Origin of the sequence: Streptomyces corallincola, from assembly GCF_019104725.1 — a bacterium.
GTDB lineage: Bacteria > Actinomycetota > Actinomycetes > Streptomycetales > Streptomycetaceae > Streptomyces > Streptomyces corallincola.
Window position 1 is genome coordinate 1 of sequence record NZ_JAHRXF010000027.1, and the last position, 56547, is coordinate 56547.

The 56547-nt window shown below is 73.4% G+C and carries 52 protein-coding genes (1 of these 52 only partly in view); 22 read left to right on the forward strand and 30 right to left on the reverse strand.

From position 1 onward, the window contains the following. Positions 1-972: maltotransferase domain-containing protein (locus KUM39_RS17835; protein WP_217786675.1), on the reverse strand; the 972-nt coding region annotated here is incomplete at its 3' end. Positions 973-1181: 209 nt separating this feature from the next. Beyond that, entirely contained in the window at positions 1182-1481 is a 300-nt protein-coding gene (locus tag KUM39_RS17840; RefSeq protein WP_217786676.1) for a DUF5133 domain-containing protein, read from the reverse strand. A 327-nt stretch (positions 1482-1808) separates the two neighbouring features. On the opposite strand from KUM39_RS17840, the gene KUM39_RS17845 reads away from it, so the two are divergent. Then, the gene (locus tag KUM39_RS17845) at positions 1809-2321 is read left to right on the forward strand and encodes a pep a2 (protein WP_217786677.1); all 513 of its coding nucleotides are present in this window, start codon (positions 1809-1811) and stop codon (positions 2319-2321) included. Positions 2322-2344: 23 nt separating this feature from the next. Beyond that, complete coding sequence (gene glgX / locus KUM39_RS17850) at positions 2345-4468, forward strand: glycogen debranching protein GlgX (RefSeq protein WP_217786678.1); 2124 nt, start codon at positions 2345-2347, stop codon at positions 4466-4468. An 18-nt stretch (positions 4469-4486) separates the two neighbouring features. On the opposite strand, the gene KUM39_RS17855 is transcribed toward glgX, so the two are convergent. Beyond that, a complete protein-coding gene (locus tag KUM39_RS17855; RefSeq protein ID WP_217786679.1) occupies positions 4487-5296 on the reverse strand; it encodes a VOC family protein in 810 nt (269 codons plus the stop codon). Positions 5297-5432: 136 nt separating this feature from the next. Next, complete coding sequence (locus KUM39_RS17860) at positions 5433-6293, reverse strand: RNA polymerase sigma factor SigF (protein ID WP_217786680.1); 861 nt, start codon at positions 6291-6293, stop codon at positions 5433-5435. Between the two features lie 210 nt (positions 6294-6503). Here KUM39_RS17860 and KUM39_RS17865 point away from each other — a divergent pair, with 210 nt between their 5' ends. The 4 genes from KUM39_RS17865 to KUM39_RS17880 all read left to right on the forward strand — a co-directional run bounded on the left by KUM39_RS17865 (position 6504) and on the right by KUM39_RS17880 (position 9423). Then, complete coding sequence (locus KUM39_RS17865) at positions 6504-6989, forward strand: MarR family winged helix-turn-helix transcriptional regulator (protein WP_217786681.1); 486 nt, start codon at positions 6504-6506, stop codon at positions 6987-6989. Continuing rightward, positions 6986-7825 (forward strand): ABC transporter ATP-binding protein, encoded by an 840-nt coding sequence (locus tag KUM39_RS17870; protein WP_217786682.1) that lies wholly within the window; start codon positions 6986-6988, stop codon positions 7823-7825. Before KUM39_RS17865 ends, KUM39_RS17870 begins: the two co-directional genes overlap by 4 nt. Continuing rightward, positions 7785-8639 (forward strand): ABC transporter permease, encoded by an 855-nt coding sequence (locus KUM39_RS17875; protein ID WP_217786683.1) that lies wholly within the window; start codon positions 7785-7787, stop codon positions 8637-8639. Before KUM39_RS17870 ends, KUM39_RS17875 begins: the two co-directional genes overlap by 41 nt. 211 nt (positions 8640-8850) lie before the next feature. Beyond that, entirely contained in the window at positions 8851-9423 is a 573-nt protein-coding gene (locus tag KUM39_RS17880; protein WP_217786684.1) for a hypothetical protein, read from the forward strand. Between the two features lie 60 nt (positions 9424-9483). Here KUM39_RS17880 and hemC read toward each other — a convergent pair whose 3' ends face one another. The 4 genes from hemC to KUM39_RS17900 form a co-directional block, all read right to left on the reverse strand. Then, entirely contained in the window at positions 9484-10419 is a 936-nt protein-coding gene (hemC, locus tag KUM39_RS17885; RefSeq protein ID WP_217786685.1) for a hydroxymethylbilane synthase, read from the reverse strand. 44 nt (positions 10420-10463) lie between these two features. After that, positions 10464-11426, reverse strand: a complete 963-nt coding sequence (locus KUM39_RS17890; protein WP_217786737.1) for an ATP-dependent DNA ligase — start codon at positions 11424-11426, stop codon at positions 10464-10466. Positions 11427-11587: 161 nt separating this feature from the next. Next, positions 11588-12364, reverse strand: coding sequence for an XRE family transcriptional regulator (locus tag KUM39_RS17895; protein WP_217786686.1), 777 nt, complete (start codon positions 12362-12364; stop codon positions 11588-11590). Positions 12365-12583: 219 nt separating this feature from the next. Then, positions 12584-12979 (reverse strand): SH3 domain-containing protein, encoded by a 396-nt coding sequence (locus KUM39_RS17900; protein WP_217786687.1) that lies wholly within the window; start codon positions 12977-12979, stop codon positions 12584-12586. Positions 12980-13247: 268 nt separating this feature from the next. On the opposite strand from KUM39_RS17900, the gene KUM39_RS17905 reads away from it, so the two are divergent. Both KUM39_RS17905 and KUM39_RS17910 read left to right on the forward strand, forming a co-directional pair. Then, positions 13248-13631: a DoxX family protein gene (locus KUM39_RS17905; protein WP_217786688.1), complete on the forward strand. Its 384-nt coding sequence runs from the start codon at positions 13248-13250 to the stop codon at positions 13629-13631. Next, on the forward strand, positions 13628-14089 hold the full coding sequence (locus KUM39_RS17910; protein ID WP_217786689.1) for a peroxiredoxin: 462 nt from the start codon (positions 13628-13630) through the stop codon (positions 14087-14089). Before KUM39_RS17905 ends, KUM39_RS17910 begins: the two co-directional genes overlap by 4 nt. Before the next feature lie 86 nt (positions 14090-14175). On the opposite strand, the gene KUM39_RS17915 is transcribed toward KUM39_RS17910, so the two are convergent. Continuing rightward, a complete protein-coding gene (locus KUM39_RS17915; RefSeq protein WP_217786690.1) occupies positions 14176-15039 on the reverse strand; it encodes an oxidoreductase in 864 nt (287 codons plus the stop codon). A gap of 447 nt (positions 15040-15486) precedes the next feature. Between KUM39_RS17915 and KUM39_RS17920 the strand changes: the two genes are divergently transcribed. Then, entirely contained in the window at positions 15487-16461 is a 975-nt protein-coding gene (locus tag KUM39_RS17920) for a TauD/TfdA dioxygenase family protein (RefSeq protein WP_217786691.1), read from the forward strand. A gap of 89 nt (positions 16462-16550) precedes the next feature. On the opposite strand, the gene KUM39_RS17925 is transcribed toward KUM39_RS17920, so the two are convergent. The 5 genes from KUM39_RS17925 to KUM39_RS17945 form a co-directional block, all read right to left on the reverse strand. Beyond that, on the reverse strand, positions 16551-17579 hold the full coding sequence (locus KUM39_RS17925) for an LLM class flavin-dependent oxidoreductase (RefSeq protein WP_217786692.1): 1029 nt from the start codon (positions 17577-17579) through the stop codon (positions 16551-16553). 65 nt (positions 17580-17644) lie between these two features. After that, the gene (locus KUM39_RS17930) at positions 17645-19273 is read right to left on the reverse strand and encodes a metallophosphoesterase family protein (protein WP_217786693.1); all 1629 of its coding nucleotides are present in this window, start codon (positions 19271-19273) and stop codon (positions 17645-17647) included. Between the two features lie 118 nt (positions 19274-19391). Continuing rightward, entirely contained in the window at positions 19392-20591 is a 1200-nt protein-coding gene (locus KUM39_RS17935; protein ID WP_372455773.1) for a glycoside hydrolase family 64 protein, read from the reverse strand. Between the two features lie 284 nt (positions 20592-20875). Next, positions 20876-21631: a dienelactone hydrolase family protein gene (locus tag KUM39_RS17940; protein ID WP_217786695.1), complete on the reverse strand. Its 756-nt coding sequence runs from the start codon at positions 21629-21631 to the stop codon at positions 20876-20878. A 144-nt stretch (positions 21632-21775) separates the two neighbouring features. After that, entirely contained in the window at positions 21776-22396 is a 621-nt protein-coding gene (locus KUM39_RS17945) for an L-threonylcarbamoyladenylate synthase (RefSeq protein WP_217786696.1), read from the reverse strand. A gap of 316 nt (positions 22397-22712) precedes the next feature. On the opposite strand from KUM39_RS17945, the gene KUM39_RS17950 reads away from it, so the two are divergent. Continuing rightward, positions 22713-24254, forward strand: a complete 1542-nt coding sequence (locus KUM39_RS17950) for a helix-turn-helix domain-containing protein (RefSeq protein ID WP_308288168.1) — start codon at positions 22713-22715, stop codon at positions 24252-24254. Positions 24255-24489: 235 nt separating this feature from the next. On the opposite strand, the gene KUM39_RS17955 is transcribed toward KUM39_RS17950, so the two are convergent. The 6 genes from KUM39_RS17955 to KUM39_RS28590 form a co-directional block, all read right to left on the reverse strand. After that, the gene (locus tag KUM39_RS17955; protein ID WP_217786698.1) at positions 24490-25734 is read right to left on the reverse strand and encodes a serine hydrolase domain-containing protein; all 1245 of its coding nucleotides are present in this window, start codon (positions 25732-25734) and stop codon (positions 24490-24492) included. A gap of 221 nt (positions 25735-25955) precedes the next feature. Further along, a complete protein-coding gene (locus KUM39_RS17960; protein WP_217786699.1) occupies positions 25956-26855 on the reverse strand; it encodes a Gfo/Idh/MocA family protein in 900 nt (299 codons plus the stop codon). A 45-nt stretch (positions 26856-26900) separates the two neighbouring features. Continuing rightward, complete coding sequence (gene tgmB, locus KUM39_RS17965; protein ID WP_217786700.1) at positions 26901-27884, reverse strand: ATP-grasp ribosomal peptide maturase; 984 nt, start codon at positions 27882-27884, stop codon at positions 26901-26903. Between the two features lie 15 nt (positions 27885-27899). Then, on the reverse strand, positions 27900-28091 hold the full coding sequence (gene tgmA, locus KUM39_RS17970; protein WP_217786701.1) for a putative ATP-grasp-modified RiPP: 192 nt from the start codon (positions 28089-28091) through the stop codon (positions 27900-27902). A gap of 172 nt (positions 28092-28263) precedes the next feature. After that, entirely contained in the window at positions 28264-29130 is an 867-nt protein-coding gene (locus KUM39_RS17975) for a fructosamine kinase family protein (RefSeq protein ID WP_372455774.1), read from the reverse strand. Positions 29131-29228: 98 nt separating this feature from the next. Continuing rightward, a complete protein-coding gene (locus tag KUM39_RS28590; RefSeq protein ID WP_217786702.1) occupies positions 29229-30248 on the reverse strand; it encodes a Vgb family protein in 1020 nt (339 codons plus the stop codon). 226 nt (positions 30249-30474) lie between these two features. Between KUM39_RS28590 and KUM39_RS17985 the strand changes: the two genes are divergently transcribed. Together KUM39_RS17985 and KUM39_RS17990 are read left to right on the forward strand one after the other, a co-directional pair. After that, on the forward strand, positions 30475-31041 hold the full coding sequence (locus KUM39_RS17985) for a hypothetical protein (protein ID WP_217786703.1): 567 nt from the start codon (positions 30475-30477) through the stop codon (positions 31039-31041). Between the two features lie 131 nt (positions 31042-31172). After that, the gene (locus KUM39_RS17990) at positions 31173-31844 is read left to right on the forward strand and encodes a class F sortase (protein ID WP_217786704.1); all 672 of its coding nucleotides are present in this window, start codon (positions 31173-31175) and stop codon (positions 31842-31844) included. A 29-nt stretch (positions 31845-31873) separates the two neighbouring features. On the opposite strand, the gene KUM39_RS17995 is transcribed toward KUM39_RS17990, so the two are convergent. From KUM39_RS17995 to KUM39_RS18005, 3 genes are all read right to left on the reverse strand, one after another. Further along, on the reverse strand, positions 31874-33091 hold the full coding sequence (locus tag KUM39_RS17995; RefSeq protein WP_217786705.1) for a GDSL-type esterase/lipase family protein: 1218 nt from the start codon (positions 33089-33091) through the stop codon (positions 31874-31876). A gap of 17 nt (positions 33092-33108) precedes the next feature. Next, positions 33109-33681 (reverse strand): TetR/AcrR family transcriptional regulator, encoded by a 573-nt coding sequence (locus KUM39_RS18000; protein ID WP_217786706.1) that lies wholly within the window; start codon positions 33679-33681, stop codon positions 33109-33111. 114 nt (positions 33682-33795) lie between these two features. Continuing rightward, a complete protein-coding gene (locus KUM39_RS18005; protein WP_217786707.1) occupies positions 33796-35241 on the reverse strand; it encodes a glyceraldehyde-3-phosphate dehydrogenase in 1446 nt (481 codons plus the stop codon). Between the two features lie 173 nt (positions 35242-35414). On the opposite strand from KUM39_RS18005, the gene KUM39_RS18010 reads away from it, so the two are divergent. The 8 genes from KUM39_RS18010 (at position 35415) to KUM39_RS18045 (ending at position 49622) form a co-directional block, all read left to right on the forward strand. After that, the gene (locus tag KUM39_RS18010) at positions 35415-36656 is read left to right on the forward strand and encodes a putative hexosyltransferase (protein ID WP_217786708.1); all 1242 of its coding nucleotides are present in this window, start codon (positions 35415-35417) and stop codon (positions 36654-36656) included. Positions 36657-36737: 81 nt separating this feature from the next. Beyond that, a complete protein-coding gene (locus tag KUM39_RS18015; RefSeq protein WP_217786709.1) occupies positions 36738-37430 on the forward strand; it encodes an alpha/beta fold hydrolase in 693 nt (230 codons plus the stop codon). 66 nt (positions 37431-37496) lie between these two features. Next, positions 37497-37817 (forward strand): hypothetical protein, encoded by a 321-nt coding sequence (locus KUM39_RS18020; protein ID WP_217786710.1) that lies wholly within the window; start codon positions 37497-37499, stop codon positions 37815-37817. A gap of 329 nt (positions 37818-38146) precedes the next feature. Further along, positions 38147-39571 carry an L-seryl-tRNA(Sec) selenium transferase gene (selA, locus tag KUM39_RS18025; RefSeq protein WP_217786711.1) on the forward strand — a complete coding sequence of 475 codons (1425 nt, stop codon included), beginning with the start codon at positions 38147-38149 and terminating at the stop codon, positions 39569-39571. A gap of 7 nt (positions 39572-39578) precedes the next feature. Continuing rightward, positions 39579-41363 (forward strand): SelB domain-containing protein, encoded by a 1785-nt coding sequence (locus tag KUM39_RS18030; RefSeq protein ID WP_217786712.1) that lies wholly within the window; start codon positions 39579-39581, stop codon positions 41361-41363. A gap of 95 nt (positions 41364-41458) precedes the next feature. Next, on the forward strand, positions 41459-42487 hold the full coding sequence (gene selD / locus KUM39_RS18035) for a selenide, water dikinase SelD (RefSeq protein WP_217786713.1): 1029 nt from the start codon (positions 41459-41461) through the stop codon (positions 42485-42487). Positions 42488-42841: 354 nt separating this feature from the next. Then, positions 42842-47116, forward strand: a complete 4275-nt coding sequence (locus KUM39_RS18040) for a HAMP domain-containing protein (RefSeq protein WP_217786714.1) — start codon at positions 42842-42844, stop codon at positions 47114-47116. A gap of 97 nt (positions 47117-47213) precedes the next feature. Beyond that, the gene (locus tag KUM39_RS18045) at positions 47214-49622 is read left to right on the forward strand and encodes a SpoIIE family protein phosphatase (protein ID WP_217786715.1); all 2409 of its coding nucleotides are present in this window, start codon (positions 47214-47216) and stop codon (positions 49620-49622) included. Between the two features lie 41 nt (positions 49623-49663). On the opposite strand, the gene KUM39_RS18050 is transcribed toward KUM39_RS18045, so the two are convergent. Together KUM39_RS18050 and KUM39_RS18055 are read right to left on the reverse strand one after the other, a co-directional pair. Next, positions 49664-50113: an ATP-binding protein gene (locus KUM39_RS18050; RefSeq protein WP_217786716.1), complete on the reverse strand. Its 450-nt coding sequence runs from the start codon at positions 50111-50113 to the stop codon at positions 49664-49666. A gap of 276 nt (positions 50114-50389) precedes the next feature. Further along, the gene (locus KUM39_RS18055; protein WP_217786717.1) at positions 50390-50563 is read right to left on the reverse strand and encodes a CsbD family protein; all 174 of its coding nucleotides are present in this window, start codon (positions 50561-50563) and stop codon (positions 50390-50392) included. Positions 50564-50713: 150 nt separating this feature from the next. Here KUM39_RS18055 and KUM39_RS18060 point away from each other — a divergent pair, with 150 nt between their 5' ends. Then, positions 50714-51262 carry a MarR family winged helix-turn-helix transcriptional regulator gene (locus tag KUM39_RS18060; protein ID WP_217786718.1) on the forward strand — a complete coding sequence of 183 codons (549 nt, stop codon included), beginning with the start codon at positions 50714-50716 and terminating at the stop codon, positions 51260-51262. A gap of 167 nt (positions 51263-51429) precedes the next feature. After that, positions 51430-53070 (forward strand): MFS transporter, encoded by a 1641-nt coding sequence (locus KUM39_RS18065; protein WP_246620340.1) that lies wholly within the window; start codon positions 51430-51432, stop codon positions 53068-53070. Between the two features lie 109 nt (positions 53071-53179). Here KUM39_RS18065 and KUM39_RS18070 read toward each other — a convergent pair whose 3' ends face one another. The 5 genes from KUM39_RS18070 to mgrA form a co-directional block, all read right to left on the reverse strand. Further along, positions 53180-53893, reverse strand: a complete 714-nt coding sequence (locus KUM39_RS18070) for a DedA family protein (RefSeq protein ID WP_217786719.1) — start codon at positions 53891-53893, stop codon at positions 53180-53182. 88 nt (positions 53894-53981) lie between these two features. Continuing rightward, positions 53982-55229, reverse strand: a complete 1248-nt coding sequence (locus KUM39_RS18075; RefSeq protein ID WP_217786720.1) for a cation:proton antiporter — start codon at positions 55227-55229, stop codon at positions 53982-53984. A gap of 5 nt (positions 55230-55234) precedes the next feature. After that, positions 55235-55720, reverse strand: coding sequence for a cation:proton antiporter regulatory subunit (locus tag KUM39_RS18080; protein WP_217786721.1), 486 nt, complete (start codon positions 55718-55720; stop codon positions 55235-55237). A gap of 158 nt (positions 55721-55878) precedes the next feature. Further along, on the reverse strand, positions 55879-56049 hold the full coding sequence (locus KUM39_RS18085; RefSeq protein ID WP_217786722.1) for a hypothetical protein: 171 nt from the start codon (positions 56047-56049) through the stop codon (positions 55879-55881). 131 nt (positions 56050-56180) lie between these two features. After that, positions 56181-56547, reverse strand: partial view of an L-glyceraldehyde 3-phosphate reductase gene (gene mgrA / locus KUM39_RS18090; RefSeq protein WP_217786723.1) — the 3' portion only. Its footprint extends 677 nt past the window's final position; 367 of the gene's 1044 nt are visible here — the last part of the coding sequence; its start codon lies off the right edge, out of view — the gene reads right to left on this strand; it ends in the stop codon at positions 56181-56183.

Sequence of the window (56547 nt, forward strand, 5' to 3'; positions counted from 1 at the left end):
GTACTTCTCCACCCAGGGATGGTCCGGGGAGCACTGGAGGGCGAAGTCGAGCGCGACCTCCATGCCCAGCTCGCGGGCCCGGCCCACGAAGTGGTCGAAGTCCTCCAGCGTCCCCAGCAGCGGATGGACGCTGTCGTGCCCGCCCTCGGGGGAGCCGATCGCCCACGGCACCCCGACGTCGTCCGGTGCCGGGGTGAGGGTGTTGTTGCGGCCCTTGCGATGCGCGGTGCCGATGGGGTGGATCGGCGGGAGGTAGACCACGTCGAAACCCATCCGCGCGATGGCGTCCAGCCGCCGGGCCGCCGTGCGGAACGTGCCGTGCGGGACCTCCTCCGTGCCCTCCGACCGCGGGAAGAACTCGTACCACGAACCGAACAGCGCCCGCTCCCGCTCGACCAGCAGCGGCATCGGCTCCGACGCCGACAGCAGATCCCGAACCGGGTGGCGCTCCAGCACCTCGACGACCTCGGCCGACATCGCGGGCCGCAGCCGGTGGCCGACGGTCAGGCTGTCGTCGCCGAGAGCGCGGGCGGCGGCCAGCACCAGTTCGCGCCCGGCGCCCCGCGGCACCCCGGCCGCCGCGCGTTCGAACAGCTCGGCGCCCTCCTCCAGCACCAGCCCGATGTCGATGCCCGCGGGGATCTTCACGGACGCCGTGTGCCGCCAGGTCGTCAGCGGGTCGCTCCACGCCTCGACCCGGAACGACCAGCGGCCGGTCGCGTCCGGGGTGACGTCGGCGCCCCACACGTCGGTGCCGGGCGCCAGTTCACGCATCGGGGTCCAGGGGCCGCGCCGCCCGGAGGGATCGCGCAGGACGACATTCGCGCCGACCGCGTCGTGCCCCTCCCGGAACACGGTCGCCGTCACCTGGAACGTCTCGCCGGTGACCGCCTTGGCCGGGCGCCTTCCGCACTCGACGGCCGGCCGTACGTCACGTACCGGTACGCGGCCGATGGCGGGGGTCCTGCGCATTCGTCTCACCTCCGTCGTGCGGCGAAGCCGGGCGCCTGGCCCCGCTTCGCGGTTCGGGAAAACAACCGGGAGAAACCATCCGGGGAAAACCTTCAGGGAAAACCGTCAGCGAAAAACCGTCCACGAAAAACCAGAACCGTCCGGACGCACGGAGGAGGAGACCTCAGCCGCCGCGCCCCGGAGGGGGGACTGCCGAGAACGGTGCCACGTCAGGGACTCGGCGCCGTGGAACGCCGCTCCGAAGGCGGCGACCGGCGCGCCGTCCGTCCCGGCCGGGGCCGTCCGTCCTGCCCGCGCACATATCCCGCGAGGGTGGTGCGCAGATAGTGCTCGGCCGCGTCCGCCGCCTCGCGGGCGCAGCGCTTCGCCATCAGTACGCACAAGGTGTAGCCCGAGTCCTCGAACGCGGCCCGGACGGTGCGGTCGTGGGGCCGGGCGAGCATCGTGCGCTCCCAGGCCCGGTAACGCCGCAACTGCCGGGCCACTTCGGCCTTGGCGGGGAGCAGCATGACCCTCTTCACCTTCCACGCTCTCGACTGGGCGCGTTCCCGACGGTCGGGTGGCGTCCGCGCACAGGAGGGCGCGGCACCGTTACGGCGATCGAGGCATTTCACTCATGGTGCACGGCCAAACACACATCGTCCTGTTGGACGTTCAACGACCCCGCCATTCGGAAGAGTGACGTCCCGCCATTCGTGAGGCTCGTGTTGCACGAATGGCGTAGCACGCTCACTGTGGTGGTGACTCAGAAGCGATCATCGCTCACGCCGAGTGTCCGGGAGCCTCCCGGAACGGGTGGCGGGGGCAGGAGCTTCGCCGGTGAGGAGTAAGCGACGATGAAGACCGCAGTTCCCTGCTACTACCACCTGGACGTGGAAGTCGGACCCGGACGGGTGGGACAGGTCAGCCGCATACTGGCCGCCCACCTGCGTCACTGGGATCTGGAGGACCTGATGGTCCCCGTCCGGCGCGGCGCCGAGATGCTCTTGCGGGCGATCGACGAGCACGCCACCGACAAGGACGCGTCGATCGAGATGTGGTGGAACGGACAGCACCTCATCACCGCGATCGGCGGCCACGACCGGGACCTCCGCCCCGACCAGGACCTGCGCGCCTGCCTCGCGGACATCGCCGCGATGAGCGACGGGTGGGGGTGCTGCGCCGCCGAGTCCGGCGGCACGATCATCTGGTTCTCGCAGCGCGCCCGTGCCGGTGAACGCGTCCCGCTGGTGCCGCTCGCCCCGTCGCCGGATCTCCGCCAGGGCCTCAGGGTGCCCCGCGCGCTGCCGGTGTCCTCCCTCGTCGCCCCGGCGGCGGCCGTCGAGCCCGTTCTGGCGGGCGCGCTGTGACGGCTCGCGGAACCTGGACAGGGGTGCCCGTGTGGAGCGGGCACCCCTACCCGTTGGGGGCCTCCTACGACGGCCAGGGCACCAACTTCGCCCTCTTCAGCGAGGTCGCCGAACGCGTGGACCTGGTCCTCGTGGACGAGGACGGCACCGAGCACCCGGTGCGGCTCCACGAGGTGGACGGTTTCGTCTGGCACGCCTACCTGCCGGGCGTCGGCCCCGGTCAGCGCTACGGATACCGGGTGCACGGGCCCTGGGATCCCTCGTTCGGCCACCGTTGCAACCCGGCCAAGCTGCTGCTCGACCCGTACGCCCGCGCGGTGTCCGGCCAGATCGACAACGACCCCTCGCTGTACGAGCGTTCGGCCGACGGTCCGTCGGCGGGCGACAGCGCCGGGCACTCGATGCTGGGCGTGGTGGCGGACCCGTACTTCGACTGGGGCGACGACCGTCCGCCGCGCCGCTCCTACGCCGAGACGGTCGTCTACGAGGCGCATGTGCGCGGTCTGACCCGCACCCACCCGGACGTGCCCGAGGAACTGCGCGGCACCTACGCGGGCCTCGCCCACCCGGCCGTGATCGAGCACCTCACCTCGCTCGGTGTCACCGCCGTCGAGCTGATGCCGGTGCACCAGTTCGTCCAGGACGGCGTCCTCCAGGACCGGGGTCTCGCCAACTACTGGGGCTACAACACCATCGGCTTCTTCGCCCCGCACAACGCCTACGCCGCCTCCGGCCAACTCGGCCAGCAGGTCAACGAGTTCAAGGCGATGGTGAAGGCGATGCACGCGGCCGGTCTCGAAGTCATCCTCGACGTGGTCTACAACCACACCGCCGAGGGCAACGAGATGGGCCCCACGCTGTCCTTCCGGGGCATCGACAACGCCTCGTACTACCGGCTGGTGGACGGCGACTGGCAGCACTACTACGACACCACCGGCACCGGCAACAGCCTGCTGATGCGCCACCCCTACGTCCTCCAGCTCATCATGGACTCGCTGCGCTACTGGGTCACCGAGATGCGGGTGGACGGCTTCCGGTTCGACCTCGCGGCCACCCTGGCCCGGCAGTTCCACGAGGTGGATCGGCTCTCGGCGTTCTTCGACCTGATCCAGCAGGACCCGGTGATCAGCCGCGTCAAGCTGATCGCGGAGCCCTGGGACGTGGGCGAGGGCGGCTACCAGGTGGGCAACTTCCCGCCGCTGTGGTCGGAGTGGAACGGCAAGTACCGTGATGTCGTACGGGACTTCTGGCGGGCCGAGCCCGGTTCGCTGGGGGAGTTCGCGTCCCGGCTGACCGGCTCGTCCGACCTCTACCAGCACAGCAGGCGCCGCCCGCGTGCCAGCGTCAACTTCGTCACCGCGCACGACGGATTCACCCTGCGCGACCTCGTGTCCTACAACGACAAGCACAACGAGGCCAACGGCGAGGAGAACCGGGACGGCGAGAGCACCAACCGGTCCTGGAACTGCGGCGCCGAGGGCGACACGCGCGACCCGGCGGTGCTGGAACTCCGGGCCCGGCAGCAGCGCAACCTGCTCGCCACCCTGCTGCTCTCCCAGGGCATCCCGATGCTCAGTCACGGCGACGAACTGGGCCGCACCCAGGGCGGCAACAACAACGCCTACTGCCAGGACAACGAAGTGTCCTGGATCGACTGGGAGCTGACCGACGAGCAGCGGGCGCTGACCGACTTCACCCGGCGGCTGATCGCGCTGCGCGCCGACCACCCGGTGCTGCGCAGACGGCGCTTCTTCCGGGGCGAGACCGCGACCAACGCCGAACAGCCGCTGGCCGATCTGGTGTGGTTCCGGCCCGACGCCCGCGAGATGGCGGACCGCGACTGGCAGCGCGGCGACGCGCACTCCATCGGGATGTTCCTCAACGGCGACGCCATCGCCGAACGCGACGCGCACGGCGGACGTCTGGTGGACGACTCGTTCCTGCTGCTGCTCAACGGCTACTGGGAGGCCGTGGACTTCCGGCTGCCCGACGACGCGTACGGGGAGCGCTGGACGACCCTCGTGGACACGGCCGCCGCCGACGCCGACGGGGTGCCCGACGAGCGCGAGCACAAGGCGGGCACCCGGCTACGGCTGGAGCCGCGCAGCCTGGTCCTGCTGACCCGGCCCGCGCACGGCACCGCCTGACCGCCCGGCTCCGTCCGGTCAGCGCACCGGGCGCGAGGTGACCGTGAACTGCGCGCCGTCCGGGTCCCGCAGCACCGCCTCCGTCTCGTGCTCGCTCAGCACGCTCCCGCCGTGTTTCTCCGCCGTACGGGCGCAGCCCGCCACGTCGGCCACCGTGAAGTGCACCCGCCAGTGCGGCCGGACGGCCGGGTCGGGGGCGGCCTCCACCGCGCCGGAGTCGATGCGCGCCACCACGTCGCCCCGGCTGCGCAGCACCACCTCGCCGCCCTCGTACTCCACCTCGCAGGCGCCCGGCTGCCCGGTCGCCCAGCCGAGGGTCTCGCCGTAGAAGATCGCGGCGTCGAAGGCGTTGCGGGTGTGCAGCCGGATCGAGGTGGGGGCGGCCCGGCGCCACGCCTCCCAGTTGGAGACAAGGTCGCCCTGCCAGATGCCGAACGTCGCCCCGTCCCGGTCCGCGAGCAGCGCGGCCCGGCCCGGTGGGAACGACAGCGGGCCCACGGCCGCCGTCCCGCCGCGCTCACGGGCCCGCGCCACCGCCACGTCGGCGTCCGGCACGGCGAAGTACGGCGTCCAGGCCACCGCCATCTGCCACATCGAGGCGACGGCGGCGATCCCCGCGACGGGCACCCCGTCCGCGAGGGCGATCCGGAAGTGCTCGCCCAGTTTGGCGCCGCGCCACCGCCAGCCCAGCACGGCGGAGTAGAACTCCTGGGTGGCGCCCAGGTCACGGCTGGTGAGGCTCACCCAGCAGGGCGCGCCGAACACGGAGCGCGTGGAGACGACGTCCCGTGTCCTCGGTCCGGCACCGGCAGGTGTGTCTGCGTTCATGTCAGTCGCGTCCTGGTCTCGTGGCCGGACGGCCCACCGGTGGGGCACCGGTGTCCGGTCCGACTGGATGGGGATCGCCTGTCGGGTACCCGTGCGGTGCCGGTCCAGGCGGATGACCGGCGGCGATGGAGCCCGGTCAGCCTTCCCGACCCGGCTGCCGTCCCCGCTCGGGCTCCTGGTCCGGCTCCTCGGCGGGGTGTGCCTCCTCGGCGGGTTCCGCCAGGAGTTCCCCGCGCAGGCGGTCGAAGCAGCCGCTCAGCAGGCGGGAGACGTGCATCTGGGAGATGCCCAGCTCCTCGGCTATCCGGCTCTGGGTCATACCGCCGAAGAAGCGCAGGTAGAGGATGGTCCGCTCACGCTCCGGGAGCGCCAGGAGGCAGGGGCGGACGGCCGCGCGGTCCACCACCAGCTCGAAACCGGGGTCGGACTCGCCCAGCGAGTCACCGAGGGCGTACCCGTCCGCGCCGGTCACCTCGGCGTCCAGCGAGAGCGCGGTGAAGCACTCCAGGGCCTCCATGCCGGTGCGCACCTCGTCCTCGGTGAGCCGGGTGTGCTCCGCCGTCTCCGCCACGGTGGGGGAGCGGCCCGGTGTGGTCTGGGCCAGCTCGCGCAGCGCCACCCGGACCCGGTTGCGCAGCTCCTGCACCCGGCGGGGCACGTGCAGCGTCCACATGTGGTCGCGGAAGTGCCGCTTGATCTCGCCGGTGATGGTGGGCACGGCGTACGCCTCGAAGGCCCGGCCGCGCTCCGGGTCGTAGTGGTCCACGGCCTTCACCAGGCCGAGCGCGGCCACCTGGTACAGATCCTCCAGGGACTCGCCGCGGCCCCGGAAGCGGACGGCGATGCGCTCGGCCATCGGCAGCCACAGCCGGACCAGCTCGTCGCGCAGCGCGGCCCGCTCGGGGCCGTCCGGCAGCCCGGCAAGCCGTTCGAAGGACTCGGCCGTGTCCGGCGCGTCGTCGTGCGGGTGGGTCCTCGTGCTTCCGGTGACAGGCATCGCGCACTTCCCTCGCCAGGTGCTGGTGTCAGGAAACGTGGGAGCGGATCTCGGCGCCCGGAGGAAACACCGGGGTGCCCGGAACGCGCGGCTCCCACGACGTGCCTCCTGTCCGAAGCACCTTCGATTCATTCCCATTAGAGGACAATACGAAACAAATCGCTCTGCCGTGGGAGGGATGCGGGAGGTTCTTGACCGATCCTTGGCGCGATGTACCTCTGTAGCAGAGGTAACGTTCCTGACGTGGAGAGCGAATTCCCTCAGGAACTGGCCGACGCCCTCACCGGCATCCACCGGCTCAGCCGCCGCGGACTGCGCGGCGCGACGACCGGACCCCGGCTGCGCGGCGCCGAGGCGGAACTGCTGCGGCTGGTCCGCGCCCGGCCGGGCATCGGCGTCTCGGACGCAGCCCGTGAACTCCGGCTCGCGGGCAACTCCGTCTCGACCCTGGTCAACCACCTCGTCCGGGACGGACATCTGGTCCGGGAGACCGACCCCGCCGACCGGCGCGCCGCCCGCCTGCTGCTCACCGACACCGCCGAGCGCCGCCTCGCGGACTGGCAACGCCGCCGCGCCGAACTCATCGGACGGCACCTGGACCGGCTCGACCCGGCCGACCTGGACGCGCTGCGGGCCGCCCTGCCCGCCCTGCGGAAGCTCGCCGACACCCTGCACGAGGAGGCCGAGGAGACATGACCCGCCCGACCGATCCACCACCCCCCGACGCCGTGACCTGCGCGGGACTCGTCCACACCTTCGGTGAGACCCGCGCCGTGGACGGACTCGATCTCTCCGTGCGCCCGGGCGAGGTCTTCGGCCTGCTCGGACCCAACGGCGCGGGCAAGACCACCGCCATCCGCTGCCTCACCACCCTGCTGCCGGTGCGGACCGGCACCGTCAGCGTCTTCGGCCACGACACCACCGGCGAACGCATGGCCGTGCGCCGCCTGCTCGGCTACGTACCGCAGCAGCTCTCCGCCGACAGCGCCCTCACCGGCCGGGAGAACGTCGCCCTGTTCGCGCGGGTCTTCGACGTACCCCGCCGGGAACGCGGCGAGCGCGTCACCCAGGCGCTCACCGCCGTCGGACTCGCGGACGCCGCCGAACGCCTCGCCGGTACCTACTCCGGCGGCATGGTCCGCCGCCTGGAACTCGCCCAGGCCCTGGTCAGCGCGCCCCGCCTGCTGATCCTCGACGAACCGACCATCGGCCTCGACCCGATCGCCCGCACCGGTGTCTGGGAGCACATCAACGCGGTCCGCGCCGCCACCGGGATGACCGTCCTCGTCACCACGCACTACATGGACGAGGCCGACCAGTACTGCGACCGGGTCGGCCTCATGCACCGGGGCCGGGTCCGGGCGCTGGGCACCCCCGCCGAACTGCGGCGCGGCCTCGCCGACCGGCGCGGCACCGACACCCTGCCCACGCTGGAGGACGTCTTCCGGGACGTCGCCGGCAGCGGCCTCGACTCCGGAGGAGGTTTCCGCGATGTCCGAAGCACCCGCCGCACCGCCCGCCGTGTCGGCTGACCCCGCCCGCACCGCGGCCCTGCTGCTCACCCCGCCCACCCCGCGCCCCGGCTGGCGGCTGCTGCCCGCCCGCGTCGCCGCGCTGTGCGCCGTCGAACTCCAGAAGCTCCGGCACGACCGCACCGAGCTGTACACCCGCGCCGTCCAGCCCGCCCTGTGGCTGCTGATCTTCGGTCAGACCTTCACACGCATCCACGCCATACCCACCGGCGGCATTCCGTACCTCGACTACATGGCGCCGGGGATCATCGCCCAGTCCGCCATGTTCATCGCCATCTTCTACGGCATCCAGATCATCTGGGAACGCGACGCGGGCATCCTCAACAAGCTCCTCGTCACCCCCACGCCCCGCTCCGCGCTGATCACCGGCAAGGCGTTCGCGGCCGGGCTGAAGTCCCTGGTGCAGGCGGTCGTGGTGATCGTCATCGCCGCGCTGCTCGGGGTCGGCCTCACCTGGAACCCGCTGAAGCTGCTCGGTGTCGCGCTCGCCGTCGTCCTCGCCTCCGCGTTCTTCTCCTGCCTGTCCATGACCATCGCGGGCATCGTGCTCAGCCGCGACCGGCTCATGGGCTTCGGACAGGCGATCACCATGCCGCTGTTCTTCGGCTCCAACGCCCTGTACCCCGTCTCGGTGATGCCGGGCTGGCTCCAGGCCGTCAGCAAGGTCAACCCGCTCAGCTATCAAGTGGACGCCCTGCGCGGGCTGCTGCTCGGTACGCCGTCCCACCTCGGCGCCGATTTCGGGGTGCTGGCGCTGGCCGCGGCGCTCGGCATCACCGCCGCCTCCTCGCTCCTCGGACGGCTCGCCCGCTGACCCGGCACCCATCGGCCCGGGCCCGTCCGCCGACGTGATGTGCGGCACGCGGCCCGGCGGCGCGGGCACCGGGCCGGGGGGATTGTTCCTGCGCAACGCTTGATCGTCGATCAAACAGGGCGAACCCCCTGGCCACAGCGTATTCCGCTCATTTGACAGTGCGCTCAGCACACAGATAGACAGCAGCTCTCGAAAGGTCGAGAGGGGCACTGTGTACGAGCCGAACGTGGTCGGGGACTGGCGCGAGTACGACGAGCACGCCGGTCTGCGGGTCCGCGTCCACCGTCTGGAGACGTGCGAACCGCCGCGCGGACGCGACGACGCCGCCGCCGGGCTCGCCTACTTCAGCGTCCGGGTGACCGTCGAGAACCGGGGCGCCGGACACCTCGGCATCCATCTGGAGGACGGTCAGATCGACGTACGGGTCGGCCCGGACGGCGAGGGCGCGTTCCTCGACTGGCGCAACTCCCAGTTCATCGAGGGCTTCGACGTCTACCCGCTGCGCCGCGCCACCGCCGTGCTCTACGCCGCCGCGCCCGAGGCGTCCCTCGGCCACGTGGACGTGCAGGTGCAGCTCCGGGTGGACGAGGAGTGGACCGACCGGCGGCTGTGGACCGGCGGCACCGGTGTCCTGGAGGCGGCCACGGCCACCCCGGTCACCGGCACGGTGCCCGGCGGCCTCGCCCATCAGGTGAGCGCCTATCTGAAGGACGCCGTCGCCCAGGAGGCGGTCGCGGAGGACGCGTCGGCCCCGAAGGACCAGAAGGAGCCGGGGGGCGGCTGACCGCCGAGGAGCCCGGCGGGGCGGCACGACAGCCGGTCGCGCCGCCCTCGTGTCACAGCACTAGTGCGGGATGCCGTCGATGATCTCGCGGGCCCCCTGCCGCAGCAGGGCCACCGCGACCGACGTGCCGAGCGTCGCCGCGTCCAGTCGGCCCGCCCATTCGTGGGCGTTCAGCCTGACCTTGCCGTCCGGGGTGAACACGCACGCCCGCAGGGAGAGTTCACCACCGCGGTCCACACGGGCGAAGCCCGCCACCGGGCTGTTGCAGTGCCCCTGGAGCACGTGCAGGAACATCCGCTCGGCGGTGGTCTCCCGGTGGGTCGCCGGATCACCGAGGCCGCTCACCGCGTCGATCAGCTCCGCGTCGCCCTCACGGCACTGGAGGGCGAGGACACCCGCGCCGATGGGCGGCATCATCGCCTCCGTGGACAGCACCTCGCTGATCACGTCCTCCCGCCCGATCCGCTCCAGGCCCGCGACCGCCAGCAGCAGCGCGTCCGCCTCCCCGGCGGCCAGCTTGGCCAGCCTGCGGTTGGCGTTGCCCCGGAACGGCACGCACTCCAGGTGCGGGTGGGAAGCGGCCAGTTGGGCGACCCGGCGCACCGACGAGGTGCCGATCCGGGTGCCCGCCGGGAGTTCGTCCAGGGTGCGGCCCGCCGGGTCCACCAGCGCGTCCCGGATGTCGTCGCGCTTCAGGAACGCGGCGAACACCGTCCCCGCGGGCAGCGGACGGTCGGCGGGCACGTCCTTCACGCAGTGCACGGCCAGATCGGCCTGACCGGCCAGCAGCGCCGCGTCCACCTCCTTGGTGAACGCCCCCTTGCCCTCCACCGCCGACAGGTCGCCCATCCACTTGTCACCGGTGGTCCGCACGGGCACGACCTCGGTGCGCACACCCGGATGCAGGGCCGTCAACTCGACGCGCACACGCTCCACTTGGGCGAGCGCCATCGGTGAGTCACGGGAGACGATACGGACCAGTTCCGGGAGTGACATGGGGGACACCATAGCCCTGCGGGACACCCCCGGGTGACGCACCCTCAGCTCCCGTGTCCGAATGCGTCCGGCAGTTCGGCCGACGACGCCTCGGGCGTGAGGTCGGGCCGCAGCCGCCGCCAGGACGGCTGCCGCAGCAGTCCCGAACGGGTACGCGTGCTGTAGGCGACCTCACCGACCAGTTCCGCCCGCACCCAGCGGGCGCCCGGTACGCGCGGCACCGGGTCGAAGGGGCACCGGGTGCTGGCGCGGTCCCGCAGCAGCACGGCCAGTTCGGCGCGTTCCGCCTCGCTCCAGCCGGTGCCGACCCGGCCCGTGTACACCAGCCGTCCGCCCGCGCGCTGCCCCACCAGCAGCGCGCCCGGCAGTCCGGCGAGCCGTCCCCCGCCGGGCAGCCAGCCGCCCACGACGACGTCCTCGCCGCGCAGATTGCGGATCTTGACCCAGGACCGGGAGCGCACACCGGGCTCGTAGACGGAGTCCAGCCGCTTGCACACCAGCCCCTCCAGCCCGTGTTCGCGGGTCGCCCGCAGCGCCTCGGCGCCGTGCCCGGTCACCGCGCGCGGGGTGGACCAGTACGGGCCCACGAGGCGCAGCCCCTCCAGCCGGGCGCGACGCTCCGCGTACGGCAGCCCGGTCAGCGGGGCGTCCAGAAACGGCACGTCGAAGAGGACGAGATGCACCGGCACCCGTGCGGCCAGCCGCGCCGCCCGCGCGGGGGAGTGCGCGAGACCCATCCGGCTCTGGAGCGACTGGAAATCGGCCCGGCCCCGCGCGTCCAGGGCCAGCACCTCACCGTCCAGGACGGCAGGGGTCGCACCCAACGCGTGTGCCAGCGGCCGGAGTTCGGGATACGCGTCGGTGATCACCTCGCCGGAGCGGGCGCGCAGCACCAGTGTGCCGTCGCCGGGCAGGTACACGATGACCCGCTGGCCGTCCTGCTTCGTCTCGTACGCCCACCGGTCGTCCTGGGCGGCGGGGGGCAGCGGGCCGGGCGTGGCGAGCATCGGCGGGACCAGGGGGAGGGGTACGGAGCTCACGGCTCAGGTCTCGACCGCCGTGCGCCGCCGCACGCGCGGTGGACACCGGGTTCCCCCGAAGGGGGTGGCAGGCGTACCGGGGTGGGTCCCGGGCCGGTGGTGGGCGGGGCACCCGGCGCTCGCTCCGCTCAGCCGTCGGCGGGCGTGGCCTTGAGTCCCGTACAGGCGAGCTGGCCGCCGACCTCCGCGCAGGCGGCCACGCCGTTCGGGGAGGGCACGGAGAGCATGGGGCTGCTGTTCCCCGTGGCGTCGCCCGCCGGGTAACCGGCCGACAGCACGTCCTGGCCGGAGCGGACCGAGACCACGCGGGCCAGCCGGGAGCGGACCCGGACCTGTGCCCAGGCGGTGCCGCAGGCGGGGGAGTAGCGCAGCCGGACGTCGTAGGCGAAGTCCGTGACCCGGCTCTCCGTGCGCGCGTCGCGGGCGCACACCGACAGGTCGGGCAGATCGCCCTGGCAGACGTGCGCGTGGCAGCGGGACGCGGTCGCGGGCAGCGTCCGCGCGGCGGGTGAGGGGGCGTGGTGCCGGTCGGACACGGCTGCCGTCACCGCCACGACGACGACGGCGGTGGTGAGCAGCGCGAGCGCGGACAGCCGCAACCACCGGGCCCGGTGGGGGTGTTCGGGTCGGGCCGCCGGTCGCGCGTCGGCGGGCTCCGGGGCCCGGCCGGCCGCCTCCCACAGCTCCAGCACCGGCGCGGGATCGGCACCGGCCAGGCGGCACAGCGCCACCAGCACGTCCTTCGGAGGGCGCCTGCCGCCGGAGAGGCAGCGGTGCCACGCCGACTTGCTGTACGGCGTGCGCGCGGCCAGCGCGGCGAGGCTCAGCCCGGTGGCGGCCCGCAACTCGCGCAGCCGCACCGCCAGCCGTTCGTCCGGCGTGCTCGATTCCTGCGGATGCCGCATCGCGCGTCCCTCGACTCCCGTTCCGCTATGGGCTCTTTCGCCCCTGTCGTGCCGATTGCTTCCCTCACGACCGGCCCGCCGAACGCCCTCCCCGGCGAGCCGGGGACAGATCGAAGACCCGTTCGGGAACGGGAGGTTCCCGAACGGGCCTTCGTGATCAGGTCGTACGACGAACGCGCGGTGCGACGACGGGGCCGCCGGGGCCTGTCAGCTCTCCCGTCAGCACCACGGCACACTGCGGGCGGTGCGGATGTAGTGCGCGGCCACATAGGCGTGGCGGTGGTGCCGCAGCCGGTACCAGATGTGGTTGCCGTACACACCGGAGCCGTACGCCTTGCAGGCGAGGGTGAGCGAGCGGTTCGCCCGGACGTGCCCGACCACCCGGTAGCCGGTGCCCGGACCGGACCGGATGTTCAGCCGGGCCCGGCTGGTGGCGACGACGCCGTGGACGGGGAGGGTGTGGTGCGGGGTGCGCACGGTCTGCGTGGTGGCGACGGCGGCGGGCGCCTGGCGCGGGGCCGTGGCGGCGCTCGCCGGGGCGGCCCCGGCGGCGGGCAGCACCGCGACGACGGCGACCGCGGCGAGCAGACCGCTCCTGAGAGCCTGACGGATCATGGAAACCTCCGGCTGTCGTTCTCGTGACCACACCTCGTGATCACGACAGCCAGCGTTGCCGCGGCACGCCGCCCCGATGCCGTTCCCGCGTCCCGTGGGACGCGCGGGACATCCCGTGGGACGCCCGCCACCTCGTCCTCCGTACCGCCGACCGCCTGCCGCCTCCGGTCCGCCCGGCGGACCGGTCCGTCCCCAGGCCGACCCGTGGACGGTACGGCACGGGTACCGTCGAGTAATATCCGCCGGGCTGATCACCTGAGGAGGAACCGTGCCCCGGTCCGAACGATCACCCCTGCTGCTCGCCGGTCTGCTGGCCGCTGCGGGCGTCGCCCACTTCGCCGCTCCACGCCAGTTCGACGGACTCGTCCCGCGCTCCCTGCCCGGCTCGCCCCGCACCTGGACGTACGGCAGCGGGGTCGCGGAACTCGCCCTCGCCGCCGGTGTCGCGGCCCCGCGGACCCGTGCCGTCGCCGCGAAGGCCGCCGCCGCCTTCTTCGTCGGGGTGTTCCCGGCGAACGTGAAGATGGCCGTGGACTGGCGCCGCCGCCCCGCCCGTCAACGCACCGTGGCCTTCGCCCGGCTGCCGCTCCAGGTACCGCTGGTGCTGTGGGCGCGTGGTGTCTCCGCCCGTGCCGGGGAGGTGCGGGCATGAGCGCGCGTCTCGAAGTCGGTTCCACCGTCGAGGACTTCGCCCTCCCCGACGAGGCCGGTACCGTACGGCGGCTGAGCGAACTCCTCGCCGACGGACCGGTCGTCCTCTTCTTCTACCCGGCCGCCCTCACCGCCGGGTGCACCGCCGAAGCCTGTCACTTCCGTGATCTCGCCGCCGAGTTCGCCGCGGTCGGTGCCCGGCCCGTCGGCATCAGCGGCGACACCGTCGAGCGCCAGCAGGAGTTCTCCGGGCAGCACTCCCTCGGTATGACCCTCCTCTCCGACACCGACGGCACCGTCCGCGACCTGTTCGGTGTCAGGCGCGGCTTCTCCATCGCCCCCACCCGGCGGGTCACCTTCGTCATCGCCCAGGACCGGACCGTCCTGGAGGTGGTCCGCAGCGAGCTGCGCATGAACACCCACGCGGACCGGGCGCTGGCGGCCCTGCGGAAGGACTGAACCGCCCGGGTGAGCCGGGTGGAGCGGTCGGCGCCGCCCGCCGGGAGGCGCCGCCGCTCCCACCCGTGCCACCCCGGCGGCGGGCCTCAGCCGCCGATGGCGTCCAGCTCCCCGACCGCCTCCCCCGGCAGCACCAGCTCCGCTGCCGCCAGGTTCTCCCGGAGGTGGGAGAGGGAGGACGTGCCGGGGATGACGGAGATGTTGGGGGAGCGCCGGAGCAGCCAGGCGAGGGCGACCTGCTGGGGGGACGCGCCCAGCCGGGCCGCCACGCGGGACAGGATGTCCGACTGGAGGGGGTGGAAGCCGCCGAGCGGGAAATAGGGGGCGAAGGCGATGTTCAGCGCGGCGGTGCGCACCACCAGCGCGTCGTCCCGCCGGTTCGCCAGGTTGTAGAGGTTCTGGACGATCACGACGGGCGCGATGGCGAGAGCCTCCTCCAGCTGTACGGGAGACACCGCACTCAGCCCGAGGTGCCGGATCAGCCCCGCCCGCCGCATCTCCGCCAGCACCCCGAACTGCTCGGAGAGCGACTCCTCGTTGGGCGTGTCGATGTCCCCGAGTCGTAGATTCACGACATCCAGTGCCTCCACGCCAAGGTTGCGCAGGTTGTCGTAGACCTGAGCCTTCAGATCCTCGGGATGCCGGGAGAGCATCCAGGAGCCGTCCGCACCCCGCCGCGCCCCCACCTTGGTGACGACGTGGACCCCCTCCGGGCAGGGACGCAGCACCTCCCGGAGGAGTTGGTTCACGACGACGGGCCCGTAGAAATCCGCGGTGTCGATGTGGGTGACCCCCGCCTCCACCACCGCGCGCAGCACCCGCACCGCCTCGACCCGGTCACGGGGCGGACCGAAGACGTGCGGCCCGGCGAGCTGCATCGCGCCGTAGCCCATCCGGGTCAGGGACAGTCCGTGGGCCGGGGTCACCGTGCCGCCGAGCTGTGCGGTCATGTGTCGTACCTCTTACCGTGCCGGGAACGCGCCGACCACCGGCGGCCCCGGTGGTCCTTCCCCACGGTGCGCCCCGCGCGGCCGGTTCGGGAGAGGGCCCGGGTTCCCGGGGGCGGGGGGACCGGTCACGTTCACCGGTCCGGCCGTACCGGTGGGCCCGGCACGACGTACGGCCCGGCTCGGCCGGATCGGTCGCCTCACCCGTCAGTCCGGGTCGGAGACCCGACCCTGACTGCTGGACCTCTCCGGCAGCCTCACCGCCCCCGTCACGGAGGTGACGGAGGACATTCCTCGATCCACCGACGAGCAGCGTGACCACGGCCGGGACCGGGGGGAGCGTGAGCACCGACCCTTCGGAGCCCGGCGGGGTTGGCGTGCCGTACCCGCCCGGTGACACGATCGGCGGGAGCCCCCTTTTTCGGCGACCGGACGAGCAACGGAGCGCGCATGACCACCCAGCGGGACCACGCGGAGCGGACCGACCAGGCCGAGGGCGTGGAGGTGAGACCGGCCGCCGGGCACATCGGCGCCGAGATCACCGGCGTGGACCTCGCCGCACCGCTCGACGACGCGGTGGTCGCCCTGATCCGGCGGGCGGTGCTGCACTGGAAGGTGGTCTTCTTCCGTGATCAGGACCTCGACCACCCCGCGCACGTCGCCTTCGCCCGCCGCTTCGGCGAACCCGTCGTCCTCGGCCGACGCGGCAGCGTCTCCCCGGCCGACTTCCCCGAGGTGGAGACCACCGCCGACCGGCTGGAGCTCGGCGGACGCTTCGGCATGGACCGCGACGAGTGGCTGAGCCGCCGTCGGCACACCCTGCTGCGCGGCTGGCACTGCGACCACGGCGCCCGGATCGATCCGCCCGCCGCGACGATCCTGCGCGCCGAGACGGTCCCGCCGTACGGCGGCGACACCACCTGGGCCAACCTCGCCGCCGCCTACGCCGGGCTCTCCGCGCCCGTACGGGCCTTCGCCGACGGGCTGCGCGCCGAGCACCGGCTCGGCGTCGGCTACCAGCCCCGTCCCGGCGACGACGCCTACCTGCGCCGCCTCCTGGACCACCAGACCGCCTCCGTGCACCCGCTGGTCCGGGTCCACCCGGAGACCGGCGAGCGGGTGCTGTTCGTCAACGGCTACTACGTCGAGCAGATCGAGGGCGTCTCCCGGCCGGAGAGCGCCGCCCTGCTGGAGATGCTGCTGGAGCAGGCGGTACGGCCCGAGTACACGGTCCGTTTCCGCTGGGAGCCGGGGAGCGTGGCGTTCTGGGACAACCGGGCCACCATCCACCTCGCCCCCAGCGACAACGCCCACCTGGACCACCCGCGCATCATGCACCGCGTGATGCTGCGGGGGGACGTGCCGGTCGGCGTGGACGGCAGGCCGTCCGAGCCGGTGGTGGGGACGGAGCCCGGCCGCTGGTGAACCGGCGGCCGGGGCACCGGTACGCCACCGGGTGAGCCGGGCCCGACGGGTTACCGCTCACTCCGCTGACGGCTCACCCCGGTCGCGGCTCAGCCCGCCGGGTGCCATCCCAGCGCGGGACCCAGCTTCGTCGCCATGTCCGTCAGGATCTGCGCGTAGTCCTCGGGCCGGAAGCTGAACGGCAGCGCGAACACCACCTCGTCCACCTCCTGGAAACCGGGGTGGGCGTGCAGCCGCTCCGCCAGTTCAGCGGAGGTGCCGACGAGGTCGGGGGCGAACAGCAGACCCGCCGGGCCCTGCGGGGTGCTGGTACGGGGGAGCCGCTTCGCCGCGTACTCCTCGTACGTGGCGCGCTGGGCGGCGCTCGCGGAGTCCGTCGGGATCACCACCAGGCCCTGCGAGACCCGCGCCTTCTCCCCGTCGGGGTGGTGGGCGCGGAACGCGCGGATCTGCTCGCCCTGGATCGTGCCGAAGTCCCACGGGCCGTCGCCCGGTTCGGGCTTGACCACGTTGCTGGTCAGGAACCGCAGGCCCTGTTCGCCCGCCCAGCGTGCCGAGCGCAGGCTGCCGCCGCCGTACCAGATGCGCTGCCCGAGGCCCGGGGAGTGCGGCTGCACGATGTCGGAGAAGACCTCGATGCCCTCGGTTCCGCTGAAGTCGGAGGCCCGTTCGCCGCGCACCAGGTCCAGCAGGCGCCGCACCCTGCCGTACCCGAAGTCCTCGGCGGCTGCGGTGTCCGGGTACAGGGCGTCCTTGACCCGGTCGAAGTGCAGGGGCGGGCCGATGCTGACACCGGGGTTGAGGCGCCCGCCGGACAGGATGTCCACGGTCGCCAGATCCTCCGCCAGCCGCAGCGGATTCTCCCAGCCGAGCGGGATCACCGCCGTGCCCAGCTCGATCCGCCGCGTCCGCTGCGTCGCCGCAGCCAGCACCGCGACCGGTGAGGAGATGCCGTGCTGAAGATGCCGGTGCCGCACCCACGCGCTGTCCAGACCGAGCCGCTCACCCAGCTCGATGATCTCCAGCGTCGCCTCGTGGCCCGGCCCAGGATCGGCGGGGTCGAACAGCCCAATGGTGAGGAAACCCAGCTTGCGCAGCGGTCGGGACGTGGACGGCACGGTTCCTCCGGCAATCGTGGTCGGCTCTGCCCCGATTCTCGCAGCCGAGTGTGACAACCGTGTGATCAGTTCGCCTGCGGTGCCTCGACTCCGTCCCCGACGACTCCACCCCCGGCTGCACCCCCTACCCCAGTACCGGAATCCGCCCCGGACGCGGCCCCACCTCCGTCCTCAGCACCTGACCGGCCCCCGTTCAGCGGGATCACCACCTCGTCCTCCACCGGCGGATCGAGTTCCGCCGCCAGGTTTCCGGTGGCGGCGTGGCAGCGCAGCCGGACCGCGTCCGGGCCGACGTCCAGGCGGAGGAAGGACTTGAAGAACGGCGGGCTGTAGGTCGCGGAACCGGGGGAGAAGAGCTGGGTGTACGTCTTGCGGACCGGGAGGCGGAAGCGGGAAGGGCGTTCGGGACGGCTGCCGGTGCCGAGGAGGGTGGCCACCGTGCGGCTGCGCCGGGTGACGCGGGCGTCCGGGTCGGGGGTGCGGGCGGGTTCGACGCCGAGCCGCTCCGCCACCACGGCCGTCGCCTCGGAGGCGGAGAGGGTGAAGAACCGGCGCAGCCGCAGCCGTCGCCCGTACAGCCTGCTGTAGAACGCGAGGGAGTCGCCGCGCAGCGGATAGCAGCGGAACTCCCGCTCGGTGACGCCCCCCACGGACACGCGGGGGATCGTGTGCGTGGCGTGCATGAACGCGCCGCCGCCGCCCGCGACGACGTACTGCACGGTCCGCCCGTCCACGTCCACCGGATAGCGCTGGTAGTTGTGGATGTCCCCGCCAATCGCGGCCACGTAGTGATGGTCGGGGTCGCGCACGATGTCGTCCACCGTGCCGCCGCCGTCGATGGGACAGGGGTGGTACTCGCCGTCCACGTACAGCGGGGAGCCGGTGATCAGGATCTTCGGCTTCGGGCCGCGCGAGATCTCCCGCAGCCAGGCGCCCTGTTCGGCGTCCAGGGTACCGAGCAGCCCGGTGTCGATGCCGACGATGCGCACCGGCCCCGCGTCAAGTGCCCAGTACGGTCCGGGCTGTACGGCCCGCTGGCCGGGCGCCGAACGCAACGTCCTTGCCTGTGCCAGGCGTTGTTCGTCCACCGGCTTCGGGCGGTGCCAGAGCAGGTCCCGCAGCCAGGCCCGGCTGAACGGGCGGGCGCGGGGAGCGGGCCCGGGCGGTACCGCCGCCTCGTTGCCGAACACCCGCATGAACGCGCCGAGATCCTCGTACCAGTCGTGGTTGCCGGGTATCGCGTAGATCGGCGCGGGATAGTCCTGGTACGGGCGGAAGAACTTGGTGCCGTAGTCCGCCGCCGCGCCCACCGGGTAGATCACGTCACTGGCGACCACCGCGAACTCGGTGCCCTCGCTGATCTTCAAGAACCCTGGCACGACGGCGTATTGGGGTTCGTCGCCCTCACCGGTGTCACCGATCACCATGAAGGAGAACCGCTCCGGCACCACGCGCCGCATCAGCTTGTCGGCGGGTGCTCCGGCCTCGGCCTGACGTCGCGTCAGGACACTGCGGGTGTGGCCGGTCGGGTCGCCGAACCAGGAGGCGAGAACTCCGTTGCGGGCGGCCAGCAGGGTCTTCGGGTTCAGCCAGGACAGCTTCTCGACATGGTCGGGCATGAGCCGCTTGTAGCTGCCGGGTTCGGGCGAGCCCCAGCCGGCGCCCTGTGCGGTATCGCGTGAGGAGTCAGACACGCGGAGCACCGTAACAACGCGTCGGCCGGGGCCGGGAGGCCGGGTCCGGGATGCGCCCGGACCCGGACCCGCGCGTCCGCCAACCCGACGGACGGAGACAACACCCGCTGCGGAAGGATCAGTTCAGCGGGTCGAGCGTCAGCGACGCCTGCTGCGGACCGCCGTCGTGCACCAGAGACTCCTGGTTGCCGACGTCGTCGAAGGCGAACGCGTACGCCTTGCCGTCCGCCATCTGCGCGTGGATCTTGCCCGCGTACTGGTTGGTCACCGCGTCCTTGTAGAAGCCCGAGGCCGAACTGTCCGGCTGGTTCGGGTTGCTCAGGAGCGTGGAGCGGTTGAAACCGGCGCACAGGGTGCGCGAAATCGGGCCGCGCACCTGGTCGTTGGGCGCGTCCAGCTTGCCGTGGCAGCCGAAGATGCTGGAGGCGTCCGGCTTCTGGAAGCTGGTCACGACCGCGCCCGAGGAGTTGGTGAAGTTCATGACGCCACCGGAGACCTTGCCGAAGTACTTGGTGTTCGGCTGGTCCCCGAACGGGGTCACCGTCAGGGTGGACGTCGCGTACTTCTGCCATACGCGGTTGACGTAGTCGTCCATCACGCCGGCCGGCAGCGCGCCCGTCTCCACGCCGTAGAGCGGGGACAGCGCGCGCAGCACCGTACCGTCGGAGCGGGTCTGGATCAGACCGCCCCAGCCGCCGGACTGGCCGCGCAGCGAGTTGAAGAAGGCGCTGTAGCCGCCGGACTTGAGGTGCCCGGTGGTGAGCGTGCTGCCGTCGGCCCGCTTCACCCCGACCGCGTACGGTGCGGAGAACATGTCCACCTGTGTGCTGTTGAGCCACAGACCGGAGTCGTTCAGTGTGTACTCCGACCAGTTGAACAGGATGTTCCGGTTCGGGTCGGACGGGTTCTGCACCGCCGGCTGCACCAGGCCGCCGGTGGTCAGCCGGAAGTCCAGCTTCTGGCCGTAGGAGAAGTAGACCCGGCCCGAGAACTTCGGGAGGCGGATCGTCTTCGTCTGTCCGGGCGCCGGGCCGGTGATGGCCGCGTCCGGCGCCGGGGTCGGCGGGTTGCCGCCGACCGGCCAGGCGTGGAACGTGCCGCTCTCGTCGGCCCAGCCCTGCTTCCCGGAGGACAACTGGGTACCGAGGTCGTAGATGTAGACCTGCTCCGAACGGCCGGAGTTGTTCGTGATCTGCAGGGGGATGGTGTCCGGCACGGCGGCGTTCGCGGTCTCCGGTGCGGCGAGCGTGAGCACACCGCCTACCAGAGCAGCCGCTGCGGCCAGAGGCAGTGCAGGGCGGGGGACGCTGTGGAGCACTCTCCACCTCCGTGTGGGGTCGGGGTGGTACGGCCCTTGGTCCGTACCAGTGCTGAGAGCGCTCTCAGCGTTACGGGCCGGTACGGACATGTCAATGCGTCGGACAGGATTCGCCGTGCGCGGAACGCGGGCGAGGGTAGCTTGTGCGGTCTTGGGCGGGAATGCGCCCCCTGTGCGTGCGTACGGCCGGTGCCCCGCGAGTCGCGGACACCGGCCGTACGGACATACCGGACCCGGACCAGGCCGTATCGGACCCGGCCGTATCGGACCCGGCCGTAACGGAGTCAGAAGGTCCGGCCGAGCAGTTCCAGCAGCGCCGCCCAGTGCCGGTCGTCGGCGGCACGGTCGTACGCGGGGGTGTCCGACTGGGTGTAACCGTGCTTGGCGTGCTCGTAGACCTCGGTGCGGTGGCGGACGCCCGCCGCGTCCAGCGCCGCGTCGAAGGCGGCCACCTGCTCCGGCGGCATCGAGTGGTCGTCGCCCGCGTGCCCGAAGTACAGCTCGGCGGTGATGGTGTCCACCACCCGGTGCGGGCTCTCGGGGTCGTCGGTGACGAGGTTGCCGCCGTGGAAACCGGCCGCGACGGCGACGCGGTCCGGGTAGGCGGCGGCGGTGCGGACGGCGAGCCGGGTGCCGAGGCAGTAGCCGGTGATGGCGACCGGGCCGTCCGTGGTCAGCGGGGTCCCGGCCAGCCAGCGCAGGTAGGCGTCGGCGTCCCGCAGTACCCGGTCCGGGGTGTGCGCGGCCATGATGGGGCCGATCCGCTCCCAGATGCTCGGGTCGGCGGCCGGGTCGATCACCTCGGGCAGGTCCAGCACGGGGGTGCGCCCGGCGCGGTAGAACACGTTCGGCACCAGCACCGTGTACCCGGTGGCGGCCAGCCGGTCCGCCATCGCGCGCAGATGCGGGCGCAGGCCGTAGGCGTCCATGTAGAACAGCACGGCCGGGTGGGGACGGCCGTCGGCCGGGTGCGCGAGGTAGGCGTCGGCGGTGCCGTCCTCCGTCACGATGTCGATGTCCGAGCCCTTGACTTCGGTCATGGTGGGGTGGCCTTTCGTGGGGAGGTGCGCATGGGGAGGTGCGCGTGGGGCGGTGCCACTTCATGCTGCCACGCAAGATCGCCGTACCGGGCGAGGGGACGGCCGGTGGGCGTCACCTCCGGTGTCGTCCCGCGCCGTCCGGGGTCACTCGAACCGGCTCGGGTCCCCGGCCCCCCGGCGCACGATCTCCGCCTCCCCGCTGGAGAAGTCCACGACCGTCGTCGGCTCGGTGCCGCACTCCCCGGAGTCCACGACCGCGTCCACCACGTGGTCGAGCCGGTCCTTGATCTCCCAGCCCTGGGTCAGCGGCTCCTCCTCGTCGGGCAGCAGCAGGGTGCTGGAGAGCAGCGGCTCACCCAGCTCCGCCAGCAGCGCCTGCGTCACCACATGGTCCGGGATGCGCACGCCGACCGTCTTCTTCTTCGGATGCATCAGCTTGCGTGGCACCTCGCGGGTGGCCGGGAGAATGAAGGTGTAACTGCCGGGCGTGGACGCCTTCACGGCCCGGAACACGTCGTTGTCCACCCGTACGAACTGCCCGAGCTGCGCGAAGTCCCGGCACATCAGGGTGAAATGGTGCCGGTCGTCCAGACGGCGGATCTGCCGGATGCGGTCCATGCCGTCCCGGCTGCCGAGTCGGCAGCCCAGCGCGTAGCAGGAGTCGGTGGGGTACGCGATCAGCGCCTCCCCCCGGATCGCGTCGGCGATCTGGCCGATGCTGCGGGGCTGCGGGTTGTCGGGGTGCACGTCGAAGTACTTCGCCATCCGCCGAGCTTATGCCCCGGCCGGATGCCGTGCCCGGCCGGGGAGCGCCGCGCGTCGGCGCGGGGAGCCCCTACGGGACGGGGGCGGAGGAACCGGGGAGGACGCGGGTGTGGGTGCCGCGATCCGGGGCAGCGGAGGGGGGAGCCGCCCGGCGCTCTCCCCCCTGCCCCGGGCCGCGGTGTCTTCGCCGGTGGTCGCCCCCCCCCGACCACCGGCGAAGCCGTTTTCGGGGAATCCTCGCGGTAGGTCGCGCCCGTCCGGGGTAGCGTCCACGGGCGACAGCCGAGATCGACGCCGACGAGGAGGCGAGGGCCACGTGGCCGGCCGAGCCGAGGAGGACACCCCGCACCCGCCGCGGGAACCCGGAGCCGACTGGGCGGGCCAGTTGCTCGACCTGCTCCGCCCCGGCGCCCGCGACCCGCGCCGGATCGTCGCCTGGCTGGGCGGCGCGGTGGGCGCCGCCGTCTGCCTCCAGGAACCCGGCGGACGGCTCGTCGCCGGACGCCCCGTCCCCCTGGACACCGCCGTCCTCACCGACGTGGTCGCCGGCCGGATCTCCGCCGCCGCGCTGGAGGACGGCACCCGGTACGTCCGGGTCGTGGGCATCTCGCACCCCGAGCGTGGCCCCGCCGCCGGTGCCGTCCTCACCGTGGCCCGGCCCGAACCCTTCGACCGGCGCGCCGCCGACATCGTCGTCCGCGCCGCCTCCGTGCTCGAACTCCTGCTCCGCGAGCGGGAGTCGGCGGATGCCGGACGGCGCCTCGACCGCGCCACCGCGGACCTGCGCCTCGCCATCCTGCAACTGCTGATGGTCGAGGACACCGTCTTCGCCCGCCGGGTCGCCGCCGGGCTGTGGCCGGGCCTGCTCGAAGGCGACACCGCCCGCGTCTACGTCATCGAGACGACCCCCGGCGAGCGGCACGCGCTCGCCGAGGCGTGCGCCGAGGCCACCTCCGGCACCGCGCTGGTCGTGCGCTGTCCGGCCGTGGACGCGCACGTCATCGTCGTCGGGCTCGGCCCCGGCGCCGGTGACCGGCTGGCGGCCCTGCTCGACGGCCGTCCCGGCACCTTCCTCGGCGGCAGCCTCCGCCAGCGGCTGGCCCGCACCGCCACCGCGTACGGCCAGGCCGTCAGCGCCCTCGCCGTGGCCCGTTTCCGGCCCGGACGTGCCGCCGTCTACGCCGAACGCACCCACCCCGAGCTGCTGATGGACCCCGACGGGCTGCGCGCCTGGTCGGCCCGTGTGCTGCGCCCGCTCGACACGCTGCCCCACCACATCCGCGCCGAACTGCTCGCCACCACCCGGCTCGGCCTCGAATTCACCGCCGTCAACGCCGCCAAGGTGCTCGGCGTCAGCCGCAACACCGTGCGCGCCCGCATGGATCGCGTGCAGTCCCTCACCGGCGCCGACCTCTCCCGGCTCACCGCCCGCGCCGCCGCCCACGTCGCCGTCAACACCGAGGCGGTGCACGGGCCTTACGGCGATCCGTACGACGGCCACGGCTCCGCCGCCGAACCGGCCGGACTCGGCGGACTGCTCGCGCCGCCCGCGCTGCGCGACTGGGCCGAGGACCTGCTCGCCCGGCTCGACGCGGACGGCCGCGACCTGCGCCGCACCCTGCGCGCCTGGATCGCCGCCGACGCCAACGCCGAACGCGCCGCCCGCCACCTGGGCGTGCACGCGCAGACGGTACGCGAACACGTCCGCGCCGCCGAACCCGTACTGGAGCGTCAACTTCTCGCCACCGGAAGCGACTTGTACGAGGTCGTACTCGCCCACATCGCCACCGGCGCGCTCGCCGCACCCGCGCTCGACGGGGCGAACGGGGGTCAACCGGACGCACCTGTGCACGAGTGAGTCCCGGCCACGCGGGGCAGGGCACCGGCGCGATAGCCGTGATTCCGCCGGGCCCGTAGCTTCGACGGTCGCGGGGCACGACCGGAGCGGGGGGCCGGTCGGGGCCCCGCGACCTCGCTCTACGCGCGTCGTCCGGCCGTACGACCCCGCACGTCCGGCCGCACGGCCCCTGAGCCCGAGCCGTTCTCCGGCCTGCTCACACGGCCCGTTCCCGGGTGTGTCGGACCAGGCTGGATCAGTGTGCCGTCGGCTGGGCCGGGAGGTCGAAGACGTGGTCCGGGGAGACGATCTCCGTGACGGCGCGCCCGAACAGGGTGCTCGGCTCCTCGCCGTCGTGGTCCGTGTCGGTGTTCAGCAGCACCACGAGGGTCGTCCCGGACGCGGGGAGGTGGACGGTGAGCGACTCGTAGCCGGGCAGTGAGCCGTTGTGCCCGATCCAGCCCCGCACGTCGAAGATGCCCAGGCCGTACCCGGCGCCCTTGACCGGGGTCGGCGGTGTGACCAGCCGTTCCTTCTGCAGGGCCGGGCTGATCATGCGGGAGCCGTCCGGGAACTCACCGCTCGCCACCGTGCCCGCCCACACCCGCATGTCCTGGAGGGTGGAGATCATCGCCCCGGCCGCCCATGCCCAGGACGGGTTCCAGTCGGCGGTGTCCTGATCCCTGCCGTCCGCCGTCTGCCGCGAGTAGCCCTGCGCGTGCGGCTCGGGGAAGTCGGCGTTGGTCGGGAACACCGTGTGCTTCAGACCGGCCGGGTCCAGGATGTTCCGCTGGATGTACTGGTCGAGCGGCTGCCCGCTGCGCTGCTCGACGAGCAGGCCGAGCAGGATGAGGTTGGTGTTGGAGTAGTCGAACTTCTCACCGGGCGGGAAGACCGGCGGGTGCCGGAAGGAGTAGTCCAGCAACCGCTGCGGACTGAAGACGTGCTGGGGGTCGGAGGTGAGAGCCCTGTAGAAACCCTCGTCGTTCGAGTAGTTGAACAACCCGCTGCGCATGCCCGCCAGTTCGCGCAGGGTGATCCTGTTCCCGTTCGGCACCCCGTCGATGTACTTGCCGATCGGATCGTCCAGCGACACCTTGCCCTGGTCCACGAGTTGGAGCAGCGCGGTCACCGTGAAGGTCTTCGTCTCGCTGCCGATCCGCATGTACAGATCCGGCGCCATCGGCTGCCCGTCGCTCTTGTCGGCCACACCGAAGGACCGGACATAACTCTCCTGCCCCGGCGTCCAGATGCCGACGGTCACCCCGGGAGTGCCCGTCTCGCGCAGCACCTCCTGGAGACGCGCGTCGAGTTCCTTCGCCACCTCGGGGCTCATGGCGCGTACGCCGGACCCGGAGGGCGAGGGGCTGGGGGAGTCGGCGGCCGTGACGGCGGGCAGCGGTGCCGCGCCCGCCGGGAGGCCGGTCAGCGGCACCAGCAGTGCCCCGGTGGCCACGGCGGCGGCGAGCCCTCTGCGGATGCGGGGGTGCGGGGTCGTCATGAGCACACTCCAACCCTCCGGGGACCGGGGCGGCCCGGTTCCCCTCAGCATAGGAGCGGCCCCCGCGCACCGCCTGTCGGCCGAACGGGTCCGGGACCACCTTGGCTAGCCCCGCACCCATCCGCCCGCCGTACCCGCTGACCTGCGCGTACGCGGCCCCGCACCGCCGGGAGCGGACCGCCCCGCCCGAAGGCCCCCCCCGCTGCCGGGCGGCCCCGCGCTCAGGCCTTCGCGGCCCCCGGCTCCCCGTCCAGCAGGCCCTCCGCCACCGCCAGGATCTCCGTGACCCGGACCGCGAACGACGCGTCACAGGCGTGCGGACGGCCCGAGGACGCGGCGGCCAGCAGGGCGTCGGCCGCACGGGTCAGGGCGGTCACCGCGTCCTCCTCGCTCCGGGGCAGCGCCGTGACCCCGCTCGCGCCCCGCAGCTCCACCTCGTTGCCGGACGCGGCCGGAGGCGCCGTCAGGCTCAGCGTGAGGGTGCTCGACGCGCCCGAGGTGTGCCCGAGTACCACGTGCGCGGTGTCACCGGGCCCGTGTGCGGCCGACAGCACCTCGCGCACGTCACCGAGGACCGGCAGCAGCACCGACAGGGCGTGCGGGCCCACGTCCCACAGCGCACCGCGCTCCCGCCGCCAGGGCGAGGCGGCGAACGGGCTGTCCGTGGTGAACACCGCGCCCAGCCACTGCGCCCGTGCGGTGAACCAGCCCTCCAGCGCGGCCTGTTCCGCGATCCAGGCGGAGGGCCCGGTCTGGAAGCGGGCGGTGAAGAACACCACCGACGCCACCCCGGCCCGCTCCGCCTCCTCGGCGACGGCGCGCGCGTCGGCCGGGTCCAGCGCGAGCGGCTTGTCCAGCAGCAGGTGCCGTCCCGCCCGCGCGGCCCGGACCGCCATGCCCGCCTGCACGTCCGGCGGCAGGGCCACCGCGACCGCGTCCACGTCCGCCAGCAGCGCGTCCACGTCGTCGTACGCCCGTACGCCGTACCGTTCCGCCAGCGCGGCGGCGGCCTCCGGCCTGCGGCCCCACACCCCGGCGAAGTCCAGGCCACCGTGCCCGGCGAGCGCGGGGGCGTACGCCATCTCCGCCCACGGGCCCGTTCCCAGCAGTCCGATGCGCATCTCGTGATTCCTCTCTCCGAGACCGGTGCCCCCGCCCCCTGGGGATCAGGGAGCAGGGAGCCGGTCGCCGCCCGCGTCCCGCACCGGCCGTTCCGGAGCACCCGCCAGCCACCGGGCGATGGCCCCGGCGATGGGCTGCCCGGTGTCCAGCTCGACGAAGCCGAACTGGCCCGACTGGTTGCACTCCAGGAACCACCAGAGGCCGTCCGCGTCCTCTGCGAAGTCGAACGCACCGTACGCCAGTGCGGCGCGCTTCATGTAACGCGCGACCGCGTCCGCGACCCGCCCCGGCACCCGCGCGGGCGCCCAGGGCGCCACGGACGGGGCGAACCGGACGTCCACGTCGTCGGGATGGCCCTCGGGGTCCGCCGGTTTGCGCGCCGCCAGCAACTCCCCGCCCACCACGGTCAGCCGGATGTCGGCCCGCTTGGCGATCCGCCGCTGGAGCAGCGTCGGCCCGAAGGCGACCGCGCTGAAATCCGCGTCCGGCGGAACCCGGCTCGTCGGCACCGCGCGGGCCGGTTCCCGCGGATGCGTGCCGGAGACCGGCTTGACCACCAGATCCGGGAACCGCGCCACGAACTCCCGCGCGGCCTGCGGGAACGTGGTGATCAGCGTCGTCGGCACGGCCAGCCCGCTGTCCTGGGCGATCCGCAGCTGCCAGGGCTTGTGCCGGGCACGGGAGGCCGCGTCCGGATGGTTCATCCACCGCGCCCCCGAGCAGCGCAGCGTGCCGTACAGCGCCTGCGCCGACTCCTCGGTCAGCCAGGCCGAGGGGTGCGCGGCATGGGCGGCGGCGTCGCCGGGCCTGCGCACCCAGATGGAGCGCAGGGCCGCCGTGTCCACCCGCCGTCCGCCGACCGACAACCGGCCGTCCCCCGCCTCCCGCCCGTACTCGACCGACAGACCGGCCCCGGCGGTGAGGTCGGCCGGATCGAGCCGGACCACCGGCACCCCGTCCTCGGCCAGCCGCAGCACGACCAGATCGGCCGTCACGTCCGCCTCACTCGTCAGGATCAGTACGGTCATGGTGACGGATCGTGATCAGTCGTCGAAGTGGGTCTTGGACCCGGCGGTGGAGGTCGTCGTGCCGAGCGCCCGCAGGGTCGCGTGGTCGGTGGCGGCGATCCGACCGTCCGGCAGGACGTTCAACTGCAGTCCGCGGTCGTACGCGTACTCCGAGCAGGAGTCCAACTCGACTGCGGGACGCGCGAAGTGGAGCGTGAACGGTTGCATGGGCTCTCCCTGACTCGGCTTCCACGTCCTTATACGATTCGAGCCTGCGGTTGGTTTCCTTACGCACGGTAACCGGCGTCCGGGTGGCGGCCGTTCGGGCGCCGGTGGATAGGACGTGCGGCCGGGGGTGCGGAGTTGCGTGGAACCGGCCGGTTTCCGAAAGCGTGTGCGATCAGGCCCTGTTGGCGTCCCGCGCCGCGGTGAGCGTCTGCCCGGCGTAGCCGCGCCCGAACAGCACGGTGTGCACGAGCAGCGGGAACAACTGGTGCAGCGCCACCCGGTCCCGCCATCCCTCGGCGAGCGGCGCGGCCTCCGCGTAGGCGGCGAGCACCCGTTCCAGGCGCGGGCAGCCGAAGAGGCGGAGCATGGCGAGATCGGTCTCCCGGTGCCCGCCGTGCGCGGCCGGGTCGATCACCCGCACCTCACCGTCCGCGCCCCACAGGACGTTGCCGTTCCACAGGTCGCCGTGCAGCCGCGCGGGCGGCTCGGCGGGCCCCGCCAACTCCCCGATCCGCGCGCAGACGTCCTCCACGGCACGCGCCTCGCCGCCCTGGAGCACCCCGGCGTCCACGGCCTGCCGCAGATACACCAGCACCCGGTGCTCCGCGTACCACGCGCCCCACTCGTCCCCGCGCGCGTTGGTCATCCCGGCCAGCCCGATGAACGCCTTCTCGGGCCCGCCCGGCGGCGCCGCCCCGAACGCCGGTGCCCCCGAGGCGTGCAGCGCGGCCAGCGCCCGGCCGAACGCCTCGGCCGCCGGGTCGTCGGGCGGGCCGACCTCCACCCGCTCCGTCACCATCCACCACGTGTCGTCCCCGAGCAGCGCCGGGACCCGCACCGCGCCCGCCGCACCCAGCCAGCGCAGCCCGCAGACCTCGGCCCGCACGGCGCCCTCGGCGTGGCCGCGCTTCACCATCACCGCTCCGCCGTCCGTCTCCACGGCGACCGGCGCCCCGGTCACCGGACCCGAACCGCCGCGCACCACAAGCCCGGTGAGCCGCTCCACCACCCGCCCGGCATCCTCGTCTCGCTCGGTCACGGGCACAGAGTACGGTCCGGCGACGAGGTTCCCCCGAAGACGCGACGCCCGAACGTTCACCCGTTTCCCGTCCCGCGGCCGGGCCGCTCCGGTCCGGCTCAGCTGCCCGGAGCGGCCGGGAACCGCGTGAACGCGGCCACCCCGCCCACCCGTCCCAGCGCGTTGCCCGTCAGCTCGGTGAACCACACCCGGCGGTCGGGGCCGACGGCGACGCGGTACGGGGTCTTCGCGGCGCCGTCCGGCACCGGGTACGTGGTGACGGTGCCGTCGGGGGCGACGGCGCCGACGCGGCCCGCGCGGTCGGTGTACCAGACCCGGCCGTCCGGGCCGGTGGCCAGCCCGGCGGGGTCGGCGTCCGGAGTGGGCAGCGGCACGCGGGTCACGGTTCCCCGGACGTCGATCCGGGCCAGGTCCGGGGTGTCGGCGGAGGTGAACCAGATGCCGCCCGGACCGGCGGCCAGGTCCTCTGGGTGGCCGCCGCCGGCCGGCAGCGGGAACTCCGTGATCCGGCCCGCGCGGTCCACCCGGCCGATCCGCCCGGCGGTCAGCTCGCCGAACCACAGCGCGCCGTCCGCGCCGACCGCGATCGAGGTCGGGGAGGAGTCCGGGGTGGGCACCCGGAACTCGGTGATCCGGCCCGCCGTGTCGATGCGCCCGACACGGTCGCCGTCCTGCTCCGTGAACCACAGGGCGCCGTCCGGCCCGGCGGTGATCCCGGCCGGGAACGCGTCCGCCGTGGGGACCGGGAACGTCGTGAGACGGCCCGTCGTGGTGAGGCGGCCGATCCGGTTCGCACGCCCCTCCGTGAACCACAGCGCCCGGTCCGGTCCGGTGGCGACGGCGAACGGCAGACTGTCCGGCGCGGACGCGGGGAAGTCGGTGACCTGCCCGTCGAGGCCGATCCGCCCGATACGGCCCACCCCGGACGCGGTGAACCACAGCGCCCCGTCGGGGCCCGCCGTGAGGGCGGACGGGAGGCTCTGCGCGGTGGTGGTGATCGGATACTCCGTCACCTCCGCCTCCCCGGCCCGCGCCGGGGCGGCCGGGCCGGGCACCAGCGTGAGGGCCAGCCCCAGGACGAGGGCGAGGGAGCGGCGGATGACGGCGCGTCGGGTCACCGGGATGCCGTCCGAACGGGGCGCCGGTGATGCCGGAGAGTGACGGACGTTGGGCCGGACGAGGGGCGCGACGGCGTGTCGCTGGGACAGACGGGTGGCTCGGTGACCCGGCTGGGCGGCCCGGATGGTGCGCCGCACCGGCCTGGCTGACGGTGGTTCATGTCGAGACCGGGTCTCTCCAGCGGATGACGTGTTCACTGCCCGGCCCCGGCGGAAGGACTTCACCATGCGCTCTGCCCGCACCCTCCTGGCCACGGCCGCCGCCGCTGCCGCCCTCTCCTTCGCCGTGCCCGGCGCCGCGCTCGCCGCCTCGGCGTCCGACGGCGGTGGCCGGGGCGGCGACTCCTCGCACAGCAAGGACCACGACAGCGACTCCGACTACGACAAGGGCTCGGACGGCGGCGACCGGGACAACGACTACAGCGACGACGACGAGCGCGGCGGCAGCCACGAGCGTCCGCGCGGCGGAATGCACACGGGTGGCGGCGCCCTCGCCGTGGTCCGCGGCGACGACTGGAGCTCCTCCGGCGACGACGACGGCCGCTTCGACCCCGAGTCCTACAAGGACAAGGGTGACAAGGGCGGCAAGGGCGGCGGGAAGGACGGCGGAGGCAAGGACGGGGGCGGCAAGGACGACTGGGACGACTCGGACGACGACCGCGAGAAGCCGCGCGGCGGCATGCACACCGGTGGCGGCGCCCTCGCCCAGCCCGGCGTGACCGCGGGCGGAGCGGCCGTACTCGCCGTCGGCGCCGCCGGGGTCTACGCCGTGCGCCGCCGCAAGACCTCCTGACCGGCCCCCCGCCCGTCAGAGGACGTGGCCGCCGCCGGTGCACCGCGTGCCGGCGGCCCGCCCCGCCCCCCTCCCCGCTCCGGGGAAGTCCCGAAACCCCGTGCTGCCGTGCGTGAATGAGGTGGTGTCCGATGGCAGCAGATCCCTCCTCCCCGAACCCCGAGGAACCCGAGGCGGACGCTCCGCCCGCGGGCCGGGGCGGCCGACTCGTCATGTGGGGCGTCGCGGCCCTCGTCATCGGCTTCAGCGTCTTCGGCGGCCATCACGGCTCCGGTGCCGCTCCCGACGACGCCCGCGCCTCGGGAGCGACCGCCAGCGCGCCCGCCGCGACCGGCCCCGCGAGCCCCGGGCTGCCGCACTCCGCGCCGCTGCGGCTGCTCATCCCGAAGATCTCCGTGGACGCGCCCTTCGCGGCCCTGTCCCTCGCGTCCACCGGCCAGCTCGAACCCCCGCCCGCCGACAACATCAACCTCGTCGGCTGGTACGCCAAGGGCGTCACGCCCGGCGAGGCGGGCACCGCGATCATCGCCGGACACGTGGACACCGCGGTCTCCGCGGCCGTCTTCGCCAACCTGGACCAGCTGGAGGCCGGTGACCGCTTCTCCGTGGACCGCGCCGACGGCCGTACCGCGAACTTCGTCGTGGACGACACGGAGACGTTCGCCAAGGACGACTTCCCCAGCGACCGGGTGTACGCCGACACGGCCCGCCCCGAGGTCCGACTCATCACCTGCGCGGGGGACTACGACCACGCGGTGAAGGACTACACCGACAACCTCGTGGTCTTCGCCCACCTGGTGTGAGCCGCGCCCGTCCGGTTGGCGGCGCGGGGTCAGGCCCCGGAGGCGAGCGGGCCGCCGGGCGCGAAGGCCAGCGCGGCGAACCGCTCGCCCATCAGCCGGTGCGTGGCCGCGTCCGGGTGCAGCCCGTCGGGCAGCGGCAGCCCGGCCGCGTCCGCCGCGCCGTACAGCTCCCGGCCGTCCAGGTAGGACAGGCGGGGGTCGGTGGCGGACCGCCGGGCCACGATCCCGGCCAGCTCCTCGCGCACGTCCGCCAGGGCGAGCTTCCCGGCCGCGCGCTCCGCCGGGTCCCCGGCCGCCCGGAAGGCCAGCCGCCCGGCGGCCAGGGCGGAGTGGTCGGGGAGGCTCGGGCCCGGTGTGGTCTCGTGCATCGGGCACAGCACGGGCGAGATCACCAGCAGCGGGGTGTCCGGGTGGCCCTCGCGGACCGTGTCCAGGAAGCCGTGCACGGCGGGGCCGAAGGCGCGCCGCCGCATCAGGTCGGTGTTCACCACGTTGATGCCGAGCTTCACGCTGATCAGATCCGCCCGCGTGTCGCGCAGCGTGCGCGCGGTGAACGGGTCCAGCAGCGCGCCGCCGCCGAACCCCAGGTTGACCAGCTCGGCCCCGCCGAGCGCGGCGGCCAGCGCGGGCCAGGTCGTGGTGGGGCTCGCCGCGTCCGAGCCGTGGCTGATGGAGCTGCCGTGGTGCAGCCACACCGGGCGCCCCCGGTCGGGCACCGGTGCCACGGGCGCGTCGGTGCGCAACGCGACGAGCACCGTCGTCTCGTTGTGCGGCAGCCAGATCTCCACGTCCTTCTCGCCCTCGGGCAGCCCGGTGAAGCGGGCGGTGCCGGGTGGTCCGGGCCGGTGCTCGGCCGTGCCGGTGCCCATGTCGATGACGAGGATGCTGCCGCCGGGCACGGTGGCGCTGCCCGCCGGGCGTCCGTCCACGATCAGGTCGTAGACGCCGTCCGGGCGGGGCGGGGCACCGGCGTACACCCGCTTGGTGGGCAGCGTGTCCAGTTCGACGGCCCGCGCGCGGGTGCGCAGCGCGATCCGTACGCCCGAGGGCTGCGCCTCGGCCAGCGCCAACTGCGGGTCGGCGCACTGGGCCCGCGCCCACGCGGGCAGCCGGTGCGGCAGCAACCCGTCGTCCGTGCGCTCCAGTTCGAGCGCGCCGCGTACCAGGGCGGGCGTGAGGGGCGTGGTGATCCAGTCGTACGAGTCGTACGAGCTGTTCGGGTCGGGTGCGGGGGAGCGGGAGGGCATGGGTACGGGCCTGTCGGTCAGGGCTGGGTGGGCCAGGTGCGCAGCAGGGTGTCGAGGGCGTCGAGGACGCGTTCCCAGGACTCCTGCGAGCCGGGGGAGCTGTGGGCGAAACCCCCGGCCGCCTCCAGGCTCACGTAGCCGTGGAAGACGCTGCCCAGCAGTCGGACGGCGTGGGTCTGGTCGGGTTCTCCGAGGGCGTAGCCGCGCAGGACGGCGCGGGTCATCCGGGCGTGCCGGACGCCCGCGCTCGCGGCGGCGGTCTCCGGGTCGAGCCGGTACCGGGCGGCCTCGTAGCGGCCGGGGTGGGCGCGGGCGTAGTCGCGGTACACGTCGGCGAGGGCGACGAGGGCGTCCTTGCCCGCCCGGCCCGCGAGCGCGTCGGAGGCGCGGTCGGCGAGTTCCGCCAGGGCCAGCAGGGCGATACGGGTCTTCAGGTCGTGCGAGCTCTTCAGGTGCGAGTAGAGGCTCGCCACCCTGACGTCGAACCGGCGGGCCAGGGCGGACAGTGTCACCTGCTCGAACCCGGCCTCGTCGGCCAGTTCGGCCCCGGCCCGCACCAGCAGGTCCGGGGTCAGTCCCGCGCGCACCATGAATGAATCCCTCCTGTCGCCAGGAGGGATTATGCGTTTGCCTAAAGCCATTAGGCAAACGGGGTGGGTACCTAGCCGCCGTCCGGGCGGCGGGCCGTGGTGGCCGTCATGGGGTCAGGCCGTCGTCGCCGGGAAGGTCGGGTACTCCACGCCCGAGACGTGCTGGACGACCCGGACGACCTGGCAGGAGTAGCCGAACTCGTTGTCGTACCAGAGGTAGAGGATCGCGTTGTCGCCCTCGACCTTCAGGGCGCCGCCGTCCACGATCGAGGCGTGCCGCGAGCCGATGAAGTCGCTGGAGACGGCGTCGGGGGCGGTGGTGAAGTCGATCTGCCGCTTGAGCGGCGAGGTCAGCGAGACGTCCCGCAGATACTCGTGGACATCCTCGCGGGTGGTCTCGCGGGCGAGCTGGAGGTTCAGGATGGCGATGGAGACGTCCGGCACCGGGACGCGGATCGAGCTGCCAGTGATACGTGCCTTCAGCTCGGGCAGCGCCTTGGCGACGGCGGACGCGGCACCCGTCTCGGTGATCACCATGTTGAGCGGCGCGGACCGGCCCCGGCGCTCGGCCTTGTGGTAATTGTCCAGCAGGTTCTGGTCGTTGGTGAACGAGTGCACGGTCTCCACGTGCCCGCGCAGTACCCCGTACTCCTCCTCCATCGCCTTCAGCGGCGGGACGATGGCGTTGGTGGTGCAGGACGCGCAGGACAGGATGCGCTCGTCCGGCTTGACGGTGTCGTGGTTGACGCCGTGCACGATGTTCGGCACGTCGCCCTTGCCGGGCGCGGTCAGGACGACCTTGTCGATGCCGGGCCGCAGATGCCGGGACAGCCCCTCGCGGTCGCGCCAGTTGCCGGTGTTGTCGATGAGGATGGCGTCCCGGATGCCGTACGCCGTGTAGTCCACGTCGGCGGGGTCGGCGGCGTGGATGAAGCGGATCGCGTTGCCGTTGGCGACGATCGTGCCCGCCTCCTCGTCCACGGTGATGGTGCCCTGGAACTGGCCGTGAATGGAGTCGCGGCGCAGCAGCGAGGCCCGCTTCACGAGATCGCCGGGGCCGCCGCCGCGCACCACGACCGCGCGCAGCCTGAGGCCGTTGCCGGAACCGGCCTTCTCGATCAGCAGCCGGGCGACGAGCCGCCCGATGCGGCCGAAGCCGTAGAGGACGACATCGCGCGGTTCGCGGCGCTCGATGCGGTCCGCACCGGTGGCACCGGCGACCGCCTCGGCGGTGAACTCCTCGACGGACAGGCCCCGTTCGTCCTCCTGGTAGCGCGCCGCGAGCATGCCCAGGTCGATCTGGGAGGGGCCGAGGTCGAGGCCGGTGAGCGCCCGCAGGAACGGCATGGTCTCCATGACCGACAGCTCCGCGCCCGCGATCTGCCGGGCGAAACGGTGCGTCTTGAGGATGCTGACCACCGACTTGTTCACCAGGGAGCGGCTGTGCAGGAGGACGGTCACGTCCCGCTCGCGGTGCAGCTTCCCGATGATCGGGATCATCGACTCCGCGATCTCCTCGCGGATCTTCCAGTTGGTGAACGAGTCGTCGTTGACAGTCACGGAACCATCTTTCGAGCTAGGCAGCGCTCATATGATAACCACACGTGTTTTCGGTGCTCGGGGGTGGTCCGAGGCGCCCCGAGGGGGCGCGGGCCTGCTGAATCAGGGTGGAACAGCGCCGGAAAGCCGGGTCGTGCGTTGCGCGCTGCGGGGTGCGTGATCATCGTCGGGGGGTGAGTACGCCCTCCGTCCCCCGGCCCGAACCGCACCCCTCCGCCGGGTCCGGCGGCTCAAGTGGTCCCACCGGCGCCGCGGTCCGCCGCCGCGGCGGCCCGGCGCGGGCGGCGCGGCACCGCGTCCCGGACGGCGCGCCCGCCGCCGTCGCCCTGTTCGCCGTCGTCCGCCTCGCCGGACTCGCCGTCGTCGTCGCCGCCAACGGCGCCACGGGCCGCCCCCTGTTCCGCGACCTGGCGCACGCCTGGGACGCGCGCTGGTACCTGAACATCGCCGAGCACGGCTACGGGCGGCTCATCTGGATCACCCCGACCGGCGGCGTCCAGACCGACTGGGCGTTCTTCCCCCTCTATCCGGCCCTGATCCGCGCCGTCACCGCCGTCACCCCGCTCGGCCCCGGCCCGGCCGCGCTGCTCCTCTCCTGGGCCGCCGCGCTCGTCGCCGCGTACGGCGTCTACGTCCTCGGGCACCGGCTGTACGGGCGGGCCGCCGCCACCGCGCTCGTCGGGCTGTGGGCCGTCCTGCCGCACGCGGTGGAGCTGACCATCGCGTACACCGAGTCGCTGTTCGCGGCGCTCGCCGTCTGGTCGCTGTACAGCGTGCTGCGGGGCCGCTGGCTGTGGGCCGGGGTGCTCGCCGCGCTCGCGGGGCTGGCCCGGCCGACCGGGTTCGCTGTCGCGGCGGCCGTCTGCGTCGCAGCCGCCGTGGCGGTGGTGCGCGGACGCGGACGCGCCCCCGCCGCCCTGTGGGCGGGCGCCTGCCTCGCCCCGCTGGGCTGGCTCGGCTACGTCCTCTGGGTCGGGCGGCGCACCGGCGACCCGCTCGGCGGCTACTTCGCGGTGCAGCGCGCCTGGGACTCCCGGTTCGACTTCGGCGCCGGGGCCCTGAGGTTCCTGCGGGCGCTCCTCGAACACGGCGGCGGGGTCGTCTACCCGGTCGCCGTGCTCCTCGTCCTCGTCTCGGTCGTCCTCTTCGGCCTGCTCTGCCTCGACCGGGCCCCGCTGGTCCTGCTCGTCTTCACCGGTGTGCTGATCGTGCTGGTGCTCGGCGGCTCCGGCTCCTTCTCCTCCAAGCCGCGCTTCCTGCTGCCGGTCTTCCCGCTGCCCGTCCCACCCGCGCTGGCCCTCGCCCGCGCCTGGCGCCGACGTCCGGCACAGGCCCTGCTCGTCGGCGCGGCCCTGACCCTCTTCTCCCTGGGCTACGGCGCCTACGTCGTCGTGGTGGCGCACTCGCCGCTGTGAGCGGAGGGGCGGTCAACTCCCGGATCAGTGAGCCCTGTTGATACAAATGATCACCCGACGCCGGATCTGGGAGGTACGCCGATGAGGCTGCACACGCACACCTGGGGGACCGGGACACGGACCGCTGTCCTGGTGCACGGCATCATGTCCGACCACCGCACCTGGCACCGGGTCGCCCCGGAACTCGTGGACCGCGGTTACCGGGTCGTCGGCGTCGATCTGCGCGGGCACGGAGCGAGCGGCCGGGGCGGATACGGTGCCGAGAGCTGGGCCGACGACCTCGTGGAGACGCTGCCCGGCGGGGCGGATCTGGTGATCGGCCACTCCCTGGGCGCGCTGGCGCTGGTCCTGGCCGTGGAACGGCTCGCCCCGCGCCGCGCCGTCTACTGCGACCCCGCCTGGGACATCGGGGACCGCGCCACGGCCGCCGCCTCCGGCTACCCGCAGTTCAAGGACGCGCCCCGCGCCATGATCCGGCACTTCAACCCGCGCTGGGACGATGCCGACGTGGACGTGGAACTGGCGACCCTGGAGCTGTGGGACCCGGCGACGGCCGCCGCGCTGCCCGGGGTGTACGCCGTGCCCCGCACTCCCAAGAGCGCGGCCGTCCCCTCGCTGGTGGTGCTCGCCGACCCCAGTGATCTGATCCGACCGGCCGGCGCGGAGGAACTGGTCCGCCGGGGGTTCGAGGTGCGGACGGTCACGGGCGCGGGGCACACGCTGTACCGGGACGACTTCGCGGGGTTCATGGGGGCGCTGGAGGGCTGGATCTGACCCACCGGGCTGCTGTGCGAAGGCCCGTATCCGGGGTAGGCGGGTGGGCCCGAGGAAAGGATCGTCATGACGACCTACGTCATCAGTGTGCCCGGCACCTTCACCGGGGAGGTCGGGGCGGACACCCGCGCACGCCTCGGCCGGGCGCTGCGGCCCGCCGACCCGCACGGCACCCACCTGGGCGACGTCGAGGACCTGGACGCGCTCAGCGTCAACGACGACAACACCTTCACCCTGCGCCTCACCGTCGAGGCGGACACCGGCCCGCACGCCGAGCAGGAGGCCCGCAGGATGGCGGGCTCCGCACTGCGGGACGCGGGCCTGGACGAGGACGTGGCACCGCTGGGACCCGCCGTGATCACAGGCATCGACTCCGAGGTGGAGTGACCGGCCGCAGGGGCGGGATGAGCGCGGCAGCGGGCGCGCGGTGTGTCCGGCGGGGTCGCCGGGTTGTCCGCCGGTCGGAGGGCGGTGTCCGCCGCACGCTGGTCAAGGAGACATGTCGATAAACAGGGCTTCTTGATCCCGCAGAGTTCCCGGCGGGTACGGCACCGGTCGCGGCTGCCCCGCCCGGTGCCTCGGCGCGCCCCCGCCCACCCCGTTCCCGGCGTGTCGAAGGCGTGGCCCAGGTCACTGAGGGACGATGGACAGCGTCCGGTGTGGCACGGGGGTGAGGCGCCCGGACGCTGGGGCGATCCGGAGGGACGGGCGGCGGGATGGAAGAGACGACAGCGGCGAGGCGCCACCGGGAGGCCGAGCCGTACGGGGCCGACCGGGACCCGGCGTCCGGCCGTACCACCGGCACCCCGGCCGCCCCCACCGGCACCCCGGCCGCGCTCGCCGACGCCCGGCGCCGTATCCCCCGTACCGACGTCCTCCTGCGGGACCCCGCGCTGGCCGTCGCCGTGGAGCGGCTGGGGGAGCGGGTGGTGAAGGCGGCCGTGCGGGACGCGCAGGAGCGGGCGCGGCAGGGGGCGGTGGCGCCGGAGCGGGTGGCGGACGCGGCCGTGGCGCTGCTGCCGGAGACGGCGGGCGGGCTGCGGGCCGTGATCAACGCGACCGGGGTGCTGCTGCACACCAACCTGGGCCGCGCCGCGCTGTCGGCGGCGGCCCGGCGGGCGGTGGCGACGGCCGCCGGACCGACCGACGTGGAACTCGACCTCACCACCGGCGTCCGTGCCCGGCGTGGCCGGTCCGTGCTGGCCGCGCTGCGCGACCGGGTGCCCCGCGCGGGCGGTGCGCACGTCGTCAACAACGGGGCCGCCGCGCTCTGCCTGGCCGCCACCGCGCTCGCGGCCGGACGGGAGATCGTGGTCGGCCGGGGCGAAATGGTGGAGATCGGGGACGGCTTCCGGCTGCCCGACCTGCTGGTCTCCACCGGCGCCCGGCTCCGCGAGGTCGGCACCACGAACCGCACCACCGCCGCCGACTACGCCGCCGCGATCGGCCCCGACACCGGGTTCGTGCTCAAGGTGCACCCGTCGAACTTCGTCATCACCGGGTTCACCCGCGCCGCCGAGGTGCCCGAACTGACCGGGCTCGGCGTGCCCGTCGTCGTGGACATCGGCTCCGGACTGCTCGCCCCGCACCCGGCGCTGCCCGACGAACCCGACGCCGACTCCCAACTCCGCGCCGGTGCCGACCTCGTCACCGCCAGCGGCGACAAACTCCTCGGCGGACCCCAGTGCGGACTGCTGCTCGGCCGGGAGGACCTCGTACGGGGGCTGGCCCGGCACCCGCTGGCCCGTGCGCTGCGCGTGGACAAGCTGACGCTGGCCGCGCTGGAGGCCACGCTCACCGGACCGCCCACGCCCACCACGACCGCGCTCACCGCCGACCCCGCCGGGCTGTGGCGCCGCGCCGAAGACCTCGCCACGCACCTGACCGCCCTTGGCGCCGACGCCCGCGCCGTCCGGAGCGAGGCCACCGTCGGCGGTGGCGGTGCCCCCGGCGTCACCCTGCCCAGCGCCGCCCTGTCGCTGCCCGAGCCGTACGCGGCGGCCCTGCGCACCGGCGCCGTACCGGTGGTGGGGCGGCTGGAGGCGGGCCGGTGCCTGCTGGACCTGCGGGCGGTCCCCGCCGAGGACGACGAGCGGCTGGCCGGAGCCGTGGCAGCGGCCCGCCCGGCCGCGGAGAGGTAGGGCCGCCATGCACGTCCTCGCCACCGCGGGACACGTGGACCACGGCAAGTCCGCCCTGGTCCGCGCGCTCACCGGCATGGAACCCGACCGGTACGCCGAGGAACGCCGCCGGGGCCTCACCCTGGACCTCGGCTTCGTGTGGACCGGCCCCGACGGGCCCGGCGGCGAACGCCTCGCCTTCGTGGACGTCCCCGGCCACGAGCGGTTCGTGTCCACCATGCTCGCCGGGGTCGGCCCGGTGCCCGCCGTGCTGTTCGTCGTCGCCGCCGACCAGGGCTGGCAGCCCCAGTCCGCCGAGCACCTGGCGATCCTCGACGCGCTCGGCGTCCGGCACGCCGTGCTCGCCGTCACCCGCAGCGACCTCGCCGACCCCGAGCCCGTCCGCGCCGACGCCGTCGAACGCCTCGCCGCCACCTCGCTGGGCAAGGTGCCCGCCGTGGCGGTCAGTTCGGTCACCGGTGCCGGACTCGACGACCTGCGCGCCGAGCTGTACGCGCTCAGCGCCGCCCTGCCCGCGCCGGACGCGGACGCCGACGTACGGTTCTGGCTCGACCGCTCGTTCAGCGTGCGCGGGCACGGCACGGTGGTGACCGGCACCCTCGGCGCCGGCACTCTGCGCGTCGGGGACCGCCTCGTCACCGGCGACGGCACGGCCGTGCTGCGGGTCCGCTCGTTGCAGAGCCTGCACGACGACCTCGACACCGTGGGCCCGGTCGCCCGCGTGGCCGTCAACGTGCACGGGGCCGACGACGCCGACCTCCGGCGCGGTCAGGTGCTGCTCACCCCCGACCGCTGGCTGCGCACCGAGCTGACCGACGTGCGCGTCACCGGCGAGGCGCCCGGCGACCTGCCCCGGAACGTCACCCTCCACCTCGGCACGGCCGCCGTCCCCGTGACCGTACGGCCGCTAGGCGCCGACACCGCGCGGCTCGCGCTCGGCCGGGCGTTGCCGCTGCGCGTCGGGGACCGGGCGGTACTGCGCGAACCCGGCGGCACCCGGCCGCCGTGCGCGGTCACCGTGCTCGACGTCCGCCCGCCCCGGCTCGGGCGGCGCGGCGACGGCCGGGCCAGGGCCGCCGAACTCGCCGGGATGACCGGCCGCCCCGACGGCGCCGCCGAACTGCGCCGACGCGGACTGGTCCGGCGGGCCGACCTGACCGGCATGGGCGCCGTCCCGCCCGCCGCACCCGTCGCCGGTGACTGGCTGGCCGACCCCGCGCACTGGGCGGCCCTCGGGGAACGGCTGGTCACCGAGACCGAACGGCACGCGAGCGCCCACCCGCTGGAACCCGGACTGCCCACCGAGGCGGCCCGCCGCCTGCTCGGGCTGCCCGACCGCGCCCTGATCGACGCCCTCGCCGCCCGCACCGACCGGCTCACCGCCCGCGAGGGCCGCCTGCGGCTCGCCGCCGACGCCGCCGACACCCTGCCCGCGCCGGTACGGGCCGCCGTGGACGCCGCGCGGGCCGACCTCGCACGGACCCCGTTCCGGGCACCCGAGGCCGACCGTCTCACCGAACTCGGGCTGCGCAAGCGGGAGTTGGCCGCAGCGGTCGGTGCCGGGGCGCTGCTGCGGATCGCCGACGGGATCGTGCTGCTGCCCGGCGCCGACACCGAGGCGGCCGCCGTACTGCGCGGCCTGCCCCAGCCGTTCACGGTGAGCGAGGCCCGCCGCGCCCTGGACACCACCCGCCGGGTCGCCGTACCCCTGCTGGAACTCCTCGACGCGCGGGGGCTCACCGAGCGCGTGGACGAGGGGCACCGGCGTTGCCGGCCGGTGGGGGGAGGCTGAGCCGCCCGGCGTCCCGGGCGGCCCCCGTACCCGTATCCGTATCCACGAGGCACCCGGCGCGGTCCGCCGGTCACGCCCGGTCCGAGGAGACCCCGATGTCGCAGAAGACCACCACCGCACCGGCCCGTGAGGCCGTCCGGCTCACCCAGTTCGCCCACGGCGGCGGCTGTGCCTGCAAGATCCCGCCCGGGGAGCTGGAGGCCGTGGTCGCGGGGCTCGGCGCCCCGCTCCCCGAGGGCGACCACACCCTCCTGGTCGGTCTCGCCACCGGCGACGACGCGGCTGTGGTCACCGTCCCCGGCTCACCCGGTACGGCGATGGTGTGCACCGCCGACTTCTTCACCCCGGTCGTGGACGACCCGTACGACTGGGGGCGCATCGCCGCCGCCAACGCGCTGTCCGACGTGTACGCGATGGGCGGGCGCCCGGTGCTCGCCGTCAACCTGCTGGCCTGGCCGCGCGACCGGCTGCCGTTCGAGCTGGCCCGCGAGGTGCTGCGCGGCGGGCTGGACATCGCCACCGAGGCGGGCTGCCACGTGGGCGGCGGGCACAGCGTGGACGACCCCGAGCCGAAGTACGGCATGGCCGTCACCGGGCTCGCGGACCCCGGGCGGCTGCTGCGCAACGACGCCGGGCGGGCGGGCGTACCGCTGTCGCTGACCAAGCCGCTCGGCCTCGGGGTGCTGAACAACCGGCACAAGGCCACCGGGGAACGGTTCGAGCAGGCCGTCGCCACCATGACCGCGCTCAACGCGGACGCCTCCGCCGCCGCCCTCGCCGCCGGGGCCGTCTGCGCCACCGACATCACCGGCTTCGGCCTCCTCGGCCACCTGCACAAGCTGGCCCGCGCCTCCGACGTGACCGCCGTCCTCGACACCGCCGCCGTGCCCTTCCTGGACGGCGCGTGGGAGGCCGTACGGGACGGGTACGTCAGCGGCGGCACCCGGCGGAACCTGGACTGGGTCGCCCCGTTCACCGACTTCGGCACCGCCGACGAGGACACCCGGCTGCTGCTGGCCGACGCGCAGACCTCCGGCGGCCTGCTGGTGGCGGGGGAGGTGCCGGGGGCGCCGGTGATCGGGGAGCTGGTGACGCGCGGGGAGCACTCGATCGTGCTGCGGTGAGGGCGGGCGGTGCTGGGCTCCTCGGGGCGCGGCCGGCGGGGGCGGGGCAGGCCGGGCGGGCCAAGTGGAGCGGCCGGTTCGGGGAGGGGCGGCGACAGCGCGGGCAAACGGTCCGGAGTACCCGCGCGGGGCCGCCCCACACCCCCGTGGACCGAGATATTTCCCCGGTGCGCGGGGGGGTCGGCTGCTTTGTCCACCGGTGCGAAAGTGCGTTAGCCTGCGGCGTATTTTCTCATCGGGCGCGTTCGTGAACAGCGGAAACGCCCATACCAGGAGCCGGGCCGCGCAGCGCACCCGGCGTCGGTTCCGGGGCCTCGAACCGGGGTCTCCCAGGGGAGCGGAACGAGGGTGCGCATGGCGGGCAAGGCGATCGGCACGACGACCGACCAGGTGCCGGGCGAGCAGGAGCTGAGACGTCTCCTCGCGGGACTCACCGCCGTGCGCGACGGCGATTTCGGCACCCGGCTGCCCGACGACGCGAGCGGCCTGATGGGCGACATCGCCACCGTCTTCAACGGCATGGTGGACCAGCTCTCCGTCTTCACCTCCGAAGTCACCCGCGTGGCCCGCGAGGTGGGCACCGAGGGCACCCTCGGCGGCCAGGCCGAGGTGCCCGGCGTCTCCGGGACCTGGGCCGACCTCACCGACTCCGTCAACGCGATGGCCGGGAACCTCACCACCCAGGTCCGGGACATCGCGCAGGTCGCCACCGCCGTTGCCAAGGGCGATCTGTCGCAGAAGATCGACGTGCCCGCGCGCGGCGAGATCCTGCAGCTCAAGGAGACCGTCAACACGATGGTCGATCAGCTCTCGGCGTTCGCGGACGAGGTGACCCGCGTCGCCCGCGAGGTCGGCACCGAGGGACGGCTCGGCGGCCAGGCACAGGTGCCCGGTGTCGCCGGGGTCTGGCGGGACCTCACCGACTCGGTGAACTTCATGGCGGGCAACCTCACCGCCCAGGTCCGCAACGTCGCCCAGGTGACGACCGCCGTGGCGCAGGGCGATCTGTCGCAGAAGATCACCGTGGACGCGCGGGGCGAGATCCTGGAGCTGAAGAACACCATCAACACGATGGTCGATCAGCTCTCGGCGTTCGCGGACGAGGTCACCCGGGTGGCCCGCGAGGTGGGCACCGAGGGACGGCTCGGCGGGCAGGCCGACGTGAAGGGCGTCAAGGGCACCTGGCGCGACCTCACCGACTCGGTGAACTTCATGGGCGGCAACCTCACCGCCCAGGTCCGCAACGTCGCCCAGGTCGCCACCGCCGTGGCGCAGGGCGATCTGTCGCAGAAGATCACCGTGGACGCGCGGGGCGAGATCCTGGAGCTGAAGAACACCATCAACACGATGGTCGATCAGCTCTCGGCGTTCGCGGACGAGGTCACCCGCGTCGCCCGCGAGGTCGGCACCGCCGGGAACCTCGGCGGCCAGGCCACCGTGCGCGGCGTGTCGGGCACCTGGAAGGACCTCACCGACAACGTCAACGTGATGGCGTCCAACCTGACCGGCCAGGTCCGCTCCATCGCCCAGGTCGCCACCGCCGTCGCGCGCGGCGACCTCTCGCAGAAGATCACCGTCGAGGCCAAGGGCGAGGTCGCCGCCCTCGCGGACGTCATCAACACGATGGTGGACACCCTCTCGGCGTTCGCGGACGAGGTCACCCGGGTGGCCCGCGAGGTCGGCACCGAGGGACGCCTCGGCGGCCAGGCGCACGTCCCCAACGTGGCCGGTACCTGGAAGGACCTCACCGACAACGTCAACTCGATGGCCAACAACCTCACCGGCCAGGTCCGCAACATCGCGCTCGTCACCACCGCCGTCGCCCTTGGCGACCTCTCCAAGAAGATCGACGTGGACGCGCGCGGCGAGATCCTGGAGCTGAAGACCACCATCAACACGATGGTCGATCAGCTCTCCGCGTTCGCGGACGAGGTGACCCGGGTGGCCCGCGAGGTGGGCACCGAGGGGCGGCTCGGCGGCCAGGCCGAGGTCGAGGGCGTCTCCGGCACCTGGAAGCGGCTCACCGAGAACGTCAACGAACTCGCCGGGAACCTCACCCGCCAGGTCCGCGCCATCGCGGACGTGGCCAGCGCGGTGGCCGAGGGCGACCTGACCCGCTCCATCACCGTGGACGCCTCCGGCGAGGTCGCGGACCTCAAGGACAACATCAACTCGATGGTGGAGTCGTTGCGCGAGACCACCCGCGCCAACCAGGAACAGGACTGGCTGAAGACCAACCTCGCCCGGATCTCCGCGCTCATGCAGGGCCACCGGGACCTGCCCGTGGTCGCGGAACTCATCCTGGACGAACTCGTCCCCCAAGTGGCCGCGCAGTACGGCGCGTTCTACCTCGCGGAGGACGGGGAGCGCGGCCCCGAACTCTCCCTCGTCGGCTCCTACGGCCGCCCCGAGGAGGACACCCGGCCCGGCCGCATCCCGTTCGGCCGCTCCCTGGTCGGCCAGGCCGCGCGCAGCCGCCGCACCATCGCCGTCGAACAACTGCCGCCCGGCTACGTCACCATCTCCTCCGGCCTCGGCCAGGTCGAACCCGCCGATCTCCTCCTGCTGCCCATCGTCTACGAGGAGCAGGTGCTCGGGGTCATCGAACTCGCCTCGGTGCGCGCGTTCACCGCGATCCAACGGGACTTCCTGGAACAGCTCGTGGACTCCATCGGGGTCAACGTCAACACGATCGTCGCGGGCGCCCGCACCGACGAACTCCTCCAGGAATCGCAGCGGCTGACCAGCGAACTCCAGTACCGATCCGCCGAGTTGCAGGCCCGGCAGGAGGAACTCCAGCGCTCCAACGCCGAACTGGAGGACAAGGCGTCGCTGCTGGCCGACCAGAACCGGGACATCGAGGCGAAAAACCTCCAGATCGAGCAGGCCAGGCAGGAACTGGAGGCCCGCGCCCAGCAGTTGTCGCTGGCCTCCCGCTACAAGTCCGAGTTCCTGGCCAACATGAGCCACGAACTGCGCACCCCGCTCAACAGCCTGCTGATCCTGGCCCAGTTGCTCGCCCAGAACCCCTCCCGCAACCTCACCCCGAAGCAGGTCGAGTACGCGGGCATCATCCACTCGGCCGGGTCCGACCTGCTCCAGCTCATCAACGACATCCTCGACCTGTCCAAGGTCGAGGCGGGCAAGATGGACGTCAGCCCCGAACGGGTCTCGCTGCGCCAGCTCATCGAGTACGTCGAGGCCACCTTCCGCCCGATGACCTCGCAGAAGAGTCTCGACTTCGCCGTCACCACGGCCGCCGGTGCCCCCGTCGATCTGCTCACCGACGACTCCCGGCTCCGGCAGATCCTGCGCAACCTGCTCTCCAACGCGGTGAAGTTCACCGAGCAGGGCGGCGTCGAACTCCGGATCGAACCCGCGCCGGACGGCGAGGTGCCGCGCGGAGTGGTGCGCGGCGCGACCGTCGTCGCCTTCCGCGTCCGGGACACCGGCATCGGCATTCCCGAGCAGCAGCGCGAGACCATCTTCGGCGCCTTCCAGCAGGCCGACGGAACCACCAGCCGCAAGTACGGCGGCACCGGGCTCGGCCTGTCCATCACCCGCGAGATCGCCCACCTGCTCGGCGGCGCCGTCACCGTGGACAGCGTCCCCGGCAAGGGCAGCACCTTCACCCTGTTCCTGCCCGTGGCCCGCGCCGACTTCGAGGAGATCCTGCACGTCGGACGCCCCGCCCCCGCCGCCCTGGAGCAGGCGGGCGCCGGACCGGCGGACGAGGAGGAGGGCGTGCCCCTCGCCGCAGCGCGCACCGGACGGGACAAGGGACAGCGCGCCCGTCGCCTGCTCGTCGTGGAGGAACGCCCGCGCGGCCTGCTCACCCTGGTCGCGGAGAGCGTCGTCGGGGACCTCGGACGGCCCCGGCCCGACGGCACCGGGGGCACCCCGGTGGACATCATCACCGCCGTCGGCGCCCAGGAGGCCGCCGGTGCGCTGGCCGCCGAGCCCTGCCACTGCGTCGTCGTCGAACTCGGCGCCCCCGACGGGGAGTCGGCGCGCTTCCTCCAGGCCCTGCGCGGGGACTCGGCACTCGCGGGCGTACCCGTCCTGGTGCACGGCCCGCACCGCACCGACTCGCCCGCCGAGGACACCGGAGGTTCGCCCGAGTACCTGTTCAGCCTGGACGAACTGCGCGAACGCATCGCCCTGCACCTGTCCGCCGAGGAACCCGGCGAGGTGCTCACCCTGGTCCGCGCCGACGAACCCCAGCTCGCCGCGCCCACGGCGGTGGACGACCGGGACAAGGGCCGCACCGTCCTCGTCGTGGACGACGACGCGCGCAACCTCTTCGCGCTCAGCGGCATCCTCGAACTGCACGGCTTCCGGGTGCTGCACGCGGAGAACGGCCGCAAGGGCATCGAGACCCTCGTCGCCAACCCGGACGTCGAACTCGTCCTGATGGACGTGATGATGCCCGAGATGGACGGCTACACCGCCACCGCCGAGATCCGCCGCATGCCCCGCTACGCCGGGCTGCCGGTGATCGCCGTGACCGCCAAGGCCATGCAGGGCGACCGGGAGAAGAGCATCGCCTCCGGCGCCAGCGACTACGTCACCAAACCGGTGGACACCCAGGACCTCATCGCCTGCGTCCGGCGGTGGCTGCCGGTATGAACACCACCCCGGTCGCGGGCGCCACACCGGCGCGCCACGAACCCGTACGCCATGAGCCCGTACGCCGAAAGCCCGTACGGTTCCCGGCGGTGACCCGGTGAACGCCTACGACGACACGGCCGCCGGGCTGCCCGGACCGGTGGCCGGGAGCAGTGTCCCGGCCACCGAGGACACGTCCGGCACCACTCCTGTCGGGCGGCTCGCCGCCACCGTCGAGCGGCTGCGCCGCGAGGTGCGGACCGCGCAGGCCGAGGCCGAGGGGCGGGCGCTCATCGAACTCGCCAAGGGCATCCTGGTCGAACGCCTCGGCTGCGGACCCGCGCAGGCCGCCCGGCAGCTCGCCGAGCTGACCGAACAGGCCCGCGTGACCCCGCTGGAGTTCGCCGTCGAGGTGATCAACCAGGCCGCAAGGGACCGGGTCTCCGAGGTCGTCGGCGCCTTCCTCGCCGCCACCGGCGACCGGGCCGACCCCGTCCCGCAGTCGGCCGGAGTGCGGCTGCGCGCCGCCGAGAGCGGAGTGCTCGCCGCCCCCGACACCCAGGCCGTGGCCGACTCGCTGCTCCAGCACGCGCTCGGCCCGCTCGGCGCGACCGCCGTCGCCGTCTGGGCCGCCGGGTCCGACGGCTCGCTGACCCTCGCCGGGAGCGCCGGGTTCGCGCCCGCCGAGGCGGCCCGCTGGCGGTACGTGCCCCCGGACGTCGTCACCGTCGCCCGGCGCGGCCTCACCGAACCCGGCGGCCGGTGGCTGTCCACCCTCGCCGGGTCGGAGCTGCCCACCATCGGCCGCCGCGACTTCGCCGAGGGCGCCCGCGCCGCCGTGCCCGCCGGGGCGGGCGGACGCATCCAGGGCGTCCTGGAGATCGCCTGGCCCGGACCGCAGGGCCCGCAGCCCCCGCAGGTCGTCCGTCAGGTGGAGGCGCTGGCCGAACTCTGCGCCCACACCCTGGAGTCCCACCCGCTGCCCGGCGCCCCGCAGGAGGCCCGCGTACCGGCCGCCGCCGTCGAGCTGATGGATCTCGCCGACGGACTCCACGACCCGGCGCTCGTCCTGGTGCCGCACCTGGACGACACCGGACGGCTCGTCGATTTCCGTATCCAGCACGTCAACAGCCACTTCCTCGACCCGGCGGGCCGTCCCCGCGCCGTGATCAACGGCGCGCTGCTGCTGGAGGCGTACCCGATGGCCGCCGGGGTCAGCGAACTCTTCCAGCGGGTCGAGCGGGTCTACGCCACGGGCGAGCCGTTCCGCGCCCAGCGGATGCGGCTCACCGCGCTGGTCGATCAGGTGCCGCTCGCGGCCGTCGCGGACATCAGCGTCAGCCGGCACGGCTCCAGCGTGCTGCTGATCTGGCGCATCGAGGACGAGACCGCCCGGCTGGCCAGCCTGTTGCAGAACGCCCAGCGGCTCGGCCGGATCGGCGGGTTCGAGGAGAACCTGCTCACCGGTGAGATCACCTGGAACGGGCAGATGTTCAGCCTCTACGGCCGCCCGCCCACCAGCACCCCCGTACCGCTGGAGGACCTGCCCGCGCACGCGCACCCGGACGACGCCGTCGCCATCGGCCGCTTCCTGCGCACCCTGCTGCACCGCCGCAGGCCCGCCTCCGCCGCGTTCCGGCTGGTCCGGCCGGACGGGGTCACCCGGCACATGCGGGTGGTCGCGGAACCGGTGCTGGACACCGACGGCCAGTTGTTCGTGGTCCGCGGTGCCTACCAGGACATCTCCGCGCAGCACTGGACCGAGGTGGCGCTCGCCGCCACCCGCGACCAGCTCGCCCACACCGAGCAGCAGGCCGACGAGCGCAACCGGCTCGCCCTCCAGCTCCAGCACGCCATCATGCCGCCCGACCGGACCCCGCTGGAGGTCTCCGGTCTCCGGCTCGCGGTGCGCTACCGGCCCGCCGAGACCGGGCACCTCGTCGGCGGCGACTGGTACGACGCGGTACGGCTGCCCTCCGGGCAGGTGCTGCTCTGCGTCGGCGACGTCGCCGGACATGGCATCGAGGCCGCCACCAGCATGGTCGTCCTGCGCAACGCGCTGCGCGGCCTCGCCGTGACCGGCGCCGGGCCCGCGCAACTGCTGTCCTGGCTGAACATCGTCGCCCACCACCTCACCGGCGCCGTCACCGCGACCGCCGTGTGCGGGCTGTACGACGCCGAACGCCGCACCCTGCGCTGGGCGCGGGCCGGACACCTCCCGCCGGTGCTGGTCCGGGACGCGGAGGCGGGCGCGCTGCCCACCCTGAAGGGCATACTGCTCGGCGCGGTGCCGGACGCGGTGTACGAGGAGACCGAGCTGCAACTGGCCGCCGGTGACACCCTGTTGATGTACACCGACGGCCTGATCGAGCGGCGCGACCGCTCGGTGGAGGAGTCCCTGTCGCAGTTGCTGACCACCGCGCACCCGGCGCCCCGGAGTCTCGACCAGCACCTGGACCGGCTGCTGACGTACAGCAGGTCGGACACCGACGACGACACGTGCATCGTGGGGATCAGGGTGGTGTGAGACGGGAGGCACGGGGGTGCTTCCCGGCCGCCGGGGTCCGCTCAGCCGACTGAGGGGCCGCCCAGGGGGACGGTGGCCGTGACGCGCTTGCCGCCCGGCAGCGGGGTCACCTCGACGCCCGCGCTGAGCATCCGCACCAGCCGCAGCCCGTGCCCGCCGATACGCCGCGCGTTCGGCGGGCGTTCGCGGGGCGGCTCGGGGGAGGAGTCCGTGACGGCGATCCGCAGCGTCCGAGGCCCGACCGTCAGTTCCAGCGAGAGGCCGCACGGCCCGGGCGCGTGCTTCACCGCGTTGGTGACGAGTTCGCTCACCACCAGCTGGGCGTCCTGGACCTCCCGCGCCGAAGGCTCCGGACGCGCGTGCGCGAGCAGTGCGGCGACGGCGTCTCTGGCCTCACCGATGCAGGTCACCCCGGCGTCCCAGGTGCGGCTGTAGCCCAGGGGCGCCGGTCGGGTCCGCGTCGTCGTGGTGGTCCTGTACAGCATGTCCATGCTTCGCTGCCCTTTGCCTGTGGAGTCGGGATCCCTTTCCGCGATCACGCTTCCGTTCCGTCCTTCCCCCGGTTACCCGCTGCCCGGCCGATCAAGGGGACCGGCTCCCGAAATCCTCCGGATGCCCTTCCGCCGCTGGTGGGAGGGGCCGCCGGAGGCCGTGGACGCCGATCGCCCGGCCGTCCGTCACGGGACATGCGGCGGGGCAGGACCGGAACTCCGTGTGACGGGAGTCTCCGGTCCTGCCCCGACCGGCCGGGCCGGTTCTTGCCCGAGTCAGTGCTTGAACGTGTCCTTGGCCTTCTCCTTGGCCTGGCGGGCGTCGCCTCGGGCGCCCTCCAAACGGCCTTCGGCCTCCATGCGCTCGTTGCCCACGGTCTTGCCCGCGGCCTCCTTGAGCTTGCCCTTGGCCTGCTCCGTCTTGGCCTTCGCCTTCTCACTGCCAGCCATCGGGGTCACTTCCTCACATCTGCTCGGTGGTTGTTCCCCCTCCGGTTTGCCGCTTCGCGCGAGTCCAAACCGGACAACGGCAGCATGCGTCCCGTTGATTACCCCACCTTGGTTGAACAGTTCAAACTGATAAACCTATTGTTAGTAATCATGGATGCGCAGAACACGGCCGGGAACCGGCCCGCCGGAGGACCCGAGCCGACCGGTTCCGGCACCCGTCCCGGTCCCGGCACGGACCTTCCCGACAGCACGGACAGCACGGACAGCACCGGCGGCGCGGACGCCACCGCCCTCGCCGCCGCGCTGCGCCTGGTCATGGGCCGTACGGTCCGCAGGCTGCGCCAGGGGCACGCGGTCGGGGACGTGACCCTGTCCGGCGTCTCGGTGCTGGCCCGGCTGAACTCCGGCGGCCCCGACTCGCCGGGCGCCCTCGCCGAACTGGAGCGCGTACGCCCCCAGGCGATGGCCGCCACCCTCGCCGGACTCGAACAGCGCGGACTGGTCGGCCGGACCCCCGACGCCTCCGACGGGCGGCGCTCCATCGTGTCGGTCACCGACGCGGGTCGTTCCGTACTGGAGCAGCGCCGCTCGGAGTCGGTGGACCGGATCGCCCGTGCCCTGGACGAGTTCACCCCCGAGGAGCGTGCGGCACTCGGTGCCGCGCTGCCCCTCCTGGACCGGCTGGCGGAGGCGCTGTGAGCACGTCCGGCTCCCCGAAGCCCGTCATCGGACCCCGGCCCGCCCCGGCGGGCGGACTGCGCGGGCGGCTGCTCGCCCGGTCCGCCCGGCTGCGGGACACCCCGCCCGGCCCCGGCTACAAATGGGTCGCGCTCTCCAACACCACGCTCGGTGTGCTGATCGCCACGATGGACGCCTCCATCGTGATCATCTCGCTGCCCGCGATCTTCCGCGGCATCGGGCTGGACCCGCTCGCGCCGGGCAACATCGGCTATCTGCTGTGGATGATCCTCGGCTATCTGCTGGTCTCCGCCGTGCTGGTGGTCGTCCTCGGACGGCTCGGGGACATGTTCGGCCGGGTCCGCATCTACAACCTGGGCTTCCTCGTCTTCGCCTGCGCGTCCGTGGCGCTGTCCCTCGACCCGTTCCGGGCCGGGGCGGGCGCGCTGTGGCTGATCCTGTGGCGGATCGTGCAGGCGTTCGGCGGCTCGATGCTCACCGCCAACTCGGCGGCCATCCTCACCGACGCGTTCCCGGCCCGGCAGCGCGGCACGGCGCTGGGCATCAACCAGATCACCGCGCTGGCCGGACAGTTCCTCGGCCTGCTCGCGGGCGGTCTGCTCGCCGCCGTGGACTGGCGGGCCGTGTTCTGGATCAGTGTCCCCATCAGCATCGCCGGGACCGTCTGGTCGTTCCTGAGCCTGCGCGAGACCGCCTCCGGCGCACGCGGCCGGGTGGACTGGCTGGGCAACGTCACCTTCGCGGGCGGCGCGGGCATCCTGCTCGCCGGGATCACCTACGGCATCCAGCCCTACGGCGGTCACGCCACCGGCTGGACCAACCCGCTGGTGCTGGGCGGCCTGATCGGCGGGGCCGCGCTGCTGCTGGCGTTCTGTGTGATCGAGACGCGGGTGGCCGAGCCGATGTTCCGGCTGTCGCTGTTCAAGGTGCGCGCGTTCGCCGCCGGGAACCTGGCCGCGCTGCTCACCTCGATCGCGCGCGGCGGGCTCCAGTTCATGCTGATCATCTGGCTCCAGGGCATCTGGCTGCCGCTGCACGGCTACGACTTCGAGGACACCCCGCTGTGGGCGGGCATCTTCATGCTGCCGCTGACCGTGGGCTTCCTGATCGCCGGGCCGCTCTCCGGCTATCTCTCGGACCGGTTCGGCGCCCGGATCTTCTCCACCGTTGGGCTCGTCGTGGTCGCCGCGTCCTTCGTCGGACTGCTCGCGCTGCCGATCGACTTCGACTACGGCACGTTCGCGGGGCTGCTGTTCCTCAACGGGCTCGGCCAGGGCATGTTCTCCTCGCCCAACACCTCGTCCATCATGGGCAGCGTCCCGGCCCGGTACCGGGGCGTGGCGTCCGGCATGCGGTCCACGTTCCAGAATTCGGGGACCGCGCTGTCCATCGGCGTGTTCTTCTCGCTGATGGTCTCGGGTCTCGCCTCCTCGCTGCCGGGCACGCTGAGCCACGGGCTCCAGGCGCACGGCGTGCCCGCCGCGACCGCCCACCAGGTGGCCTCGCTGCCCCCGGTGAGCACCCTGTTCGCCACCTTCCTCGGCAACAACCCCATCGGCCACCTCCTCGGCGGCGGCGATGTCCTGAACCACCTCACGGCGGCCCAGCGTGCCACCCTGACCGGCCACCGCTTCTTCCCCGAACTGGTCTCCGGCCCCTTCCACCACGGCCTGAGCATCGTCTTCGGCGTGGCCGCGGGCATGGCCCTGGTCTCGGCGGTCGCCTCCGCCCTGCGTGGCGGCCACGAACCGGCACCGGAGGAGCAGCCGCGACGGGAGCAGCGCCCCGCACCGGTCCGCGAGGGCTGACCGGTCCGGACGGCGGTCGGCCGGGACCACGGTCGGCTGGAGCGGCGCCCGGCGGGCAGCGGCAGGCCCGGGCCCAGCCTCGGGGTTCTTGGCCGTCCGCCCGCCCGGACTACTTGGACGGCTCCGAACGCTCCGGGCCTTCCGCCGAGCCCTCCGCCGGGCCTTCCGTCGAGTCCTTCTCCGCGGCCTGGTCCGGCACGGCTGCCCGGCGGCGCCCGCGGACCACGTGCCGTACGACGAGGGCGGCGACAAGGACGGCGACCGCGATGACGACGTAGAGGCGGTAGCGGTCGATCGCGTCGTAGATCGTGGTGATGTGGCTGCCCGCCAGGTAGGCCAGGGAGGACCAGAGGCCGACCCAGAGGGCGGCGCCGAGGGCGTTGCAGAGGAGGAAGCGGAGCCAGTGCATGCCGGTGGTACCGGCGATGATGCCGTTGGCCTGCCGCAGCCCCTCCACGAAGCGGGCCACCACTACGATCTTGCCGCCGTGCCGCTGGAAGAACCGCTCCGCCGAGGCGAACCGCTCGGGTGTGAGCAGGACGTACTTGCCGAAGCGGTGGACGAACGCCCGCCCGCCGGTCCGGCCGATCAGATAGCCGATGTTGTCGCCGACGACGGCCGCGACGAAGGCGATCACCGCGACGGCGTAGATGTTCAGCTCCCCGGCGCCCGCGTACACCCCGGCGGCCAGCAGGATCGTCTCGCCCGGCGCCGGAACCCCGAAGTCCTCGACCAGGACGACCCCGCCCACCGCCCAGTAGCCGTAGTCACCGAGCAGCGGTGCCAGATGTGCGAGGGGGCCGGGCAGGGGAGGGGCGGACATGGGCCCACCGTAGCCCGCGCCCGTGCCGCGCACCCGGCCCGACGCACCCGTACGCGCCGGGCACCGGGTGCGTCACGGGCCGTACCCGTCAGGGCCGTCCGACCGTGTCCCGGTCGGGCAGCGACTCCTCCGCCGGGGCGTGCCCGGCCGGTGCCGCCGACGCCTGCCTCCGCCGGTCCAGCAGCCGGGCCAGCCCCAGAGCCAGGGGTTCGGTCCAGCGGGCGGTCAGGGGACCCATCACGACCAGGATCAGTACGTACGCCGTGGCCAGCGGGCCCAGGTCGGCGCCGACGCCCGCCGTGACGGCGAGGCCCGCGATGACGATGGAGAACTCGCCGCGTGCCACCAGGGTGCCCCCGGCCCGCCAGCGGCCCTTGGCCGAGATGCCCGCCCGGCGCGCGGCCCAGTAGCCGGTGGCGATCTTGGTGAGCGCGGTGACGACGGCCAGCGCGAGCGCGGGCAGCAGCACCGGCGGGATGCTCGCCGGGTCGGTGTGCAGGCCGAAGAAGACGAAGAACACGGCCGCGAACACGTCCCGCAGCGGGGCGAGCAGATTGTGCGCGCCCTCGGCCACCTCGCCGGACAGCGCGATGCCGACCAGGAACGCGCCGACCGCCGCCGACACCTGGAGCTGCTGCGCGACCCCGGCGACCAGCAGCGTCAGCCCCAGCACCACCAGCAGCAGCTTCTCGGGGTCGTCGGTGGAGACGAACCGGGAGATGTGGCGTCCGAAGCGCACCGCCAGCAGCAGTACCAGACCCGCCACGCCGAGCGCGATGGCCAGCGTGACACTGCCCGCGGCCAGGCCGGTCCCGGCCAGCAGCGCGGTGACCACCGGGAGGTAGACCGCCATCGACAGGTCCTCCAGCACCAGGATGCTGAGGATCACCGGCGTCTCCCGGTTGCCGATGCGGCCCAGGTCGCCCAGCACCTTGGCGATCACCCCGGACGAGGAGATCCAGGTGATGCCCGCGAGAACGACCGCCGCGATGGGCCCCCAGCCGAGCAGCAGCGCCATCGCAGCGCCGGGCAGCGCGTTGAGGGCCATGTCCACCAGGCCCGCCGGGTACTGGGTGCGCAGGTTGGAGACGAGATCGCTGGCCGTGTACTCCAGGCCCAGCATGAGCAGCAGCAGGACCACGCCGATCTCGGCGCCGATCGCCACGAACTCCTCACTGGCGCCGAGCGGCAGCAGCCCGCCCTCGCCGAAGGCGAGACCGGCCAGCAGATAGAGGGGGATGGGGGAGAAGCTCAGCCGCGCGGCGAGCCGCCCCAGCAGGCCGAGCCCGAGGATGATCGCGCCGAACTCGATCAGGAAGACCGCGGAGGAGTGCATGACGGTCACTCCCTGCCGAGGATCTCGGCCGCCGCATCGACGCCCTCACGGGTGCCGATGACGATCAGGGTGTCCCCGCCCGCGAGCCGGAAGTCTGGGCCGGGCGAGGGGATCGCCTCGGCGCGGCGCAGGACCGCGACGATCGACACGCCCGTCTCGGTGCGCATCCTGGTGTCCCCGAGCAGCCGCCCGTTCCAGTGCGACACCGAGGACAGCGAGATCCGCTCGGCCACCAGACCCAGCTCGGTGGTGGAGAGCAGACTCGGGCTGTGGTGCGTCGGCATCAGCGCGTCCACCAGGGCCTCGGCCTCGCCGCCCGTGAGGCGGACGGACAGCGCGCAGGCGTCGGGGTCGTCGCCCCGGTAGGCGCTCAGTGTTCTCGACCCGTCCCGGTGCGCGACGACCGACAGGCGGCCCCGTTCCCGCGTGGTCAGGTCGTACCGGACACCGATGCCCGGCAATGGCGTGCTGCTGGTGCGTGCGGCGCCCAAGGCTGCCCCCCTGTGTTCTTGACCTTCTCTTGGCGAAGTCATTGCCCGAAGCCTAACCCGAAGGCGAACAGCAGTCCGAAGACCTGTGGACAACTCTCCGCCGGGGGGCCGCGAACGCCGGAGCCTGTGGACAAAGGGGGCTGGGGGAGCGGGCCGTGCTATACGGCGGTGCCGTCACCGCCCGGACCGGGCTGGCAGGTGTGGCAGAGCTGGTGCTCGCCGTCGCGGGTGACGACAGTGCCCCAGCCCAGGCAGTGCTCGCAGTCGCGGGCCAGGCCGAGGTCGGGGCGGGGGATCGGGAGGGCGTGGTGAGGAACTCCGTGGGCCATGCGGGGTGCGGCTCCTTGCCGGTGGGGATCGCAGGTCCGAATGGCTTAATTATGTCCTACTTTTCCCCTGTGTCCAGGTTTTTCTGGCACTGAGTGCCAGAAAAACCTGGAACGCGAGGACGACGCCGGGCTCAGCCCATGTTGCCGAGGCGCGCGTCCTGCCACAGGTCCACGCCGCCGTCGGTGGCGTACTTGTCGATCTCGGCCAGCTCCTCCGCGCCGAACTCCAGGTTCTCCAGCGCCGCCACGTTCTGCTCCAGCTGCTCCACCCGCGAGGCGCCGATCACCAGCGAGGTGACCCGCTCGTCCCGCAGCGCCCAGGCCAGCGCCATCTGCGCCAGGCTCTGCCCGCGCCGGGCCGCGATGTCGTTCAGCGCGCGCAGCCGCCCCGTCATCTCCTCGGTCAGCCAGGAGGAGTCGAACGACTTGCCCGCCGCCGCGCGGGAGTCCTCCGGGACCCCGTCCAGGTAGCGGCCGGTGAGCAGACCCTGCGCCAGC

Bases quoted from the DNA above. Each gene is read 5' to 3' on its own strand.
- KUM39_RS17840 (WP_217786676.1), bottom strand. From the start codon at position 1,481: ATGCTGCTCCCCGCCAAGGCCGAAGTGGCCCGGCAGTTGCGGCGTTAC.
- KUM39_RS17845 (WP_217786677.1), top strand. From the start codon at position 1,809: ATGAAGACCGCAGTTCCCTGCTACTACCACCTGGACGTGGAAGTCGGA.
- KUM39_RS17855 (WP_217786679.1), bottom strand. From the start codon at position 5,296: ATGAACGCAGACACACCTGCCGGTGCCGGACCGAGGACACGGGACGTC.
- KUM39_RS17860 (WP_217786680.1), bottom strand. From the start codon at position 6,293: ATGCCTGTCACCGGAAGCACGAGGACCCACCCGCACGACGACGCGCCG.
- KUM39_RS17865 (WP_217786681.1), top strand. From the start codon at position 6,504: ATGTACCTCTGTAGCAGAGGTAACGTTCCTGACGTGGAGAGCGAATTC.
- KUM39_RS17870 (WP_217786682.1), top strand. From the start codon at position 6,986: ATGACCCGCCCGACCGATCCACCACCCCCCGACGCCGTGACCTGCGCG.
- KUM39_RS17875 (WP_217786683.1), top strand. From the start codon at position 7,785: ATGTCCGAAGCACCCGCCGCACCGCCCGCCGTGTCGGCTGACCCCGCC.
- hemC (WP_217786685.1), bottom strand. From the start codon at position 10,419: ATGTCACTCCCGGAACTGGTCCGTATCGTCTCCCGTGACTCACCGATG.
- KUM39_RS17890 (WP_217786737.1), bottom strand. From the start codon at position 11,426: ATGCTCGCCACGCCCGGCCCGCTGCCCCCCGCCGCCCAGGACGACCGG.
- KUM39_RS17895 (WP_217786686.1), bottom strand. From the start codon at position 12,364: ATGCGGCATCCGCAGGAATCGAGCACGCCGGACGAACGGCTGGCGGTG.
- KUM39_RS17900 (WP_217786687.1), bottom strand. From the start codon at position 12,979: ATGATCCGTCAGGCTCTCAGGAGCGGTCTGCTCGCCGCGGTCGCCGTC.
- KUM39_RS17910 (WP_217786689.1), top strand. From the start codon at position 13,628: ATGAGCGCGCGTCTCGAAGTCGGTTCCACCGTCGAGGACTTCGCCCTC.
- KUM39_RS17915 (WP_217786690.1), bottom strand. From the start codon at position 15,039: ATGACCGCACAGCTCGGCGGCACGGTGACCCCGGCCCACGGACTGTCC.
- KUM39_RS17920 (WP_217786691.1), top strand. From the start codon at position 15,487: ATGACCACCCAGCGGGACCACGCGGAGCGGACCGACCAGGCCGAGGGC.
- KUM39_RS17940 (WP_217786695.1), bottom strand. From the start codon at position 21,631: ATGACCGAAGTCAAGGGCTCGGACATCGACATCGTGACGGAGGACGGC.
- KUM39_RS17945 (WP_217786696.1), bottom strand. From the start codon at position 22,396: ATGGCGAAGTACTTCGACGTGCACCCCGACAACCCGCAGCCCCGCAGC.
- KUM39_RS17955 (WP_217786698.1), bottom strand. From the start codon at position 25,734: ATGACGACCCCGCACCCCCGCATCCGCAGAGGGCTCGCCGCCGCCGTG.
- KUM39_RS17960 (WP_217786699.1), bottom strand. From the start codon at position 26,855: ATGCGCATCGGACTGCTGGGAACGGGCCCGTGGGCGGAGATGGCGTAC.
- tgmB (WP_217786700.1), bottom strand. From the start codon at position 27,884: ATGACCGTACTGATCCTGACGAGTGAGGCGGACGTGACGGCCGATCTG.
- tgmA (WP_217786701.1), bottom strand. From the start codon at position 28,091: ATGCAACCGTTCACGCTCCACTTCGCGCGTCCCGCAGTCGAGTTGGAC.
- KUM39_RS17985 (WP_217786703.1), top strand. From the start codon at position 30,475: ATGCGCTCTGCCCGCACCCTCCTGGCCACGGCCGCCGCCGCTGCCGCC.
- KUM39_RS17990 (WP_217786704.1), top strand. From the start codon at position 31,173: ATGGCAGCAGATCCCTCCTCCCCGAACCCCGAGGAACCCGAGGCGGAC.
- KUM39_RS17995 (WP_217786705.1), bottom strand. From the start codon at position 33,091: ATGCCCTCCCGCTCCCCCGCACCCGACCCGAACAGCTCGTACGACTCG.
- KUM39_RS18000 (WP_217786706.1), bottom strand. From the start codon at position 33,681: ATGGTGCGCGCGGGACTGACCCCGGACCTGCTGGTGCGGGCCGGGGCC.
- KUM39_RS18015 (WP_217786709.1), top strand. From the start codon at position 36,738: ATGAGGCTGCACACGCACACCTGGGGGACCGGGACACGGACCGCTGTC.
- KUM39_RS18020 (WP_217786710.1), top strand. From the start codon at position 37,497: ATGACGACCTACGTCATCAGTGTGCCCGGCACCTTCACCGGGGAGGTC.
- selA (WP_217786711.1), top strand. From the start codon at position 38,147: ATGGAAGAGACGACAGCGGCGAGGCGCCACCGGGAGGCCGAGCCGTAC.
- KUM39_RS18030 (WP_217786712.1), top strand. From the start codon at position 39,579: ATGCACGTCCTCGCCACCGCGGGACACGTGGACCACGGCAAGTCCGCC.
- selD (WP_217786713.1), top strand. From the start codon at position 41,459: ATGTCGCAGAAGACCACCACCGCACCGGCCCGTGAGGCCGTCCGGCTC.
- KUM39_RS18040 (WP_217786714.1), top strand. From the start codon at position 42,842: ATGGCGGGCAAGGCGATCGGCACGACGACCGACCAGGTGCCGGGCGAG.
- KUM39_RS18050 (WP_217786716.1), bottom strand. From the start codon at position 50,113: ATGGACATGCTGTACAGGACCACCACGACGACGCGGACCCGACCGGCG.
- KUM39_RS18055 (WP_217786717.1), bottom strand. From the start codon at position 50,563: ATGGCTGGCAGTGAGAAGGCGAAGGCCAAGACGGAGCAGGCCAAGGGC.
- KUM39_RS18060 (WP_217786718.1), top strand. From the start codon at position 50,714: ATGGATGCGCAGAACACGGCCGGGAACCGGCCCGCCGGAGGACCCGAG.
- KUM39_RS18065 (WP_246620340.1), top strand. From the start codon at position 51,430: ATGGACGCCTCCATCGTGATCATCTCGCTGCCCGCGATCTTCCGCGGC.
- KUM39_RS18070 (WP_217786719.1), bottom strand. From the start codon at position 53,893: ATGTCCGCCCCTCCCCTGCCCGGCCCCCTCGCACATCTGGCACCGCTG.
- KUM39_RS18075 (WP_217786720.1), bottom strand. From the start codon at position 55,229: ATGCACTCCTCCGCGGTCTTCCTGATCGAGTTCGGCGCGATCATCCTC.
- KUM39_RS18085 (WP_217786722.1), bottom strand. From the start codon at position 56,049: ATGGCCCACGGAGTTCCTCACCACGCCCTCCCGATCCCCCGCCCCGAC.